We start from the raw sequence: 54,946 nt of genomic DNA, 5'->3' as shown, positions 1-54,946 counted from the left end.
CACCTTCAACCCATAGCTTCAGGCGATAATTTTTAATTTGTCCTTCAGTAAGTCCTGTTCTTTCGGTAAGTCTGGACTCAACAACCCACTCTTCGTTAAAAATTACCTGTGACATGGTTCACCTCAGGTAACCGGCGCCAGTATAGATGCGCCGGTGTTGTGACATTGATAATTCGTTATCAGGCAATCTGCCCTGGCAGTGCGCGCAGTCGGCGCATACCTGTCATTGCGGTGGCTACATAGCTCTTGTGTCGGTTAACAACTTCTACCGTCACCTTCACGCCATCGACCGCCACGGTATAAGTGGTCTTTGTTTTCTGTCGGCCAAATTCCCCGTAAAGCTCAACATGCTTTGCCAGTGCTGCATCACATGCCCGACGCGCCAGCGGAGATTGTGTGCTTCGGTTTATCAATCGCATATTCACCTCACTTAATCAGGCCAAGCGTGTAATTAAGTTCATGAAGGCATTCTTTGTCGTACTCAAAGAAGTAGTCCCATCGCTCTTGATTGCGGTGCTCACGAACCATCGCCCAGCGCCAGCCATCGCCATCTAAAACGCGGCGAACCTTGCGTTTAACAACGGTATCAACATCGTAAATTACACCGTAATTAGCCCCGAACCCGTTACGCAAAACGTCAAGCTCAACGGTGATAACCCGGTATAATTTCGGAAGCTTTTTCAGTTCTTCAATGCGCATGATCACCCCCGTCGATCCGTCTGAATTCAATTACCCACACCCAGGGGTTGGACAGCCAAGATCCAACGCCGTAGATGGATTGCCATAACTCTGCAAAGTTGTCGTATGGCGTCCAAACCTCGCCGCCGCTATCAGGATCGGAGTATGTTGGCCGCCATCCGGTAAGCTCCATGCCTTCATCCTGCGCATCTTCTTGGCTGATATCGTTCAACCGCTCCACGCGTACGCTGGTGATTTCCAGCAGAATACGGGATGCCCAGCGCGGCATGTGTATGGATGGGCGCCAGCCATGACGGAGGTTATCGTCAAGATCACAGTATTCAGGCCTGGCGCCACCATCGGCGGCATATTCGCAGTATTGCGGCGTTTCGAACTTTTCAGGATAGGCTCGGTATTCCTCGAATAATTCCTCAGAAACAAGCGGCCCCTGGAATGTTTCCCGCACCCAGAGGCGGTCGCCGACAGCACCGAACGGGCAGAAGTGTGCCGTGGTGCTACCATGTTTATGCCTTAGCGAAGAACTCCACCCCACAACGTCTGGATTCGGGAAAGTCGCGCGAGAAATGTCATTTGCCGGTTGCGGGTTCATGACTCTGCGAGTCTGCGTCTTCCGGCCGTCGAGAATGGCGCGCACCATTTCGGCATTAAAAATCATTCCGCGCTCAGTCATTCCAGGCCTCCAGTTCGTTCTGGATTTCTTCATCGATCTCGTCGTTGGTGGCCTCTTCATTCAGGAAGTTGCGTGCTTCTTTGAGGTATTTTCCCCGGCGCAAGCGATACCAGAGAGAAAACTCATAGCTCCAGCAGTTCGGCGCGCCGTCATAGTCAAATTTGGCGTTGTTCTCAGCCATGCTCTCAACCATGTTGTAAGCAGTGTTGAGCGCCGCTTCGCGGATATACCCGCGCAGATCACGCTTGCGCCAGTACGGGTTTACTTTCGAATCGCAGAGTGGTTTAAACTCGACTTCCCAGCGGCGGATGCAGCGTGCGGTTAATGATTTGCTCATATCATTACCGGGAGGGCGAACCCTCCCGCCTCCCTTAGCCCACGTATTCCGGTTTCATGTCATCAAGGGTGATGCGGAACTGGTCGTACAGTTCATCGCCAAGATGACGTTTGGCAGCGCTGAGCGTACTTTCAGCTTTAGCGAACATCGCTGCGGCTTCTGGTTCGCCAGGGTTTGGAAGTGAGTTGATCACAGCCTCGACCTTGTTCTGCGCATCGACCTGGTAGTAACGTTTCACCGCCTTATTTTTCAGTTCGGTGTACAGGGCGGTTCCCAGCAACGCTTTCTGCGACTCAATATCAGCGCGGATAGCTTTGGCCTGGTCAACAGAGCTTGCTGTGTCAATGCGGTCGCGTAGGTCGTCGGCAACGGCATCAACGTTAGTTGCTGATTCCTGCGCGCTGGTCGTGGTGCTAACCTCGCCAGTGATTTCCTGTACGCTCATGCGCTGGACTGGCGCAGGGTTAATCTCGCGTTCTTCTCGCTGCTCAACTTCATCAGGGCTGTACACGCCGAGGATCACTTCCGGGCAGTACAGGCGAGCCCAATATTTAACGCCCAGATAGGCAATTTGCTGTTTAGGATTGGAAACCCACAGCGGGGAATTGCGGGTAACAACGCCGGAGAGGTAAAGAGGTTCCCCCCAGGTGATTTCGGATTCACCGCGCAGGATTGCGCCAACCTGGACGAACAGGCCGATCTCGTCCTCATCCGTCCAGCCACGAACGCGTTCAGTGACGGTGTACTTCCCGTTCTTCCCGGTTTTCTCGCGAGAAATCTCCTGCGTCCTGGTGCAGCGCTCCCAGTCGCCGCCGTAGCGGTAGTGAAAGCGCCCATGGATAGCGCTGGAACTGGCGATTACCGCGTTGACAAGCTGGGCCTCATACCCAAGAACGCCGTTTACCAGGTGGGTTTTCTGGGCTACAGCATACGGATTCATGCCCCATTGCATCGCCTGCATGACGATCGCCATGCAATCAGCTGGTTTGCCGGCAAGATGGGCCGGCACTGTCACCTGAGAATCTGCCATCAGGTTCGCAAATGCGGTCAACTGGCCCAATGCCTGAACGTTAAAGATCGCGTTGCTTGCAGAAATGGTGTTCGGAGCCTGCTGCTCAGTCGTGACAATGTTGGTGTTTTCCATGACAGTTCCCCCTTATGCCTGTGCGCGCAGTGCTTCAAGGCGGCGCACATCAAAATCGTTGAGTTCTTCGGCGTAATCTTCTGTAATCGGCGCCGGCCATTCGCCAGTGTCGAACCCGTTTGCTATGTCGCGCATTGCTTTGCGGTATTCCAGCATGCCGAGTTCAAGCAGTTCTTCGGATGCCTCGATAATGGCGATCCAGTGGTAGTTCTCGTCTTTATTGACGAATATCCAGAAAAACTGGTCCAGCGCTGCGGTTTCGCAGTACATGGCAGCGCTCAGGTGATAATCGCGATCGATGATTTCCCGGTGCAACTTCGCGCGCAGACCTTCCTGCTTGATATTCCACATGCTGATAGTCTTCAGGTCAGCGCCGATGCGCAGGCCGCCCATGTCGATTTCAAGGTCTGGCCGCACGCGGATTTCCAGCCCGGTTTCCTCATCAATACCGAAATAGCTCACTTCTACGGCGCGATTCGGATGCGTCAGCAGCTTCCCGGCGGTCGGGTGATTCAGCAGCGCTTTCTGGATGGCCTGCGCGGTGCTTAACTGCTGGCGGGTAACCAGGATTTTATCGCCGGGGTTTTCTCGCCAAGCGTCAAGCAGCTCGTCGGCAAACACTGTTTCAGGTTTGACGGATTTCACTGCCTGAATCAGATCCGCTTTGGTGCCGGATACTTTCAACAGCTGTGGCTTCTGTGCTTCCTGTGCAACGAGATCAGGATTGATGATCGCCAGTTGCTCAAGCAATGCGTCGCGGCTGCCGCTGGTTTTAACCGGCGCGGGCAGGGTGGCGTTGTATTCTTTGATGCAGGCCTTCATTGCCGCTGCTGTATGCTTAGTCCCGTTTTCGATGCGCTGGAACTCTTCCGGGAGTTGCTCATATGACGCATAGGACTCGTCAACGGATGCCCCAAGCGGGAACGGCGCGGGCAGGGTGGCGTTATGCGCATCCAGCAATGTTTTGATATCGTCAGCGGTGAGTAATGCCGGCAGGCTGGCGTTGTGTTCGTCGATAACCGAGCGGATCGTCGCTGTCGTCGTGAGCGCGCCTTCCGGGATTTCCGGTTCGATGCTGAACTCTTTTTCCAGTTGTTCAGGCTGTAACGCCAGCGCATGCACCAGATTCCCCATATCGAGAACTTTGGTGCGTTCTTTCTGGATGGTTTTGGATACGTGGCGCGCCTCGAAATACATCAGTGATACCCGGGCATCTTTAACCATCGTCGAACTGATGCCGTTGGCAGCGTGATACACTTCATTCGGGACACCTTCATAACGACCCGGCTCGAAGTATGACGGCCACTCCGGTGCTGGTTCATCCAGTTGCGTTTCCGGCGCATTTTGTTGCGCTTCTGGTTCAGAATGGTTTACTGAGTCGTCATTTTGGTGCGTTTCAGTCTGATTCTGGTTCAGAATGGCCTGCTCTCCGGCATCTGCTTCTTCACCATCCCCCAGATCACTTTCGCTTGTGAGCAGCGCATCACTAGTCTGTTCTTCATTACCGTCAGTTTCTTGAACCTGCACATCGCTGGTGGTCTCCGCTTCCTGTTTTGTGCCATGAGTTGAGGAGTTCTGCATTAAAGCGGACACGTCGAAAATGTCGTCTGCAACTTTTTTTACCAGTTCAGGTTGCTCGGTTTGCTGGCTTGTCTCTGTCTTCACCCATTTCGGATCATTTGGGTCACTGATACCCGGAACGAATTCACCGCGACCGGCGGCAAGCTGGCGTTCAACCTCTTCGCGGAGTAACTCAGGCGCAGAAGTGACCTTCTCGGGTGCCGGAGCCATCGGCATTGGCATTGATGAGCGACCGCAGGCGATATCAACGATCATTTCATCCGGGTGAGCGTGATCGGTTTCAGTCATGACACGATTGAGATACTCGCGATGACGGAAAGGAGATTTAAACAGTTCCTCTGGCGTTGTTTTTACCGTAGCGACATTGCAGGCGCGGGAGTAATCCATCCCACCAGGCATTTCTTCAAACAATTTGCAGGTCGCAATAAATTCATCGAGTACGTTATCTTCCCCTGAGCGGGAGAGATTCATAATGGCGTTGGCTTCAACATCGATCTCGAAGGAAGGGCTGTAAATATCGAACTCTTTGTTACGGGCGATCAGGCCAAGTGCTATTTCATATTCGAGCCCGGTTTTTGTCAGTGGAGTAAGACGGTCAGTCTTATTACCGCCACCGGCGTTCGCGCCAGATGGTGTGCGATTAATTTCAGATACACGATTACCTTTGCACCACTCTTTAACGAGCAGCCCGCGATCAATATGAGGGGTATCGAACCATGTTTTCAGAAACTGGATAACGCTTGCCAGCTCAGGGATTTTGTCATCGGCAGGAAACACGTTCTTAACGGCATTCACCACTTTATGGATGTCGTGTTCAATGGCCTTTTTGAATGGTTCAACATTCTCAGCCGCAAGTAAAAGGTTCTGGACATATGAGTTATCTGTGTCCATTTCGAGAGTGAGAATTGCTTTTTTCTGCTCTTCATCGACATGATAGAGATACTCGCCATCGCCAATATGTTGAGCCAGAACGCGATGACGGAAGGGCATTGTTGCCACAACGGTTAACTGAGGGTGTTCAGGTAGATCGCCATTGTCTTCAGTTGACGCCTGATCGTGCTGGATAATTTCGCCAGTTTCGGTATCAACACCATCAACGATACGCTGACGGGCGACGGCAACGGCCTCAGAAGAGGGCAGCGTAACACCGGGGATCTGTACCCAGGTCATGTTGTCTTTGCCGAGCTGGTAGAAATCGCAGAACGTTAAGCTGAGTTCGCCTTCCGGCGGCAGTTCGTTAACGACAGGGAAATTAGTGGCGACAGCTTTAAAATAATCTTTCAGCTTTGCGCCGGATTTAATCAGGAGATAATCCAGTGTGGCATTTGCCGATTCAAAATCATCACTGCACCAGAGAACCGCATCTTTTTGTCCTGATGATTTTTTTGCTTTGCGGACTAAAAATACAGGATTAGTTCCACTCATTGTTTTATCCTCACTTCGTGTAGAATGGAGGCGCCTTAATGGCACCTCGGTTTTACCAAGTAGAATGTCCGGTTCGCTTTGGTCGGTTAGACCGGACAGGGCAAGCCCACCTCGTGTGGGCTTTTGCTTAATGAACGGTGCTGAAAACTTTTTCTGAGTAATCGAGTTTGTAGCTGCGGTAGTTTCCAAACCCGGCGTTATCGCCATCACTTACTTTCACGGACAGCATTGAAATTGCCTCTACAGCACAAAGAGGACAGTCGAACTTGCCGAATACATAGCCACCGTCGAGAATGACCGTGACAGCACCCGTTTCGGCTGAATGAATAACGCCTGATACTTTCTTCTCGCAGTTGAATACAGCCAATTCTTTATTTACTGCTTTCAGGTTCATTTCAATTTTTACGATTTCCATAAAACTTCTCCGGTTGTTAAATTCAGGGTGTAAGAAGCCGCGCCAAATTAATGGCGAATTTTTTATTTCATATTTCAGGACTGCTGGTTAACTCTCGTGCGCCATCTGGTCGTATTCAGCGCATTGCTTTGAGCAGTATTCTTTTTCTTTGTTGGCAAGCCGGTTGCCATTGCGATAGAAAAGGATGCTCTTTACTTCTTTGCCTTCTTCAACGGGTTTGCGGCAGTAACCGCATTCTTTCTGCATTACCCCTCCTCAGATGCTTGCTGGCAGTTCTCCGTTGCGAATGATTCCCTCAACAGGCCAGCACTCACCATTAACCTTTTGCTCGACAGCTGCGGCCTGGCATTCCTGCTGGTTGTCATATACACCGAGGATCACATCCTGGAAGTCACCGTTGGTCATTGCGACCGTTAGTACCAGTGCGAATAGCGTCTCCATCAGTGAAGAGTCCTCCCGATAGCAAGTGCGTAAATACGTTTGGCTTCTTCCCAGTCTTTAATGCTGTGGTGAGCCACTGCGAAGGATGCCTTGCGCTGTGCCTCCCGGACTTGCTGCTGGTTAATCATTGCTATCCTCCAGATGCCCGTTATCGCGAAGCCAGCTAATGACCTCGTCAGGAGAAAGACAGTCCAGAATTTCCGGTAACTTGCTGTTGTTGTCAGCCCAGTCGATGTAATCCGGCAGGTCGATAGCAGCGAACAGCACATCGCTTTCGATTTCTTCCAGCACGTCATCCACTTCAACGCCGCGAATTTCAGCATTCACAAAATCGCGATAACCGCTGGTTGAAACGTCAACTCCCTGCGTCTTGAGATCTAAATCAATTTTCATTTTCCCTCCCCATTGTTGCGCCTGTCTTTTCACCACTTCAGGCTCGGTGGTGATATGCTGGTAGTTCTCACACAGCCAGCAAGGATATGAAAATGGCATCACGTCCAATCTGTGTTTTTTGGTTCAAGAACCAGGAACAGTATGATTCCTATAAAAAAGTACTAACTGATGCATGGGTATTACCTGAAAACTATCGGGATTGGCTTATCCGCTTTAATCAAATGGTTGAGCGTTACGAAAACAGCGGTATCCAAGTGATTAAAGTAGAGGCCGAGGCTGACGAGTTCGCTTCCTGGTGTCTTAGTAATGTTCGTGACACTAGTACCAAAAGCTGCAATGACTTCGCGGCTTTCATAGGCGGCAGCAAGGCGATCCGCGATAGTGAGCGTGATTGGGGATATTAGTAAGCAAACTCGATTATCAACCTTTGACACTTCAATCTTCATTTTCCCCACCTCTATTAGTTATGGCCCTGCATCAAATGATTACTCTTGATGCGGGGATTTACTGAATCTCTCTGCTCGTATCGCTGAGCTGGCGGAACGTTTGATACCTGCTGCGCGTTAACTCATCCACCTCATCACCATCTTCATACGCCTGGTGCGGCTACATTCGTGGGCGTCCTGCCTGGGTGGTCGTGTTGCTGTGAATTTATATTAAGCCTTAGACTTAACCAGTGTCAAGCTCAAGACTGAATTCATAGTTAAGTTTTAGGCTTATTTTTTTGACGAATGTATGGGAGTAGAGGATGCTTATGCTCACAAAAACGCCAAAGAGGATGGGTATATGTCAAACGATGATGAGTTTTTCGCGGAGATGCATCCGCAGATAGCGCAGGTGATCGGTATGGCTGTGATGCAGATTCTGGTTGAAGGGCGTGAGATCACAAAGGCAGAAATAATCGAGACGATTCAGGTTCTGTGGCAGGAGGAGCAGGTTGATCTTGCTGTTGAGTTAGCGCTGGATGTACTAATGCTGCCAAAAGAATAGGGCAAAAAAAAAGCCCGGAACGTGTCGTAATCCGGGCTGTAAGTCGGATATATGGTGCTGTTATTTCTTGTTCATGCACCATAACAGAGCTCGTCTGACCGGAGTGTGTTGTCGCGCATGTTTCAGGGAAAAGACCCCTGCAAAATTCACCAGGCCAGCATAACCAGTGAAATCGCGGCGACCATAACAACAGTTACCAAGCATACTATCAGATACTCTCTCATTATTTTCCAACTGATCATTTGCATCATATATCAACAAGGATAGCCTGATTAAGTAGATGTAGCGTGCATGGCTACGAAACAGGCAAGGGTGCAAAGAGGGATGCGACGGAGTTCGTGAGGAAAGGGCAATAAAAACCCGGCGCGGTGGCCGGGTTAATTTCATTCCGCGATTAATTTGCTTAAAAATATTTCTGTTGGCTTGTATGCTTCGCCTTTAGATGACGTAAGTTTATAAGTAATGGTTACATCAGCGCGGAAGGCGAATTTATGGGATAGGTCTTCTGGTTTAATCCCGGGTGCCAAAACTAGTTTTACCCTTCGATCAACTAAGCCAGGAATCACGGCAGCCCATCCCTTTGTCGGATTGTCGAGATCAAGAGCTCTTATCTCAAGGTCAACATCGTAATGGTCTCGAGTATATGTATCAGCTTCAAAACTAACCTCGGTTGGTGTTTTAGAGATTAAATCTGAAGGTATTGTTACGGAAGCGTTATCGCTGCCTATCATTAATGTTGCATTTTCGTCATTTCGCGCTGGAGATAAAATTTTGACAGCACCTTTGGCAGCGGTTTTTTTATCAACTAATGTACTATTGAGCACCGACTGTATTCTTTCAGGTGAAATGTTAGTTTCGCCAGCACCTATGTTAATGATTATATTATTATTTGCTTCGAAGTGGGAGGCATTATTGGGTGCCATGTTTTTGACGGCTAAATACATACCCGTGGCGAGTACACCTGCTATAACCGTCCAAACTAAGGCGCTACGCATTTTTCCTTCTCCGATGTACCTTTCATGCGCATTTTCGAGAAATTTATCAAAATTCTCTTCATTGCCAAAACCTAACTTGATAAGAATTTTTTCAGTTAGGCTCCCGACTTCTAACTTTTGAACCCTAACTTCAATATCCAGGATATCACTTCCAGTTAGCTCTGCAAGGACTCCTTTAGATTGTTTGATAATAGCTTCCCAGCCTTGAAGAGACTCAATGATTTCTTTAATGCTGGGGTTATTACCTATTGAATAATAAATGTTTTCAGTGAATTCTAATTGATAAGGTGCTTCCATTACCATTCCCACTATTAAATTTTATTTAAGTTTTCTACCCAGAGGTGGTTCGTATGGCCTATGTGCAATACCCAGCCTTATAAGCTCTCCGTGGGGAGTTATTCCGCATCACCCTTAATCCGCCGCCCCATATACTTGGCGTACAACTCGTCGAGTTCCTTCAGGCGCAGAGATACGATCCGCAACATGTTCTGCTGCTCTTCTTCTGGCAACTGGCGATAGAGCTCGAGTAGGCGCTGTTCGTCAGGCTTAAGACCGTCCTTCTCTCCAACATCCTCACCAAGTAGCCAGGGAACTGATACGCCAGCAGCATCTGCAACCGCTAATGCAGAACTTTTGCTAATAACACCTTTTTTGAACCAGCCGTTTACGGATTGCGGGGTAATCCCCGCAACCCTTGCCATATCAGATTTTGTCATCCCTCGTTGCGTCAGTTCTGTCAAACGCTCGATGAGAATCGGGTTAAGTATTTTTTTCTCAGCCATATCAGAAGAATAAGCCTTTTGCTTATAAATTAAAATTCGCTCAGGACTTGATCTTTTGTTAAGTCTTAGGCTTAATTTATTTGTGAATCTAGTGGAGATACTCATGAACGGATTAGAAAAGGCCATTCAGAAAGCTGGCACTGCCAGCAACTTAGCCGCAAAGCTAGGCATTAAACCGATGTCGGTTAGTCGCTGGAAAACACGATACAAGGGCGTCGTGCCAGCCGATCGTGTTTTACCAATTTTCAACGCAACTGGTGTTACCCCCCATGAATTGCGCCCTGATCTGTATCCGAACCCCACGGACGGATTACCAGCGCAGGATGCGAGGGCGTAACCGTGCATTCAATTTCATTTCAACAAAATACCGGGTTTCCTCCGGCCACGATGATAAATCGCAATCAGCCTGATCCGGCGGATAAGCATGACCAGATTCGGGCTGCCGTTCGTGCGTGGTCGGCATCGCTGGACAACCAGGACGTAGTCGCCGGGATCATCGTTGAAGAATGGGAACGGCAGGGCGGCGCCGGGCTGGATTTTCCTGACGACCTGAGCCGTAAGCGGCAGAAGCTTTTCCGCTGGCTGGACAGCGATACCGGATATGCGCGCGAAAACATCCGCCAGCTGACTCCGGCAATCCTGGCTGTTTTGCCGCTGGAATTTCGTGACCGACTGGCACCGCAGAACGACACCATGTCGCTACTTGCTTCAGCAATGAAAGAGTGTGTTGAAGCAAAGCAGGCCGTCCTTTTGGACGCTCCAGAGCATCAGAAACTGAAGGAGGTAAGCGAAGGAATAGCGTCACTGTTCCGTCTCATGCCTGAGCAATACAGCGTGCTGATGAACCTAGTGACTTCAATGCTGGGGGGAATATGAATACCTCAGAAAGGGTGAAGGCCGCTGTGCTCCAACACAGACGGCCCTCGGGTGCAATTCGTTGCGTACTCATTGCGAGATCATTATGACAAAGAGTTTTTCAAAACACCAGGCAAGGGAGGCATAGCTATGTCGAATGTCGCCTACGCCGATTTTGCGGCGCGTACCGCCGTCAGGAGCAACCGGATGGAAAACCAGAAGACCGGATTCATCCCGTTGTACCGGAGTGTACTCAAGCAGCCTTGGTCAGAAGATGTTTACCTGCGTACGTTGTGGGATAACCTGCTTTTGGGCGCTGCCAGCCAGCCATACACAGCGAGCTTTAAAGGTCGCCAATGGCCGCTACAAACCGGACAACTGGTGACCACGGCGGCCGATCTGGGCCTGAAACTACGTGACAGAAAAGGCAACCCAACAAGCCGTGATGCTGTTGAGAGAATGCTGACATTTTTTGTGCGCGAAGGGATGATTTCCATTGAGGGGGAACGGCAAAGAGGGCGTGTGATCACGATCTCAAATTATGCCGAATATGCTCAAAAAATGGACAATTTACCCGCACAAACTTCCGCACATACCAGTGCACATATGACCGCACATGGCGAAGCCAGTAACTGCGCGGGTTTGGCGGCAGGTAGCGCACATGAAAGCGCACATACATCCGCACAAACAAGCGCACATCATGAACAATATATATTAAATACTAACGTATTTAATGTACGTCAGAGAATTTCCAAAGTTGTTCCTGATGCAGCAGTCCAGACTCCGAAAGGTGACAAATGGGGGACATCTGACGATCTCCGCTGCGCAGAGTGGATGCTGGCACTGCGTGACATCACCAAACCATCCCTGAAAAAACCGAACATGGCTGGCTGGGCGAATGACATACGCCTGATGCGCCAGCTGGACGGACGCACCCACAAAGAGATTTGTGAGTTGTTCAGATGGGCCTGCAAAGACTCGTTCTGGTACAAAAATATTCTCTCCCCCGCAAAGCTCCGTGCCAAGTGGGACACGTTAACCCTTCACCGTGAAGACACTACCCGCAAGCCACGCGCAGATGTCAGCGCAAGCAAATCCGAAACCGGCCCGCACTGGAACAGTGCTGAAGCATGGGAGAAATTTTTATGACCCCGGATCTTTATCGTGCAATTCAGAATCGCGACAGCGAAATGCTATCGCGCATGGCTGGAGATTCTTACGACGGACGTAAGGTTGTTAACAGTGACGCTGAAAAGCTGGTGGATATGCTTTTTGAAAATCTCATGCAGGTATTTCCGGCATCCACTCAGACGAACCTACGTACTGGCGATGATATTCGCGTTGCAAAGCAGCAATGGATCGCCGCTTTTGCTGAGTCAGGCATCACCTCCCGTGAGCAACTTTCCGCCGGAATGCAGAAAGCCCGATCCAGTCAGTCACCGTTCTGGCCGTCGCCGGGTCAGTTTATTTCGTGGTGCCGTGAGGGGAGTGGCGCGCTGGGAGTCAGTGTGGACGACATCATGAGCGAATACTGGCGCTGGCGGAAACTTGTTTTTCGCTATCCGACGAGTGAGCAGTTCCCCTGGAGGGATAAAAACCCTCTGTATTACCACGTCTGCCTGGAGTTGCGCCGTCGTGGAACGGAGGGGCAACTCAGCGAAAAGGAACTTATCCGGGCTGCTGGCGACATCCTGCATGACTGGGAAAAACGCACTCTTGCTGGCAAGCCCATACCACCTGTTCGTCGCGCTATAGCCGCGCCTTCGCAGGATCGTGGGCCAACACCAGCCGAGCTGTTAATGGCGAAGTACAAGCAGCGTAAAGACGCCGGGCTGATTTAACAGGAGGGAGAATGACGATGGCAAGCAAATCACTGTGGGCAATTGTTGATTTCCTTCGGGAAAACCAGACCATCACGCCGCGACAGGTTCAGAACCTGCTGGGATGCGACTGCAAGAAATCTCACAACCTGCTGCTTCACCTGACGCGCAAAGCGGTAGTTATTCGTACAGGCGAGCCGCATCACCCGGTTTATTCGCTGTTGCCCGGCGGAGAACTGAATATCAAGCGCTTCAAATCGACCGTGAGAAAAAACATGGTCACATCCGTTTGCCGCAACAGCGCAGCGATGAAGCGAGTTCTGGCATTTTACGGGAGAACGTCAGCATGAAATCAACGGTAGAAATAAAAATCATTGAGTTAGTGAAGTCAGGGCATGATCTGGCGAAAGAACTGCATTGTGCTGAGTCTGCCGCGCTGATTAGCGATCTGGCATCTCAACTGGAAGTGCAACTGGTACGTAGCAATGCGCTGGCTGCGGAGAATGCGGGGCTGATTAGTAGTTCTGAATGTTTACTTCATGAAGCGAGCGAAGTGTACCGGGCTTATAACAAAACACAATTGCCGGATGGCGACCTTGTTGACGAACAATGCTTGCAAGAAGTGTATGACGCCATCAACGCGACTCCGACAACCGACGCTTTCCTGGCTGAAGTGCGGGCCAGCGCTGTTGATGAAGCTTGCCTGAAAATTAGCAACGCTATCGTTAATTGCTATCAGGACGAACAAGTCGGTCTTGATGCGGCGGCAACTATCTGCGGGTACTTCGCCGCCCAACTTCGCAAAGGAGCAGCCCAATGAGCATTCTGGACGTTCTAAATACAGGCTTGGCCTTGATGGGGTGGTTGTTCATCATGTTCAAAACAGGCCAGTGGTTTGTTTCTATTGCGCTAAAGCAGTGGGATAAACGCAGAAAGCAATCTCGTCGTCAAAAAGCAGTAAACGAATTTTACGATGCGTTTGACCTGTCCAGCATCGAACCCGGAACAACGGTTCGTCTGGCTACTAAAGGCGATCTGACAATCATGATGTTTCGCCAGGAGGCCGCCCAATGAGCAACATCGACAAACATGCGCTACGTGAAGCAAAGGTAATCACAAAGGAATTTGTTGAGGAACACCTTCACTACGATGGGAAGGATTTTTTCTGGAAGAAGCGCGAACCAAGTTCATTTTCTGACAGCCGCACATGCAAGGTTTGGAATACTCGAATTGCAGGGAAACGTGCCGGGGGAATCAGTGCTCAAGGTTATGTAGAAATTCAAATCAAAGGGAGTCGATATAAGGCTCACAGATTGGCGTGGTGTCTTGTTCAAGGCGATATACCGACGAGCATGCAGGTTGATCACATTAACCACGACAGGACTGACAACCGAATACAGAATCTGCGACTTGTTGATAATCAGGGAAACCAAAAGAACTCGTCATTACGCAGGGACAACATAGGTGGTCGTACTGGCGTTACATGGCATTCAAGTAATAAGAGATGGATTGCTTACATACGAGAAAACGGCAAACACAAGCACCTTGGTAGCTTCACTGAATTCTCTGATGCTGTAAGAGCAAGAGAAGAGGCACAGTCAAGGCTTGGATTCCACACGAATCACGGCGCCGCTGGCATCCAGTCTATCGAAGGAGAGAAGAAGAATGGCTAAATCATCAGACGTGCATGACCTATTAACTGCCTACCAGAAGCAGGCGCGGAAAGTACCAGCAAAGGGCGTTTATGCGTCACGGCATCGTCAGGTTGAGGTTCAGGCGGCGCACGTACGCAAGATAATGCGCAAGCGTCGGCGGTCAGTCGGCAAGTCAAATAAGCTCGGTTGTCGCTTTACGGCGGAAATGCGCGTAGCACTAATTTGCGATATGAACTTCTGGGCGCTGGTATGCCGCTCTAACCGCCATAACGCCAATTTGACTAAAGAAGTTGCCGCCGCTGGCATTGGTAAGGGGGAGTGAGCATGAAACAGGGTGACATTATCGAAAGCGTCCACAGCGGAAACAAATTCATCATCGAATACATCTCTAACGATGGGAAAAGCTTTGTGCTTGTCTACCAGGTCGATGCTAATCAGCCATCTCGGTGTTATGCGGATTATGACATCAAACGCAGTTTCAGGAAGGTGAACCCATGACCACTATTACCAGAGAGCTTATCGCCGCATATCTTAACGGTGAAGTTAAAACGCTCACTAACAGCGAACAGAAAGAGCTGGCGCGTATCGCGTTGGCAGCGCTAACCGCAGAGCCTGCAAAGTGCGGGCATGTAAATTTGGATTGCGACGACGGCAAAGCCGTATGCCTGTCCTGTGGAAAGGTGTGGGAGGTTTAAATAATGCAATTCACCAAAGAGCAGTTAATCAAGCGCCTGGAAGAGCAAGATTCGGCGGCGCGTTATGCGTTAAGTTTTGTGCAGGACAGTGAAATCCTGCGAGATATTGAAATGGATTTGCGCATTACTGAAATCGCGCTGGCATCGCTTGACGTTGGCAGCAACAGCAACCCGGCGCCCGGCCCTCTCTCAAATTACCGCCTGCGCCGCATCAGCGACATCCTGAGCAAAGCCGCAGCACAACGCGACGGCGGTAACATCGGTTACGCAATGTCTGATGCTGTGAAGGTGATTGATGAGGTGCTGGAGTCGATAGCCCGCGAACAAGTACGCCGTGAACATGCAGCATGGTCACAGGCTACTTTCGGCGATGTCGGTCCAGTGGGGCCGTTAAAGCACCTATCCAAAGAAGCGCTCGAGGCGGCTGCTGAACCAGGCGACCTGAGCGAATGGGCTGACATGCAGTTCCTGCTGTGGGACGCGCAGAGACGTGCCGGCATCTGTGACGGTGAAATTACAGCAGCGATGGAAGAAAAACTGAAGGTGAACATGGCGCGCCAGTGGCCTGAGCCAAAAGACGGTGAGCCGCGTTTTCACATCAAAAAAGCACCGCAGCAGGAGGGGTGAGGTGATTACTTATCTTTTTTTCGGTTTCCTTGTTGTTTGCACTCTGTTTTGCATGGTGATGTTATGGCGGGTGGTCAAGGTGGCAGAGTGGCGACTCAAGGCCCTGGAGATGAGTGCTGATGATTATCGGGCACTACCTGAATTTCATAAGATGTTGTGGATGATTTGGATATGGAGGCTAGAACGCTTCCCGAGATGTAATAAGCGGGCATGGCGGGAGGTGAAGTGATGGATCAACTTCTGCAATACGCCACCAATCGGATTATAGAGCTGGAAAACCTGCTGCTGGTGGACGTTGAGGAAACGGTCTGGCCAGCAGAGGTTCAGATGGTTTTTAGTCAAATCGAAAACGCCGGGAGTTTCCCGGCGCACCACCAGCGCCGATTGCAGCACCACATCAACAGAATGTGGCTGGAAAAAATGCCGGTTACTTCGATTATTGCCGCAGCGTGCTCGCTGGCTGGCGCAATGGAGAAATACGCGTGAGAAATAGCGAAATCATTGTTGATAACTTTGCTGGTGGCGGCGGTGCCTCCACTGGAATTGAGATGGCGACTGGCCGTAGTGTGGATATTGCCATCAATCACGATCCTAACGCCGTGGCGATGCATACCACCAACCATCCGGACACGTTGCATTATTGCGAATCTGTTTACGATGTCAGGCCGAAAGTAGCGACTGCCGGGCGTCCGGTGGCGCTGGCGTGGTTCTCGCCGGATTGCCGTCACTTTTCAAAAGCCAAAGGTGCGAAGCCGGTAGAGAAAGCGATCCGAGGTCTGGCCTGGGTAGTTCTGCGCTGGGGGCTGGATGTAAAACCCAGGGTGATGAAACTGGAGAATGTCGAAGAATTTAAAACGTGGGGCCCTTTGCTCGCTGGTGAAATGAGGCCAGACCCTGACCGTGCTGGAGAAACTTTTGAGGCGTTCATTTGTATGCTGACTACTGGCATCCGGGCTGACCACCCGGCACTTGCGGAGTGCTGCGAATTTTTGGGTATTTCTCTTGATAGTGAAGACGCCGCGAGGCTGATCAAGGGTCTTGGCTACATCGTTGAGTATCGCGAGTTGCGCGCCTGCGACTACGGCGCGCCGACGATTAGAAAGCGGTTCTTCATGGTTATGCGTTGTGACGGGAAACCGATTGTGTGGCCAGAGCCAACACATGGCGATCCGAAATCACCGGCTGTCCAGGCTGGTAAGCTGGCTCCGTGGCGCACAGCTGCGGAGTGTATCGACTGGTCAATCCCGGCACCTTCGATCTTCGACCGCAAAAAGCCACTGGCAGTGAATACGCTCAAGCGCATAGCGCGCGGCATTCAGCGTTTCGTAATCGACAGCGCGTCGCCGTTTATCGTGAAGTGCAACCATACCAGCACCAAAACGCATTACGACTGCTTCCGGGGCCAGTCGCTGGAAGAACCGCTGCAGACCATCACCAAAACGCATGGTTATGCGGTTGCCGTTCCTCACCTGACGAAGTTCCGAACAGGCGCGACAGGGCAGGATGTCACACAACCAGTCCCGACAATCACCGCCGGCACATCGCGGCGCCCGGGGGGGAATGGTCATGCCCTCGGCATTGTTGAGGCCGCGCTTACACCGTTCCTGGCTGGTAACGGTGGCAGTGAGTACCAGGCAAAACCGCGACCGCTGGATAAACCCGCTCATACCATCTTAAAGCAATCACGTGCCTGTCTGGTTGCGCCAGTCATCGCTCGCCAGTTTGGGGCCAGCATCGGTCACCGGGCAGACGAACCGAGCGCGACGATTACGGCGGGCGGCGGCGGTCATTCACAGCTGGTGACGCCAACGTTGATCCAGATGGGTTATGGCGAAAGACCGGGGCAGGACCCGCGCGTGTTGCAGCTTGAAAAGCCGCTGGGTACAGTAACCGCTGGTGGTAACAAGTTCGCCGTGGCCAGTGCATTTCTGGCGAAGCACTACGGCGGCAACTATACGGGGCCGGGCGTCGGGCTGGATGAACCAGTCCACTCGGTGACGACGGTCGATCATCATGCTGTTGTAGCTTCTCACCTGGTAAAACTGCGCGGCACCTGTCGCGATGGTCAGCCCACGAGTGAACCAATGCCGACAGTTACGGCCGGTGGTCTGCATGTCGGGGAAGTCAAAACCACACTGGCGGTCGAAGACTACGACGAACAGCGCGCACAGCAAACGCTGGCGTTCCTGCGTGAATACTGCGGAGAGGAATGCACCGGGATGGTCGACATCGACGGGATAACGTACCGCATCGTCGATATCGGTATGCGCATGCTTCAGCCGCACGAGCTCTATCGTGCACAGGGTTTCCCTGACTGGTACATCATTGATCAGGATTATCGCGGCAAGCGCTACGCCAAAGATAAACAAGTGGCCCGCTGCGGCAACGCAGTCCCGCCACCGTTCGCTGAAGCGCTGGTGCGCGCAAATTTGCCGGAACTCTGCCAGGCGAAAGAAATTGCTGCCTAAAAACATCATTCAATTCAACCCGCTACGGCGGGTTTTGTTCTTTTCTGCTGACAATAACTTAACAATTCGTGCTCTTAAACCATTGATCATTTTCTCTCATAAGTATACTGTATAAAAATACAGTATGTGCAATGGAGGCTATTATGAAAGTTGAATTAACCATTGATCGCACTAAAGAACTTCCAAAGGGTGCGCTGCCAGCACTGGAGAAAGAACTACTGAAGCGCCTTAATCATCAGTATGAGGATTGCAGTCTAATAATTCGGCGGGCTGGTTCTGACGGTTTGAGCGTTTTCGGGGCTGATAAGGACGACAAAAAGAAAATTGAGAAGATCCTCCAGGAAACCTGGGAAAGCGCTGACGACTGGTTTTACTGACATTGCGCTTGGGGCTGGCGCGCATTTTCCAGAATACCGCAATTTGCGTATCCCTTTGATGCTGCTGCCGACAATTTTTAACCGCGTCTGTATGTCGCTCGTAGGGAGAACAGAATGTGAGTAATTCAGCTTTACAAGCGTCAGAAGATAACTGGTATGACATTGTAAGACGGTCTGACGGCTGCGTGGTATTTAGCTTTCCTTCGTCGGGCCGGCATCTTATCTATCGTGTAAATGGCATCGTATCTATGCGGCCTTTGCTGGATGATGAAGAAGTCTTTACTCCCAATAGCTTTGTGCAATTTATTCGTCGTCTCGGCTACCGGGTAACGCCACCTTCTGATAATATGAAATCAACGGTCTGAACAGCCGTTAACCTGCTGCGCCACGGAGAATACCATGGCGCACGAACTACAACTCATCAAGCAGTCCTCAGGAATCCTGATCCCCGCGACGCCGGAGACCAGCGATATTTTGCAATCAAAAATCAAGCTCGGCGCTGTGCTGGTAGCTGAGTTTCGCCAGGTGAGGAATCCTGCATTCCATCGCCGTTTCTTTGCGCTCCTGAATCTCGGGTTTGAATACTGGGAACCAACCGGTGGCGCTATCTCTTCGAATGAACGCAAACTCGTTAATGGTTATGCCAGATTCCTTGCATCATACGGCGGCAATGAAAGCGCTCTGCTGGATGCTGCTGAGCAGTATCTGGAGCAGATCGCCAGCCGGCGTATCACGAACGGCATAAGTCTGTGTAAATCCTTCGACGCTTACCGCGCATGGGTGACCGTCGAAGCCGGGCACTATGACGCAATCCAGTTACCTGATGGAACTCTCCGCAAACATCCCCGTAGTATCGCCTTCGCGAACATGGACGAAAACGAATTCCAGGATCTGTATAAATCTGCTCTGGATGTGCTCTGGCGCTGGATATTGTCCCGCACTTTCAACAGCAGGGAAGAGGCCGAGAATGCCGCTGCGCAACTCATGAGCTTCGCGGGGTGACGGGAATGAAGAAGACCTGGTTCCATCATACCGATTGCACAACCCAGCAGGCCGAAGAACTCATGGCGGAATACCAGCGCCGCGGCGTGAAGGTAGAGCGCAACCTGAACTCAGATTATCTCACCTGGACCGTCAGCGCCCGGCTGCCTGAAGGCAATAAACCACCGCGTATAAATCGCCGATGGCAAAACCGGATATGGGGGTGAGCGTGGCTATTTATCGCAGCAAAAAATGGCTCGCCGCCGTCGGGCAGATCGAGCGTTGTGTTCTTTGTGGAGCATGGGGGACGCAGGTGGCACATCGGAACGAAGGGAAAGGCATGGGATTAAAAACCGATGACTGTGCGACAGCTGCGCTCTGCATTTGCTGTCATGACAGCATTGATAACGGGAATAAGCTGAACAGGGAGGAGCGTCGGCAGCTTATGGACCGCGCGATTGTTCTGACAGTGATTGAAGTTGCCCGCCGTGGGCTGGTGGTGCCCGTATGAAAATTTACGAAATTACGCCGATTGGCAAGCCCCGAATGACTCAGCGTGACCGATGGCATAAACGGCCAGCAACAGCAGCGTACTGGGCATACAAAGCGCAGGTTCGTCTGCTGGGCATCGAGTTACCGGAAGCTGGTTATCACATCACATTCGTTATCCCCATGCCCCAAAGCTGGAGCAAGAAGAAGCGAGTCCGACACGCCGGGAAGCCACATCAGCAGAAACCAGACAAGGACAATCTCGAAAAGGCGCTGCTGGATGCAGTGTTTGATGAAGATAGTCACGTCTGGGATGGCCGGGTTACCAAAATCTGGGGTGAGAAAGGGCAGATCATCATCGAGGAGGCAAAGTGAAGCCTGAAGTTATTGAGTCTCTTCGCTGGCGCTGGCTGCGTCTCCGTATTTATCGCTATCGTGGATCTTTTCCGGTGGCATACCGCATCCTTCGCAATTACATCCGCATTCAGCAGAAAGCAGGGGAAAATCAGTGAAAAATTTATCCTATATTCGTCAGCAACTGATTACAGCCACGGCAGATCTGAGCGGCGCGACAAAGGGACAGTTAATGGCCTGGCTGGAGAACGCGCAGTTCGATACGAATACTTACCCCCGCAAGAAGTTGCGTGTACGCGATGAAGTTACGGGAAAACTGATAACGCTGAACAACCCTCCGATCCCCGGAAAACAATCACACGCCAAAGGATCGCATATCCCGCTGGTGCAGCCGGTCGAATACTCCACTGCTTCATGGCGTCGGGCGCTAATGTCGCTCGACGAGCATCAAAAAGCCTGGTTGCTCTGGAATTACAGCGAAAGCACATGCTGGGATCACCAGGTAATCATTACTCGCTGGGCGTGGGAGCAGTTCAGTAAGCAAATGGGGGGGAAGCGCGTGGCGAAAAAGACAATGGAGCGTCTGCGACAGCTTATCTGGCTGGCAGCGCAGGATATGAAATCGGCGCTGGCAGGGCGTGAGCAGTATCAATATGCCGACCTCGCGGCGCTGGTGGGGGTGGAGGATAAAAACTGGTCCAAGACCTTTACAGCGCACTGGGTGGGTATGCTCCGACTGTTTGCTGAACTGGACAGGGAATCATTACTATCAGCAACCAAAACACGTTCGCAGCAAAAGGCGACAAATTGTGAGCAAGGTATTGCAAAAGTAGATTAAAACGGCTATATTTCGTGTAAATCTGATATTGTCGCCATAGCTTTGATTGTCGACAGAATTAAGAGCCCAGGGTAAACGCCTTGGGCTTTTTAGTATCCATGGAAGAAGTAACGAATTTTAAGTCCGATTAGCCTCAGAACAGGCCAGACATAACGCTGAATTACATGTAGTACTGGCGGGACGACTAAAACAGCACCTGTTACACATAATGCATATACAGATGAATCTTTGGCAATTAATGAATATCTTAAATCCAATGTTTCTAGATTAATTGCATTGGTTGTGCTTGATGCTACAAAGCCAGCAACAAAAACACCGATAAACACATAAATCGATATGGCTATGAGCTTTAATAATTTCCAAATGATTTTCACAGTAGCTACCTATTGATTCGTATCTTCTTTTTACACAAGAACAACCCGTTTAGCTAGCGTGTAGGTCGCTTTGTTCTAAATAATACCCAGCTCGTTGCCTTACCCTCATCTTCCCGGCCTGTCGCTGGCTTTTTCTATTTTAACTGGTTTCAATGCGAGGTATCTCATATGCTGATCCGTGACCGTTCAAACATGGAGGCTGCAATGAATCTTACCCTTCGCGATTTGGTAGAAAAGAGGAAATTGGTTACAGACGCGGCATGGAAGCGTCAGGAGTTTTTGCAGTTAAAAGTGCATCAGCTTACAGGAGAATACAAAGAATCACTGGCGCTGACTGATGGTGATGAAAAAGTTGTCCAGACGGGCATTATTGGGCCTGATGGGCAATTCGAAGCATGCCGGTATCCACAACTAGAAACTAATGATGACCATGAATTATTCTTCATCATCAGGACAGACCTTTCCGATTCATCCGGTGAAAAACACTGGTGTGATACTCATCTAAAAATGTGGAAGATCAGGGATAACCTCCATGTTGGCGTTGAAGATTCCAGTAGCGACATCATCATTATCCGGGGTGAGCCTGAAGGTTGTTTCGGTGAGGTAGTAGCCGCAATAAAAGAAAGTATCGTAAGAACATTCGTTTCTGCAATGCCCGATTGATCTCCGCTTAAAAACACTCCAGCCCATGCAAATGCGTGGGCTTTTTATTTTGGTCGCCAGAACGTCATTCACTTTGTGCTTTGTCGTAAATCCACCGGGCGGCCTTTCCCTTACACACAGCCTCCGAAAAACGCGAGGTAAGAGACCATGAGAATGAACGATCACTCAGGGAACATTTTCACGCAGTTTTTCGCGTGGGTTGGAACCCTCGCGGCAGCATTGGGTTTTACCACACAGGATATGGTCTACATGTTCTTTGGTGCTGTCGGCCTGCTTATTTCTCTGATCTCTTACGTAAATGGCCGAATTGATGCCCGTCGTAAACGCAAAGAAGACGAGAAGCGCACAGCCATGATCCGCGATTACCTGGATGGAATCAGTGATAAACCCATTGCTGAACGCCCGGCTGCTGTAAGTGTTGTTGCCGACGCGCTTACTAAGGCAGGTGAATGATGAATCCTGCATTAAGAAAATATGTGTGGTCCGCAGTAGGCGGTGGGGCAATTGCAATATCTTCTGCGCTGATTACCGGCCCGACTGGCAATGATGGTCTTGAAGGTGTGCGATATCAGCCTTATCGCGATGTGGTCGATAAATGGACTGTCTGCTACGGGCACACCGGGAACGACATCATGCTCGGCAAGACCTACACAGAAACTGAGTGTAAGGCGCTGCTCAGCAAAGACCTGAACGCTGTCGCCCGTCAGATTAACCCGTATATCAAAGTACCGATCCCCGAAACTACTCGTGGGGCGCTTTACTCGTTCGTCTACAACGTCGGCGCTGGAAACTTCAAGACCTCAACGCTCCTGTACAAAATCAACCAGGGCGATATCAAAGGCGCATGTGAGCAGTTAAGGCGCTGGACTTACGCTGGCGGAAAGCAGTGGAAAGGGCTGGTCACTCGCCGCGAGATTGAGCGTGAAGTGTGTCTGTGGGGTGAGAAGCCGCAAAAACTCAGCGATGGATTTGGGTCACTTAACTCAGGAACGCCTGCAACAACGCCGGGAGTGTTCTGATGAGTCCTAAATACCGGGTTGTTGTCGTGTTGCTGCTGGTGGCTGGCGCGTTTATCACCGGAAATGTCTGGAGCGATCGGGGATGGGAAAAGAAGTGGGCAGAACGCGACAGCGCGGAGTCGTCACAGACAGTGAACGCACAGACCGCCGCCCGCTGGATTGAACAAGGGCGCATAATTGCCCGTGATGAGGCTGTAAAAGATGCACAAGCACAAGCCGCTAAATCTGCTGCCACTGCTGCTGGCCTGTCTGCCACTGTTAACCAGCTGCGCACCGAAGCAACAAAACTTGCCACTCGCCTGGACGCCGCAAAGCACACCGCAGATCTTGCCGCTGCCGTCGGAAGCAAAACAACCAGCACTGACGCCGGAATGCTCGCCGACATGCTCGGAGATATTGCAGCAGAAGCTAAACGTTATGCTGGAATCGCTGACGAACGCTACCGCGCCGGAATGACGTGTGAGCGCATTTACGACTCGGTGAGAGAGTCAAATAACCAGAAATAACGGAGGCGCATGTTTCTAATTTTCATTCTTCTGTCGATATGGCTCTGTCGGCAACCGGAGAAACCGAGTTGGTATGAAACTGGCTCACCACTTTCAATGCTGATGCTCATTTTTGAGTTGGAGGCGCGCGGTAAAGGGCTGCGTTGAGACTAGAGCCGAATCATTACAGAAGCTCTTCACTGAGGGGCTTCGATAATGGATAAATGAGATTGAATTTTTGTCGATAGACCCAATATCCTTGTTTCCACAGATTGGCTGTGGTTAAGGAGATAAGCATGCTTGACGGTTATTACGGAGTGCCAGATCTTGGTGCAACAAAAGAAGAACATCAGAGGCTGCTCGCGGTGAAGGCTGCATTAGAAATTGCCAAAGCATCAGCTTCCTCTTCGGCTGCAGATGGAGGCTCAATGTATAACGATTTGTCTTTCGCAAAAGAGAGCATCTCAGGCCTCGCAGATGCGATTCAGGCCGCATTAAAAGGCTAATAGTATCAAGTTTTCATAACCGCCTCCGGGCGGTTTTTTATTGTCATACCCATAGCGCCGATTCGTCGCAGTCTCCACGCCAGAACTATGACCGCAGCCTCCCTGAGGAGGATTCTCCCTGCGCGAGTGGGTGTGGTTATTCAAAAACGGATCACACCGGGTTTTCCTCGCGATGGTAACGCGAGCTTTTACCTTCATAGCGGCCAGCCGGAGCCGTGGTGGGCGAATCTGGTTCCTTACCTTTTCAGAGAGCAGAGAAATGGCAAAAAACAATGAACTGGAGGCGCAGAGACTGATGTTGCTTGGTGCAGTTTCCACGCTCGATGAGCATATTCGTAATGAGATTTTTGAACTAAAAAGTAGTCTTCTCAAGTTGTGTGAAAACGCGAGCGAGAAAGAATACGCCATGACTGCCATCTCATTAGCTGCACTGGATATCCAGAAAGAATTATCGGAGTGATCACATGGCAAAACCGGACTGGGGCGAGCTTCAGCAACGGTTCCTGTCCGACAATGCCGCTACCGGCGTATCACCGAAGGATTGGTGTGAAGCGCAGGGACTGAATTACGCAACAGCCCGCCGATACATAAAAAGACCAACTGCGCAAAATGCGCAAAAACCTGCGCAGAAGAAATTGCGCACTGCGCAAAAGGAAAAGTGCGCAAAAGAGCTGGTGGATGATGACGACCTTACTGCTCAGCAGCGTTTATTTGTTGCGGAATACCTGAAGGACAATAACGCCACGCAGGCTGCCATTCGCGCCGGGTACAGCAAGAAGACTGCTGAACAAATTGGTTATCAACTTCTTCAGAAAACTTCAGTTGCGCAGGCAATTGCGCAGCAGCAGAAAGAATCGTTGATGCGCACACTCGGCAGCGCAGACGAGGTGCTTGCGCAGATGTGGCAACTCGCCACTTTCGATGCAAACCAACTTTCGCAATATCGTCGTGGATGCTGCCGCTACTGCTGGGGCTTTGGTCATCAGTATCAATGGCGTGATGCTGTTGAGTATGAAGAGAAGCGACTTGAAGCAGTTGAGCGAAAGCGTCGCGAGCCTTTGGATGATGGCGGCTACGGCTACAACCACAAGCGCGAGCCCAACCCCGATTGCCCCCGGTGTAATGGTGACGGTATCGGGCAACCCTTCTTTGCCGATACCACGAAGTTGCCAGCTGATGCCGCCCTGGCATATTCCGGCGTTAAGCTCGGCAAGCACGGCGTTGAAATTACCGCGATAAGCCGCGAACGGATGTTTGAAGCCGTAATGAAGCGACTCGGACTGGCGGACAGTGAATTTGCGCAGCGACTTCAACAATTGGAAATTGAACGACGACAATTGGAGGTTGACCAACTTCGACGGGAGATAGCCCTGGATAAAAACCCAACGGGATTTGAAGAGGATTATCAACTTCAGCCAATAACTCCCGATGAGGAACCTCCAGATGATCCAATCCTCTAATAGCGATGCCGTCAGCCTGACACCGAAACAGGCAAATATTTACGTCTGGGGCTGGCAGCGTTCAGCGCGTTTCAGGGATGCTGTATGTGGTCGCCGATTTGGTAAAACATTCCTGGGCAAAGCGGAGATGCGCAGAGCCGCCAGACTGGCGCAGAAATGGAAAGTCAGCGTAGAGGATGAAATCTGGTACTGCGCGCCAACCCAAAAACAGGCAAAGCGTGTTTTCTGGCGGAGGCTGAAACAATCAATACCTCCACACTGGCGGGCATCGAAGCCGAACGAGACCGAATTATCGATCACACTCAAAAGCGGCCACATAATGCGATGCGTCGGGTTGAATAACTACGATGATTTGCGTGGTTCCGGCTTGTTTTTCGTGCTGGTGGATGAATGGGCGGATTGTCCCTATGCAGCGTGGGAGGAAGTATTGCGCCCGATGCTGTCGACATGTCGGTATATCGTAAACGGTGTGCAGTATATAGGCGGGCATGCTCTTCGAATTGGCACACCCAAGGGATTCAACCATTGCTATGACTCATGGCTTGCCGGGCAGGACAACCGAGAACCCGATCATAAAAGCTGGCTTTATACTTCTGTGGATGGCGGAAATGTCCCGCCTGAAGAGCTTGCAGCTGCTCGCCGGCGAATGGACCCTAGGACATTCAGGCAGGAATATGAAGCCTCTTTCGAAAACTATCAGGGCGTTGTCTATTACTGCTTTGATCGCCGTAAAAATCATACTGATGAGATCGTTAAACCTGGTGAAGCGCTTCATATTGGCATGGACTTTAACGTAGGGAAAATGGCGGCAGTGGTATACGTGCTGCGTGATGGACTTCCCCGCGCTGTAGATGAGTTTATGGATATTTTCGATACTCCCGCAATGATTGAAGCGATTAAGACGCGGTATGCAGAGGGGAAACACACAATCAGTATTTACCCTGATGCTTCGGGGAAAAACCGGAAGTCCAGCAACGCCAGTGAGTCCGATATTTCTCTCCTCTATGATGCCGGATTCTCTGTACTGGTTAACGACAGCAACCCGGCAGTAAGGGACAGGATAAATGCGGTTAACTCTATGTTTTGCAATACCTACGGTGAGCGCAGGATGATGGTTAACACGGTAACCTGCCCGAAATTCACTCAATGCCTTGAGCGACAGGTTTATAACGATAAAGGGGAGCCTGATAAGAAAGGCGGCTTTGACCACGGCAATGATGGCGGTGGTTATCCAATCGTGTTCCTGTTCCCTGTTAACGCTACAGCGTTCGACATCACCCTCGATACGACATTCTGATATGGCAAATAATGATATTACCTTTGTCCGTCCTGAGGTCAGGGCGGCGTTGCCCGTGTGGAAAAAAATTCGCGATGTTTGTAAGGGGGCGGATGCCGTTAAGGCTGACGGGAACGCGTATCTCCCGTATCTCGATCCCTCCGATAAATCAGCGCGAAACAAAAAGCGCAATGAGGCGTACATTGAAAGAGCAGTTTTCTATGCGGTAACGGGGAATACGAAAATCGGCCTGATGGGCCTTGCCTTTCGTAAAGACCCGACTCTGACCGCACCGGAAAAGCTCACTTACGTTCAGAACAATGCTGATGGTGCCGGGACAAGTATCTACCAGCAGGCGCAGCAGGTTCTGGAAAACGTCCTTGAGGTGGCTCGTGATGGGCTTTACGTTGATTATGCCAGCGCCAGCGATGAAGCCATTATTCTCCGCTATCTGGCAGAGAACATCATCAACTGGCGCACGGAAAGGATCAACGGACGCGATCAGCTAGTGCTGGTGGTGCTGCGCGAGTGCATTGAAGAGCCTGACGGTTACGGATTTCAGGAACGCATCCAGTATCGTGAACTGGCGCTGGAGGAAGGGAAGTTCGTTTGCCGGGTCTGGCGCAGGTCCGGTGATACGCAATCCGGGGCGTATGAAATCGATTCCGAATATTGGCCTAAGCCCAAAGGGGAAAAATACTGGAATGAAATTCCGTTTACGTTTGTTGGTGCGCAAAATAACGATCCGACAATTGATGAATCCCCACTTGCAGCGCTGACAGAAATCAATCTGGGTCATTACCGGAATTCCGCTGACTATGAGGACAGTGTGTTTTTCTGCGGTCAGGTGCAGCCGGTTATTACTGGTCTTGATACAAACTGGCGAGACTGGTTGCAAAAGGCTGGCATTAAAGTTGGTTCCAGAACGCCATTCTTACTTCCGAAAGACGGAAGTTTCACCTACGCACAGGCGCAACCTAATACCCTCGCTAAAGAGGCAATGGACAGCAAGCGTGATTATATGGTGCAGCTCGGAGCCCGGTTAATTGAGCAGAATTCTGCCGTCAAAACAGCCACGCAAGCTACCGGAGAGCAGACATCATCGACTTCTGTTCTGGGTATCTGCGCAGCGAACGTCACCGAAGCCTATGGTCGCGTTCTCGCGTGGTGCGCGCGCTATCTCGGTGTGAAAAATGAAACACCGACATTCGTTATCAGTCAGGAGTTTATCGCCAGGGTGGCTGAGTCAGGGATAGTCACAGCTATTGTTGCGGCATGGCAGTCCGGCGCGATTCGTGATTCCGATATGGTACGCGCGTTGCAGAAACTGGACATCATTGACCCCGCTGACAGCGTTGAAGATGTGATCGACACAATCCGCAATCAGGAGCCAACGTTGATCGGAGGCGGTAATGGCGACGGTTAACGAGCAACTGCGTGACGAGTCCATAGCGCACGCTATCTGGATTAGTCGTTACAGTACCGGCGTTGCCAACAGGATGGTAAAGCTGCTCAACGAAAGTGATGCTGAGCTGACAGCGCGCCTGCTGGTGGCTATGGATGGGCTTGATGCAGACAGTTTCACTGTAACGCGCCTTCAGGCATTACTCGCCAGTGTCAGAGCGGTGAACCATCAGGCTATTCAGTCAATGCTTCAAGGGTTGTCCGCAGAACTGAACGAACTGGCACAGCATGAAGCTGGGTATCAGTTGAGCCTGTTTGATTCTCTGCTGCCTGATTTTGTGACCAACGTTCATCCTCTGGTGGGTATCTCTCCTGACGCGGTGTATGCCGCAGCGATGGCGCAGCCGTTTCAGGGGCGATTACTCAGCGAATGGACGTCAAACCTCGAAGCGGATCGCCTGAACCGCATCAGCAATACAGTGCGACAGGGCTTTTTGCTGGGCGATACGAACGAGCAGATAGCGCGCAAGGTTCGCGGTCACGCTAATCGCGGCTATCAGGATGGCGCGTTACAGATGAGTCGCGCCAATGCAGCCAGTATCGCGAAAACGGCGGTGGGGCATCTTGCGGCGACGGCGCGTAACAGTTTCGCTGAAGCCAATAACGATCTGATGAAGGGTAAGCAGTGGCTTTCCACCCTGGACAACCGAACGACGCAGATGTGCAGGATTCGAGACCGCCTTAAGTACACGCTTGATAACAAGCCGATTGGTCACAAAATCCCTTATCTGCAGGGTCCTGGAAAAATTCATTTCTGCTGCCGCTCTACTGAAACCTTCATCCTCAAATCAGCGAAAGAACTGGGTATCGATGTTCGCGATATTCCGCCAGGCACTCGCGCCAGCATGGACGGACAAGTTGCCGGTGATACAACTTATCAGGAATGGTTCTCGCGCCAGTCGTTCGATCGCCAGAAGCAAATCGTTGGCGAGAAACGCGCCCGGTTGATTCGTGATGGTGGCATGTCTCCTGATGAGTTCTACACCGATAAAGGCGAATGGCTGACGCTGGCGCAGTTGCGGGAACGTGACGCACAGGCGTTTAAAGAGGCGGGGTTGTGATATCTTATTTAGACCAACAGGAGGTGATAATGATTATCCAGTTAATCACAATAGCCTTAGGTCTGGCTGCAATAGCTATATCCAGTCGTTCAATTTATGAAATGTGGAAATTCGAACGGGAATACAAAAAGAAAGGTCGCTAAGGCGGCCTTTTTTATTATCTGAAATTCACAACAGGCTGCCTCCGGGCGGCCTTTTTTATTGGGCCAGGCCCACACTGAATATCCCAAGGGGACAATATGCTTATTCGTAACATGCTCATCAAATATTATTCGGCGGCCGGGGGTGAAGGCGGTGAAGGTGGCGGCGGTGGTGGCGATGGCGCACCAGAAATTACGCCAGAAATTCAGAAGCTGATTGATGAGCAGGTATCGGCTCAGGTGTCAGGGCTGAAAAACAAAAATACTGAACTGCTCGGAAAGCTCAGGGAGTCCACCGAGTCCCTCAAACGTTTTGACGGCATCGACCCTGACGCTGTACGCAGCATTCTGCAACGTTTTTCCGACGACGAAGAAGCAAAGCTGATCGCCGATGGAAAAATTGATGAGGTGCTGAACAAGCGTACTGAACGTTTACGCGCTGACGTTGATAAGCAAATCAAAGCTGCTAACGAGCGTGCGGATAAAGCTGAAGCGTTCTCGAATAAATTCCGGGATCGGGTGCTGGCTGATGCAATTCGCGCGGCGGCTTCAACTGTCGGCGCACTGCCTGAAGCGTCCGACGACCTGATCCTCCGTGCCAAAGGCACATTCCAGCTCAACGACGAAGGCGAGGCCGTAGCTGTTGATGCAAACGGTGATGTTCTGTTCGGCAAAGACGGTAAGACCCCGTTAAGCCCTGCTGAGTGGGCGGAATCCCTGAAAGAATCCGCGCCGCACCTGTTCCCCCGCGCTGAAGGCACGGATGCAGGTGGTCATAAGCAGCAGGGAAGCGGCGCTCTTAAACGCTCTGAAATGACATCGGCCGATAAAACAGCCTACATCCGTAAACACGGACAACAGGCCTTCCTCAGGTTACCAAAGTAAGGAACAACAATGGCTACGACCGTTAATACTGATCTGATTATTTATGACGATCTCGCGCAAACTGCGTTTCTGGAGCGCCGTCAGGATAATCTGGATGTTTTTAACCAGGCGTCTAATGGTGCAATCATTCTCGATAACGAACTGATCGAAGGTGATTTCCGTAAGCGCGCTTTCTATAAAGTCGGCGGTTCTATCGAGGCGCGTGACGTTAACTCTACTGATCCGGTAACGGGTAAAAAAATCGGTGCGGGTGAGTCCGTCAGCGTAAAAGCGCCGTGGAAATATGGCCCGTACGAAACTACGGAAGAAGCGTTCAAGCGTCGTGGACGTGATGTGAGCGAGTTTTCTGAGGTGATCGGTGTCGATGTGGCTGATGCCACGCTGGAAGGCTATATCAAATACGCACTTCAGGGGCTGATTGCTGCTATTGGCGCTAACGCTGATATGGTCGTGACTGCGGATATTGCCACTGATGGCAAGAAAACGCTGACTCGCGGCCTGCGCACCTACGGCGATAAGTTCAACCGCGTTTCCCTGTTCGTCATGCACTCCACTACCTACTTCGATATTGTTGATCAGGCTATCGACAACAAAATCTACGAAGAAGCGGGCGTGGTCGTGTATGGCGGCCAGCCAGGTACGCTGGGTAAACCGGTTCTGGTGACCGATACGATGCCTGTTGATGCAATTCTGGGGCTGGTGGCCGGTGCTGTATCAGTAACTGAGTCTCAGGCGCCGGGGTTCCGCTCCTATGACATCAACGACCAGGAAAACCTCGCGATCGGCTATCGTGCTGAAGGTACGGTGAACGTCGAACTGCTGGGGTACAGCTGGGACACCACCAAAGGCGAAAACCCGGACCTTACCGCCATTGGCACGCAGGGGAACTGGAAGAAACACTTCACCAGCAACAAATCCACTGCGGGGGTTTTGATTCAGCTCGGCGGCGGCAGCTAATCACCAGGGGCTTCGGCCCCTTTTTTATTGCGCACCCACCGCGCCTGACAAACGAGAGTCTTTCAGAAAGTGAGTCTGAGAACGCCGTACAGGTGGCGACCTCTCTCGGGCTGCGTTCTGGTGGACAGGCTCACTTTTTAAAAGGAAACGCAGATGAAATACCAGATAGCGAAGTTATACCGTGGAGACCATTTCCTTGGTTACGGTATCGCCGTAGATGGTCAGCTACTGGATGGACAGGCCTCGACCAGCATTAACACCGAAATAACTTCTTTGCCAACGGCCACAGTGGTTTTTAACCTCAATAAAGACCACGCCGAAAATCAAATCACCATTGACCTTGACGAGAAGGTATAAGCAATGGATGTCATTGTTGGTGGGGTTCCTTATGTCCGCGCCGATAGCGTTTCCCATAATAAAATTGGAATCGCGATAACCACTCACAACAGGCCGGATGTCCTTGTAAAATCACTTGAGCAACATCGAAAATATTTACCTCCCGGTGCGGTCGTGTTCGTCATTGATGATGGTTCAAATCCGCCAGCAGCAGTTCCGGGTTGGTGTAATTTAATCCGGCACGATAATTCAAAAGGCATTGTTGCTTCGAAGAACGCCAGCCTTGAATGCCTTATGGACTCAGGATGCGAACATTTATTTTTGTGGGATGACGATGCGTATGCCATCGCCGACAACTGGCACGTTCCTTACGTCGAATCACCTGAGCCGCATCTTGCGTATCAGTTCCTCGACCTTGCAGGACCGCACAAGCTTAACGATCTTGCTGTGCTTTATAGCGACGATAAGCATGTGGCGTACACGGGGCAGCGTGGCGTGATGCTGTATTACCACCGCAGCGCTATCGAGCATGTCGGTGGCTTCGACTGGGTTTACGGGCGCGGCATGTACGAACACAGCGACCTTGCCATGCGCATCCATAACGCTGGACTGACTACCTGGGCTTATGCTGATGTAACTGGCTCCGAAAAGCTGATTCATTCGCTCGATGAACATGAAGCCGTAGACCGTTCAGTGCCAACGGCAGACAGGAAAGCGCTGGTGGAACGTAATGTAAAAATCCACAACGAGCGTCGCGATACGGGTTATACCGGCTATGTCGAATACCGGCGCCAGCGCGACGTTGTGATCACAACATTACTGACGAGCCAACCGGACCCGCAGCGCGGTAGCAGAATGCAGCCTGACCCGGCGGAGCTGACCACCTGGGCTAAATCAATCCGGGGTGCCGATGCCGTAGTACTGGCCGACCAGCTAACCTCCGCTCCCGATGGCGCTCAACTGGTGACAGTTCCAGATGTCGCAATGAACGTCTACTTCCGGCGCTGGCTGCATATCTGGCAGCACCTGCGCGATCATCCTGAATACCGGTTCGTCTGGTGTACCGATGGTACTGATGTCGAAATGCTTTGTGCGCCGTGGGATGAGATGGAACCAGGCAAGGTTTATGTCGGCTCCGAACCAAAAACTTATGCTGATACATGGGCGAAACAGAATCACCCGGAACGCATCTATCAGGAGTTTATCGAACAGCACCGCAACGATGTGATGCTTAACGCCGGGCTGCTGGGCGGTACGCGCGCAGATGTAATGGCGTTCGCTCACGGCATCATCCGCCTTTACTACCGGATTGAGAGCTACCGATTCTGGAAGAAAGAGCAGGCTGGCGCCGCAGTCGGGGACATGCTTGCGTTCGGCATTGTGGCGAAGTCTTTCGGCGATCGGATAGTAACAGGCCCGCGCATCCACACCGTGTTCAAGTCTGATGGTGTCGGTAAGGAGTACGCCTTTTGGAAACACAAGTGAAGTTTGTGGTGGTCGGGCATCACTCAAGAGAACCTCAGGCGCGAGCACTGGCTTACCAAATCGGACCAACTGCTCACGTCATGATCGACCCAGATAACCACGGCGCTAACTGGAATCATCGCCGCGCGCTTGAATGGGCTGCCGGGCAATCCTGCCGGGTTGTAGTGCTGGAAGATGACGCGATGCCTGTTGCTGGTTTCACTGATCTGGTGGGTGAGTGGCTTAACCGCTTCCCTGATTCACTGGTGAGCTTTTACCTGGGCACTGGTCGACCGCCGCAGTACCAGATGCAGATAGCTGAACGGCTGATAGTGGCCGACAAGATGCGAGCCGACTACATTACGCTGCCACGACTGATTCACGGTGTCTGCTATAGCGTACCGCCTCAGCATATTGAACGGGTGCTGTCGCGATGGGATATCCGCAAGCCTGCTGATTATGCCGTTGGTGATGCTTATGGCGGCGCAGTGGTCTATCCGTGTTACTCGCTGGTGGATCATGCCGACGGTGAGCCGGTAGAGCGTCATCCAGACAGAACACCGCGCACAGAGCGCCGACGGGCGTGGAGATTATCTCAATGACAACCTATATAACCGTTGCCGATGTTGACCAGTTGCTTGGCGAAAACTGGACTGAGCCAGATAAAAAGGCTAAAGCGGTTCTGATGGCTAATGCCTGGATGACAGGCCTCAATCTTCAGGATATCGACCTCAATAATATTCCTGATGATGTAAAACAGGCTGGCGCATACGTAGCTTCCGTCGCGGCTGCCGGAAACCTTTACCAGCAGAAAACCAGTTCTGGCGTCGTTACGAGTGAGTCAGTTACAGCGGATGGAGTGAGTGTATCTGAATCGTATGCTGAATTATCGGTAGACAGTTCATCACTTCTTGATCCTGATCTTCAACTGGCGCTGGCATTGCTGGGCCCGTGGCGGCTGAGTCCTTTTCAAACGTACTTTGTGAGGGCTTGATATGGGCGAAGTAGTCAACATTGAACCGCGCAAGCCGCATGTTTGCTTACAGACTTCTGACGGCAATGTGCATGCCATTCCGGTATCCCTTATGCGAGCGATCGCTGATGGGAAAATGTCGCCAGATGACATTGCTGACAGGGACCAGGTGGTCAGGGCGATTATCGCTGAGTGGTTGAGGCTGATTCATGGGGATTCGTGAAAAATTACAGTCGAAGGTCGCAAAGGCCTTTGATACCAAGCTGGCGGATGCTGTCAACGACTTCACCGGCTCATACGTCATCCAAACAGGATGGGACCCGGTAACTGAAACTGGGGGCGAAACCACCGTGACCTACACCGGGCGTGGCGTTCTGTCGAAATACAGCCTCAACCGCATTGATGGCGTCAATATTCTGCACGGCGACCTGAAATTAACAGCGCTGACGAATGAAGTTACCGACGAACCGAAAGTCGATCACATCATCACTGCACCAGATCTGATTACCGGCGAACAGCAACGCTACAAGGTCATTACCGCAGGAACCGACCCGGCGAAAGCGACATATTCCATTCAGTTACGGAGGGTGTGATATGGCGAACGGGTGGAGTATCGACCCCTCTGTTTTTATGAATCAGGTTGAGGAAGACGTTGGTAAAAAATTGCGTTTTATCTCGCTTCAGTTGCTGAATGAAATTGTCTCTCGCTCTCCGGTCGATACCGGGCGTTTTCGTGCGAATAATCAGGTAAGTATTGGTTCACCTGAATACAGCACCACCGATACAACAGATAAAAATGGATCGGTAACTTTGCAGCAAGGTAGCGCTGTTATCGCGCAGGGAAAACCTTATTCAGTCATCTACATTCAGAATAACCTCCCATACGCGGAACCTCTGGAGAATGGTCACTCGCAGCAGGCTCCGGCAGGTATCTACGCTGTCTCATTCCACGGTGTAACACAGGCCTACAAATGACCCTCACAGAAATTCGTAACGCTGTCATCACCAGAATGACGGCGCAGACGGCTATTGCTGAAAGTGACGTGACATACCCTAACGACCAGACATTCGACCCGAAAGGAAAGGATATTTGGGCGCGTGTGACAAACATAGCCGGTCAGGCAGGCGCGACAGAAATCGGCGCGGGTCCCGTTGTACACAGAACGGGGATTGTCATTATCCAGCTTTTTGTTCCCACCGGTTCTCACTCATTACCAATAACTCAGGCCGCCGACAAAATTGTTTCTTTGTTCGAGTTCCAGGATGACGGCGCGCTGAGCTATTTCGCTGCATCAGCATACGAAGTCGGTGATGCCAATGGTTGGTATCAATGGAACATCAACATCCCTTACCGCGCGACTTAGCGCCAAATAACAGGAGGTAACCAGATGTCATCTGGAGCCAAAGTTCTTAGTGCATTCGTGCGCGAAACCACTCCCGGAGTTACCCCAACGGGTATTCCGTGGAACCTTTTAAAACGCACAAGTTGGGGCGTTGGCCCGTCCCAGAATACCAATGACAACGATGAAATCGGCGGCACCCGAATGGCGCAGGGCGCTACGCTGGGAACGGTCGATGTAGGCGGCGATGTCGGGGCAAAATTCCGCTACGGCCAGCATGATGAATTCCTGGCTTCGTGTTTTGGCGCGGAGTGGGCGGGCAATGTGCTGACGATGGGGAATGACCGCATTTCTTTCTCTCTTGCGACATACGCCTCTGACGTTGGTATTGCCTCTATCGTTCGTGGTGCGCAGGTTAGCGTGTTCCAGTTGGAAGTTCCTAACGACGGTGACGTTACCGCGACGATCACTTTCGCCGGACTGGGCTGGGATTCGAAAGCAGACGATACGAGCTATATCGAAGGTACACCTGCCGATAACGCTGGCGATCTGCGTTACTCGTTCAAAGAGGTCACGGCAATCAATCTGAACGGCATCGACGGCGGTGATGGCTTCTGTATTGATACCTTCAACATCCAGTTCGATAACAACGTCCAGACCCAGCGTTGCATCGGCACTGGCTCACCGTTCGCCGGGGCTAATATCCCTACCACCTTTACGCCGTCAGGTTCGATCACGCTGTCCTGGTCTAAAGCCGCGTGGGAGGTCTGGAGCAAAACGCTTACCGGAGCAACCGTGCCGTTCAGTTTTACGCTGGCGAATGACGAAGGTCAGTACACGTTTAACTTCCCGAAAGTGCAGGTTGCTGGCGACTGGCCTGATGGCGGCAATACCGACATCATTCAAGTGCAACTCGACATCACTGCGGCCGACGAGTCACCGACCATTACCCGCGCCGTTACCATTCCGGCAACCGGTATCACGGTAACCCCGGAAACAGCTTCCGTTGATGTGGGCGATACAACCAGCCTCACTGCAACGCTGGCTCCCGCCGGCGCCACGGATACTGTTACGTGGGAGTCATCAGATCCTGAAGTGGCAACAGTTAGTGCGTCAGGCGTCGTTACTGGTGTTGCGGCCGGAACGGCAACTATCACCGCTAAGGCGCGCACTTTTACCGATACGGCAACCATTACCGTAACTGAACCATAAAATTTCCCTTGCCCGTTCCGCTCTGCATGGCGGCGCGGGCTTTTTTCATGCAGGAGTTTCGAATGATTATCCTCAACCCACGAATTGATGTTGGCGGCGAGCGCTGGTTTACACCGCTGAAAGACCTGAAACCCATTGAAGGGCTGAAATTGCTCGTCAGCAGCATTGATAACGATCAGTATCGCTCGCGTAATGCGCTTATTCGCCGCCATATTGAAAAAATGGATGCCAGTTACCAGGTTGGAACCAGCGAGTTTAGCCTGTCATCGGTCGGAGTAATTGACTCCGCTGATGACCTGCTGATCGATAACTGCGCGCGTTACCTGCTGAAAGACTGGAAGGGCGTCGGTGAGCTTGTTGATGGCGAAGAGGTTCCGATTGAGTACACACCGGAACGCGGCGCTGCACTTCTGAAACAGGAACCAACTATTTACTGGCAAATTCTGGCGGAGGCAGCCAGCATCTCCCAGGGCAAAGAGCAGCAAAAGCAGGAAACCGTAAAAAAGCCATCGAAGCGCAGAAATGGCTAAGCGAGTTCGGCGGGGAGCAGGGCGAAAAGGCAAAGTGGCGAAGGGAGAAATTAAAACTCCCGCCAATCCCCGAGCCAGAAATCGACGGCGTGACAGGGGAAATCCTCAACGCTTACTCCGTTATTTCCCGCTCCCGGCTGTATGCCGGGATGGCTGGTGCGCCGCTGCCAATCTCACTTCATGATATTGAGCGCTTTCTTTCTGCACGTCCCGTCCTCATTGATCGTGATGAATTTGACGCGGCCATATTTGCCCTCGATGACGCATGGCGTGAGCAGTGGGCGCAGGAGCAGAAAAAACACGGCAAACCCAAATAGCCCCGGCTCAGTCCTGGGCTTTTTATATCCGCAGTAAAAGTTACCGCTGGCGAATTTTCTGTATTCGCTTTCGGCATTTTTCAAAACTGATTCAAACGCGCATCTCACGCGCATTTCACACAGAACCTTTCAGGATGACCCTTGAGGATGCCGGCTGGCTGTCGGTGCCTTTCTGTGGGCCGAATTCCTGTGAGACAAGGTTCATCACTAAAAGGTATCACCGATATGAATTACCCAACGGTTTCAGTAAACGGCGTATCCGTTCGTGTCGATAACGAAGGGCGTTACAATCTTAATGATCTCCACGCCGCAGCGGTGGCTGAAGGTAACGCCACAGAATCACAACGACCCAGTAACTTCACAAAAAGCAAATCTATCAAGGCATTCATTCGTGAATTGACCGCCGCTACGAAAATAGCGGCGCTAAAAACCGTTAATGGCGGCCCTAATCATGGCGTCTGGGGTCTTGAGCTTATAGCTATCAGATATGCGGCATGGCTTAGCGCCAAGTTTGAGATAAAGGTCTATCAGACATTCCAAATGGTGATCCGCAATGGCATTGATGCCATGTCTCGCCTCAACAAAATCGACCATGTGATTAACACCGAAACAAAAGCGATTAGCCAGTGCGCAAGCCAGATGGCCCGGTGGGGAGTTGGTGGGCGCAAAAAGCTACTCCACGCAGCGCGCGAGAGAGTTGCTGATGAAGTGCAAATGTATTTGCCTGGACTTTAAACAACACTGAAATATCCCGCTTCGGCGGGTATTTTTATGCCCGGAGATCGCAATGGCAGAACAGACATCCCGCCTTGCCGTCATTATTGACAGCACCGGCGCAGAAAAAAATGCTGAAAGCCTGACCAGCGCCCTTCACGGGCTTACCGAGTGGGGGCAGAAAGCAGCGGCCAGCGCCGGGAGGGTAACGAAGGCGACCGAAGAAGAATCCGCTGCTTTATCGGAACTACTGGACCGCATTGATCCGGTTAACGCTGCGCTGAATAAACTGGATAAACAACAGCAGCAACTGGCGAAATTCAAGTCGAAAGGCATGCTGGACGATGAGACCTTTGACGTTTACTCAAAAAAAATTGAAGAGGCCCGCAATCGTCTCACCGGGTTTTCAGAGCAACTGAAAAATACTGGCATGTCAGCAAAGCAAACCGCTTTTGCGATGCGCATGATCCCCGCTCAGATGACCGATATCGTCGTGGGTCTGTCTACCGGGCAAAGTCCGTTCATGGTGCTGATGCAGCAGGGCGGCCAGTTAAAGGACATGTTCGGCGGCATCGGCCCGGCGATTAAAGGGGTTGGCTCCTATGTGATGGGCCTGATCAATCCTTTCACGCTGGCGGCTGCCGCGGTCGGCGTGCTGGGCGTGGCGTACTACAAAGGCACGCAGGAGCAGGATGCTTTCAATAAATCGCTTATCCTGACGGGTAACCAGGTAGGGAAAACATCTGGTCAACTGGCGGACATTGCCGCTCGCGCTGGCGTGGCGGCGAACTCAACTACCAGTAAAGCAGCATCGACGTTAAACCTACTGGTGGAATCTGGAAAGGTTGCCGGTGATTCTCTTGAGCGCGTGACAACTGCCGTTGTTAAAACGAGTGAAGCCACTGGTATTGCGACCGATAAACTGGTGGACGATTTCAACAAAATTGCCGCCGACCCTCTGGATGCCATCACCAAACTGAACGACCAGTACCACTTCCTGACGCTGGCAACTTACAACCAGATTAAAGCCCTCCAGGATGAAGGGAATCAGCAGGAAGCGGCGCGCGTTGCTACTGATGCTTACGCCACCACCATGCAGCAGCGTGCCGCAGATATTCAGGATAATCTCGGTTATCTCGAAAAGGCATGGAATGGACTTACCGGCGCAGCAAAAGGTGCATGGGATGCAATGCTGGGCGTTGGGCGCGAGCAGTCTCTTGAACAACGCCTGGCTGATGCGACTAAAAAGGCAAATGATGCACGCGGCAAAGCCGTGGGTAATATTTTCGGTGTACCTGGGTGGCAAACTGAAGCGGCAGCAGCGGCAAATTTTCTGCAAAGTGCTATCGACCTGCAAGGCGACCTTACAAAAGCGGTCGCGGCTGGCAGAGAAGAGCAGGATAAGGCAATTAAAATACAGCAGGAAGCTGATCGCGTTAACCAGCAGTTCCTGTCGAATGCTGATAAGCGAAACAAGGCGATTCAGCAGCAGAAGAAATTCCTTGATGCCGGGGCCATCAGTGCAGATCAGTACGCGAAAAATATCGCGCGCATCAATGAAATGTACAAAGACCCTAAATCGCCCACGGCGCCGAAGGGGAAAGCATATAGCGAAGATGCCGCGACACGACTGCTGGATCAGATTAACCAGCAGACCGCCGCAATGCAGTCCCAGCTTGACGCCAGCGATAAGCTCACCAGCGCCACTCAGGCGCGAGTGAAGTTTGAACAACAGATCGCTGATCTCAAATCGAAAACGCAGCTCACCGCCGATCAGAAATCGCTTTTGTCCCGCTCTGAAGAAATTCTTCAGGCCTACAAACGACAGGAGGCGTTGCAAAACTCCGTTAAAACGCTCGACGATTACCGGAAAATGCAGGAGCAGGTTAAAGCGAAGGATGAGCAGCAGAATGATTTGCTTCGCGAACGGCTTTCGCTGCTGGAAAAAGCAAAAGCCACAGGGAAGCTGGCGCCGGGGGAATACGAGCAAACCCGATCTGATATTTACAAAAACACCCCAGCGGAGTTGCCTTCTTCAGTGAAGAGTGTGGTTGGCAACCTGTCACCGACTGGCGGCCAGTTATCCGGCACGTTCGGCGGTATGCAACAGCAGTACATGCAACTCGATCAGGCGCAACAGCAGTTACAGACGTGGTTGCAGGCTCAGGAAGCGGCATATGCCCAGGCTGCGCAAATCACCACGGAAGGCGAAGCGCGCATGACGGCAATTCGCCAGCAGGCTGCGCAGGCCAACCAGGTTATTGAATCCCAGAAAAACGAAATCATCACCAGTGCGACGCAAACCATGATTGACAGTGGTTTGCAGATTCTGGCGACTGGTTTCGGGGAGCAATCCGGGATTTATAAAGCGGCGTTCGCTGCCAGCAAGGCATTCGCTATTGCACAGTCTCTGGTTTCGATCCAGCAGGGGATTGCAATGGCGGCGGCTAACCCGTTCCCGTACAACATTGCTGCGATGGCATCTGTTGCAGCGGCCACGGCGAGCATCGTTTCTAATATCGCAGCTGTTGCGGATGTCGGTTTTGCTGCCGGTGGTTTTACGGGGCCGGGCGGAAAATACCAGCCCGCCGGGATAGTGCATAAAGGCGAGTATGTTTTTGACCAGGCTGCAACCAACCGGATAGGCGTCTCGAACCTTGAGGCGCTGCGCAATGGTGGCTCTCTGGATGCAACGCTGAGCAAGCCCGGTTTCGGCACGGGGGCGCAGAACGTCAATAACAACAGTAATTCAACTGTATTCAGCCCCCAAATTCAGCAGGACTTCCATATTCAGCAGGGTGTAACGCCTGAGCAGATGGATATGTCTCTCGCCAACACCGCAAAAAAGGCGACGACAGACGCAGTTGATCAGGTGGCGAACCAGATTGTCCGGGGGAACGGGAAAGTGGGTAACGCAATGCGAGGAACGTACACCGGAAGGAGAACGACCTGATGGCTGAAAAATACTATCCTCACGATTATCTTCCCATGCCACTACAGGACGGTTATGCATTTCAGCCTGTCAGTCCGTTAAAGCGTACCGAAATGACCACCGGCCGCGCCCGCCAGCGCCGCGCGTTTATTTCGACGCCGACGCAGGCAAATGTGCAGTGGCTTTTCGAAAACGATGCTCAGGCTCAGCTTTTTGAGGGCTGGTATCACGAAACCATTACTGACGGTGCCGACTGGTTTTTTATGCGGTTGCAAACGCCGCTGGGCGTTGAACTCTACAAATGCCGGTTTACGGACATCTATCAGGGGCCGACTCTTGTCGCCCCGATTTACTGGCAGTTCTCCGCGACGCTGGAATTATGGACGCGTCCTGTTCTTGGCGATGGCTGGGCTGAGTTCCCGGATTACATCATCAACAGCAGCATCATTGATATTGCACTTAACAGGGAGTGGCCGGAAGCATGACCAGTCCGACTTTGAAACGACTGTATGCCTCTTCCGGTGAAGAGGTCATTATCAAAACTTTGCAGATCAACATCGGTGATGATGTCCTGTATCTCTGTGATGGCTACGACAACATAACGGCGACGACGGAAACTGGCGAAGAGGTCACATTTATCGCCAGCGCCATCGATGTTGCACTACCGGCGCGGAACAGTGACGGTACGCAGGACTTGCAGTTTGCTGTCTCAAACATCAAAGGCGAAGCATCCACATCCGTGCGTAGCGCGCTGGAAAATCTACGTGGCGCCACGGTGACCTACCGACAATATACATCCGATGATTTAGCTGCCCCCGCAGAACGTCCATACACGCTAACTGTGAAAAATGGGTACTGGACCGCGACGCAGGCGCAAATTATCGCTGGATATATGAACGTGCTGGATACTGGATGGCCCCGCTATAGCTACACACTCCCGTTCTATCCGGGCTTGCGTTACATGAGTTAATGTTCAGCCATAAATTACTTGATAAGATAAGGTTCTTCTTATTGACAGGGATAGAAAAGTGAAACGATTTTTGCTGGTTTCTGCCGTAATTTTACTGGCCGGATGTTCGGCTAAATACAATACGAACAATATTCAGAGCAACACTGAGCAGTTAGTCAAAGATGCTCCAGTTGCTATTTCTATGCCATCTGATGGGGTATATGAAACCCGCACATATGCTGGCTCTGGAAATTCGACAGCGACTGCATTAAAAGCTGCTTTTTTGCGACATTCAGATAACGTAGCGATTTACGCTGATTGTGAAGATGTTACTTGTCTGAAAAATAATCATACAATCCATCATGGATACTACGTTGTTCCTCAGATATTGCATTGGGAGGACAGGGCTACTGAGTGGTCAGGAATTCCAGATAAAATTGAAGTGAAAATTACAATTTATAATGCAGAATCCAACAATCGGATTGCCTCAACGATTATTAGCGGGAAAAGTAAGTGGGCCACATTTGGTGGTGATCATCCACAAGACTTGTTGCCAGAGCCTGTAAACTCGTACATCTCCAGCCTGTATTGAACCGTCAGTAAACTACATTGCAAACCCCGTTTATACGGGGTTTTTTATTGCCTGAAATTCGGAGGCTTAATGTTCAATCAAGATAAATACCTTTCGGTCAAATGGCTGAAGGGCGGGCGCGCTTACCCTGAGCTTGACTGTTTCGGCATCGTGAATGAGGTGCGTCGCGACCTGGGATTACCAGAATGGCCGGATTTTGCCGGGATAACGAAAGATGATGGCGGCCTTAATCGCGAAGCGCGAAAACTGATGCTCTCCCTGCAACGCTGCGAGCCGTGTGAGGGCGCGGGTGTTGCGTGCTATTCAGGCTCAACTGTTACGCATGTTGGCGTTGTTGTGGAACTCAATGGCCGTCTGCATGTGGCCGAATGCAACCCTAAATCCAACGTTTCTTTCACGCCGGTGGCACAGTTTGTTCGCCGCTTCGTTAAAGTGGAGTTCTGGAAGTGACCATTAGAATTTATCCTTCCCGATTACCTGGCGAACCGCTGGAAACGCATGAACATAGTGCTATCACGATCCATCAGTGGATGACGCGGAACGTTGATAATTATCGCGCTGATATGAAACATCCGATCGCCATTGAAGTGGACGGCGTGAATATACCGGCTGCCGCATGGTTCGATTATGCGATCAGCCCGACAAGTGATGTGCGCATTTATCCGGTTCCTCATGGCGCCGTTGCGCTGGCGTGGATTGCCGTTGCTGTTTCGGTCGCATCTGTGGCTTATGCGTTGTTCTTTGCGCCAGGCGCATCAGATCCCGGTGGTTTTTCTTCGTCGACAGGCGATTCATTGGACGTTAACCCGGCAAAAGCGAACCGCGCAAAGTTGGGCGATCCAATCCGCGAGCTGTTCGGACGCCGCCGAATTTACCCCGATTACGTAGTGCAACCGGTAACCCGCTTCAGCCCGGACGATCCGACAGTGATGACCGTTGAAATGTTCGTCGCGCTGGGATTCGGACAATTTTCATTCGGGGAAGGGGATATGCGTGTCGGCGCCACGCCAGTTTCATCGCTGGGTGATGGCTTCGCATACACTGTTTTTCAGCCGGGACAGAATGTGGCTGGTGATCGCCGTAGCGAAAACTGGTTTAACTCTACCGAGGTTGGCGGGACGTCATCGGGTGCCGGGCTGGATATGGCCCAGACCGCGCCGGATACGGATGATGTTGTGGCGCAGTCGCTGACGGTGTCGGGAAGTACAATCACATTTAACGGATTAAGCGCTGACGACGATACTGCAACAAACGAGCTGCCTGATTCCTGGGTTGCTGGTGCGACGGTTGAGCTAATCGTACCCGATCAGTTTGTTGTTACCAACGATGGCGCATACAGCCGCATTACCAGTGACAATTTGGCGGAAATCGCCCCTTACGTCGGAATGCCGGTAACGCTCTGGTACAACAGCGTCGACTACAGCCTGTTTATCGCTTCGTATACGCCGCATGCAAACGCGACAGAGGAAGAAGAGGAAGTCACCGCGTCGATAACGCTGGCTTATGAGAATGAAACCGGCGCGCCTTTTACGGGTATTCCTGAGGGGTATATCAGGCTTTCCGTTTCTCATGCTGGATATCAGTACAAAATTTTCGACGTGGACGGCACCAGTGTGACTCTTCAGCGCTTGATTGATGGTGTTGTCGATAACACATGGCCGGGTTTCGTGGCGCGTACCGTGCTTGATTTTGAGGCATCTGGCGTTAACCAGAACGACTCCTGGATGGGGCCGTTTCTGGCATGCCCGGATAATGAAACCATCGACATGTTTGAAGTGAATTTCTTCTTCCCGAATGGCATTTGCGGGTACGACAAAAAAGGGAGAAAACAAAACAGAGCGGTTCGCTGGGAAGTTCAGTACCGCGTTTATGGCTCTGGTTCGGGATGGATGAGCAAAACCGGTTCTTATAACACAAAAAATATTAATGGCCTTGGTTTCACTGAGCGCATCACGCTGAGTTCTCCCGGCCTTGTTGAAGTGCGGTGCCGACGCACTAACGAGCAGGGGCAGGATAACAGCCGCGATAATATGTACTGGCAATCGTTGCGTGGCCGCCTGCTGACCAGACCGTCATCGTACGCTGGCGTAACGACGATGGGGGTCACGGTGGAAACCGGTGGCAAGCTGGCAGCGCAGTCCGATCGCCGGGTGAACGTTGTAGCTACAAGGATTTACGACACTGGCGCGGCGCGCAGCATCTCCGGCGCGCTGTACCACGTTGGTAACTCGCTGGGGCTGGACATGGACACCGACGCCATTGATGCGCTGGAAAGTGCGTACTGGACGCCGGACAATGAATTTTTCGACTTCGAGACGACCGACAGTACATCTGCGCTGGAGGTTTTACAGAAGATCGCCAATGCCGGGAAAAGCTATTTTCTGCTTGCAGACGGGCTTGCCTCGGTTGCGCGCGAAGGCGTTAAGCCCTGGTCGGGGGTTATCAGCCCGCATGAGATGACCGAAGACCTGCAAACCGCGTTCGTGGCTCCGTCTGACGACGACTATGACGGCGTGGACGTTACGTATATCAACGGAACGACGTGGGCGGAGGAAACGGTACAGTGCCGGACACCAGATAATCCAACGCCCGTAAAAATCGAAGACTACACGCTTGATGGTGTGCTCGACCGTGACCGGGCATATCAGATCGGCATGCGGCGGCTGATGAAGTACCTACAGCAACGGCTGACACATACGACCTCAACAGAACTGGACGCGCTTTGCTATAACGTCGGCGATCGTATCGTGCTGACCGACGATATACCAGGCAGCCAGACAGTCAGCGCGCTGATTGAAGAGATGGATACCACTGATAACAAGACAACGTTTACGGTGACGGAGCCTCTTGACTGGTCTTTCGAGAACCCTCGCGTGCTGATACGTTACCAGGATGGCACCGCTTCTGGCCTGATGGTTGCAACAAGAATGGGGGATTATCAGGTGCTGGTTCCCGAGCAACCAGAATTCAGCTCTATTATTCTTAATGATCCTGCCATTGAGCCGCCGCGTCTGGTTTTCTGCGACTCTTCGGAGGTCGGTTATAACGCAATCATCTCAGAAATAGCGCCGCAGTCCGATGGCACGTGCCAGGTAACGGCGAAACAGTATAAACCCAGCTTCTACGATTACGACAATGCCACTTATCCCGGCAATGTAGGATGAACGTGATGTAGTGTAATATCGAATGTGGATGCGGGAGGGGATATGGCGAGTCAGTTAAAGGATGTTGTATTACACGAGGTTGGGCATTGGCTCTCATGGAAATTACAAGGTGGTGTTGTCGGCCCTATAGAGATAATTAATTATTCTCTTTCAGGGCCGAAAGGGTCGACCACTATAATCACTGACTGGGAAATTTATGATGTCAATGACGTAATAGCATTCACCAAATCCAGAATAATTACTTTGTGGTCTGGTGTGTATGCACAGGCATTTGATGGTATTACATATAATGCAGCCACTGTCCGAAGGGAGTTTAATGTAGGTGGAGGAGGGCGTCTTGACTGGTTAAAAGCGCATGAATACTTGCTGCTGTTGAAAAATCTTTACGGCAATAGTATCAGTTTTGAATCGCTGCACCATCAAGTGGATCAGGAAACCGCAACACTGATAGCTGATAATTATTCAGTAGTAAAGAAATTATCAGATGCACTTTGTCTATCTGTTGAGGAAGAAGATAAAAAATATACTTTCCAAGAAAATGAACTCTTGTCTTTCATCAAATAATCACCCCGCTAGATAACATTCAGAACCCGCGAATAATCGCGGGTTTTCTATTTTATGAGGCCAGTATGACCACCTATAACACCAAAGAACCTCTTGGTTCTGCATCCGCCAAGGTTCTTTATGATAACGCCCAGAACTTTGATCACCTCTCAAATGACCGGGTCAATGAAACGTGGGATGACCGTTTTGGTAAGCCCAGACTTACCTGGCACGGAATGGAAGAGCGTTATAAAACAGCGCTCGCGAACCTCGGCTTAAATCCAGTCGGGACATTTCAGGGCGGGGCGGTTATTAATTCCGCCGGTGACATCATTCAGGATGAGACAACAGGCGCATGGTATCGCTGGGATGATCTAACGACCCTACCGAAAACCGTTCCGCCAGGCTCTACTCCAGATTCATCCGGCGGTACAGGTGTCGGAAAATGGCTGGCCGTAGATGTCAGCGATGTCCTGCGCCGCGAACTGGCGCTGCCAACCGGTGCAGATCAGATCGGCTATGGTGATGTGACGGTTGCAGAACGGCTGTCTTATGACGTGTATTTCACGGGGGGAAGCGGCGCAACAAAAGAAGAAATCCAGGCGTTTTTAGATGAGAATGCTGGTAGGAACTGCCACTTCCCCCCAGGTGATTTTGATATTGAATGGGGAATGATCCCACGAAACACGACCATTACCGGTGCGCAGGCCGTCACGGTGCGTTCACATAGTATGCGTCATGAGGCGACGACACTCGCGACGCTTATCAGTGATCCGGGATTTACCCGATTTAACCTCAAAGGCACCCCCGCAACGTACGTCCTGACAGACGTTGTAGAGGGCGCTGATGACCCGGCGATCAGTGCAGGCTTATGTATTTGCGACCACGGAATCTCAATCAACAACGTTGTGCTGATGGGGTGGCGCAAACGGACAGACGGGACTCTTGAAGCGCCATCGCTGACCGGGGTGGATGACGTCGGGGCAACGGCGTGCTTCTCATATGGCCTGTTTGTTCCGGCAGTGTCAGGGTTAACCTTGTCTGGTACTGCGGTTATCGGCTACTTTGCGAATGATGCAGTTCTCCTCGACTGCTCCCGATCTGACCAGAATAACGGTTCTGGCAATACGTTCAATATCAATGGGCGCATCAACAGTCAAAGCATGTGCGATTTGTCATTCGATAATTTCTTTGCATGGCCTCTCGACCCAAAACAGCCCACTCAGTTGGTAAGCGCGATTAGCTCGTATGGGTTGAAACTAAAGGGTACTGACCGGGATATCCGGGACGGGACTAAATACCCGCAAGGGGCTAACGGCTACGCGCTTAACTGGATTTGGGGCGGCACAGGAACGTCCGACCTGTTTTTCTCAAATAGCGTCATTCGCGGGGTTTACCTCGATGCCGCGATAAACACCGCAGAGAAACCCGCGAACCGAATGAACGATTACGCTACAGACGGATCTGGGAGTGGTACAACGTCAGTCAACGGTTATCCGAAAGAATGGCAGGATGGGCGCGGCAGCAAGCTATTCTTTGTTAACACGACCATTCGTGTAGGGAATCTCTACATGAACCGGGTAGCGAACGTTAACTTGGTAAACACCTATAGTGAAGCTGGAACCCACTATATGACTAACCTTACGGGTCGAGTGAGTATTATTGGTGGGCACAACGGCTTGGGTGTCAGTGACCTGACAGTCAATAATGTTGATGGGTCTGCCCCTACAGCATATAACCGGCTATTCTCTGCCAACTGGATCTGTATCGGCACCGCCAACCCAATGCGCCTCGGCCCGGTATACGAGTCAGGTAGCCATGCGTACCTGCGGCCACACAGAGACGGCACTATTTCATTAGGCACTGATGAAGGGACTGGCGTAGGTGCGTTACGTTATCGCTACGCAGTCATCCACGTAGTATCTGGTTCTTTTGGTAACATTACTTCTCCGAACAACGTCATACAGGCTAACAAACCTGTGCGGATACCGAGCTTTACGACCGCACTACGCCCTTCATTAAACGCAGCAGATGCAGGAGCGCAGATACTGGATACAACTCTTGGTTATGCTATCACATGGACAGGAAGTGCGTGGAAAGATGGTGTGGGTAATATAGTTTAATAAGAAGGGGCCGTTTTATGCGGCCCCTTCTATCATGATTTTCTTCTTGTAAAATATAACAACAATATTATTGTGATTAACGTAATTCCGTATGATATGTAGATAATAATTGGATTATATTTTAAATTTATTTGCCCACTCCCTTTTGATACGTTAACCTGCATCAACCCCATGTTGTTTTCAGAAAAAGATTTAACTCCTTCTACCTCATATCCTCTATAAGGAATTACAGGAAGTTGAATTGTACAATCATCCATGCAAATATATTTATATGTTGGATAGCCGCCAGTTAATCTAGCGCTTACAATACTTCCATTTCCACTTAACACTATAGGTTCTTTTTTGGTTTTTTTAATTTCATTTATTTTTCTCGCCATGTTGTTAGGCATGTAATCAAGATATACTTGATACCATGGCAGTCTCGCCTTGTTATCGAATGGACTTGTTGACGCATACATAGAAAGAATAATTGATGAAAATATGACAATATAAATTAAACCTTTCTTCCCTTGGGATTCTTGGGCGATTTTGACAAGAGTTAGAGCAGCGAAAATGCACAGGATTGGCGATGATATAAGCATCATTCGCCAGGGGAACTGAATGAAATTAAGTACCGGAAGCTGTTTTGGTATGTGATTCCATGGGAACATTTGTGAGCACATTATTATGAATAATAAAGATATTGAAATAGCCACCTTATGGTGCCCATCAAGCATGGAAGATAATTTATCACCATTTTTTTTCATGGTGAACAAGGCTATTATTAGCCCCATTATAACCCATCCCGGTGTAATAAGTCTGAAAGGGTACTCCGTTGTTCTTGTCGGTATGATTAAGTTAATAACTGGTATGGTTAGCTTCCACATTGATTCATAACTTGATTTCATAGATGTAAAGGCGTAAATGTCACCTTTAGATGTGTAATAAAGCGGAAGTATAAAAAATGACGTTATACCAATAACTATAAATGAATGTAAAATTACATCTCGATATTGTTCTATGAATTTCTTATGAAAGATTACTACAAATAAAGTTATAAATATAAGAGTGACAATGGTTGCGGGTATATTTGTTAACAGTATTAACGAAAACGACAATGGTAAATAAATTTTATTTTTATTGTTGTTGATGTACCCAAATAGCCCCAAAAGTAACAAGGGTACAAAGCTCATAGCAAGAGCTTCAGGAAATGCAGAGCGAGTGTATTGATTGTATAGAAAATAGTATGATGTAACGGATAGTATCGCTGAGATAAAAGCAATTTGTGAAGAGTTGAAAATTCTCTTTACAGAAAAATACATAATAAAAAAATTTATTGCTGAGATTATTGCTATGCTTATTTTTAACTGTATAACAGCATCAATGCTATTAAAGCTTAATAGCTCTATAATTGTATACAGAAAAGCTGTCAGTGGAGGGTAAAATAAATTCCATGAATATCCATACCCTTGCATGTTATCAGTTACGAAATCGAAATACATCGGAAACTGATGTGTTTCCAACTGATGTTTTATAGATATGAGCCTATAATAATGGGCGGACAGGTCTCCTGACGTCCAGAAGTGACCAAATAAAGGCAGACTTATAACAATGAATGTCAAAGTGACAATAAAAATCTTCGTTATTCTCATTTTTTGCGTTTCCCCAAAATATATTTTGGTCTTTTCTTTGTTTCTATATAAATTCTTCCTATATACTCACCAAGAACACCGATCCCAATAAGTTGAATACCCCCCAAGAAAAGTATTGATACAAGCAGCGACGGATAGCCAGGGACGCTGTTGCCGAAAAATAACTTATCAACAATCATCCATGCCCCATACAGGAATGACAGACCTGCGACAAAAAGGCCAATGTATGTCCACATGCGTAGCGGAAACGTTGAGAAGGAGGTGATCCCTTCAAGAGCCAGATTCCATAATTTCCAGCCATTGAATTTAGAGTCACCAGCTACGCGCTCGCCGCGGGCATATTCCACAACGTCAGTCTTTCCGCCAACCCAGCTAAGAACGCCTTTCATGAACAAGTTACGTTCTGGCATTAGCTTAATGTTTTCCACAACCTCACGGGACATGAGACGGAAATCACCCACATTCTCTTCGATCTGTGGGTTGCTGATTTTGTTGTGTAACTTGTAGAACCATTCTGCGGTCTTTCGTTTTAGCCTTCCATCCGTTGAACGATCGGTGCGTTTAGCCAGAACCATATCAGCGCCAGCCTGCCATTTCTCTATCAGATGCGGGATAACTTCAATGGGGTCTTGTAAATCGACATCGATAGGGATAACAGCATCACCTGTTGCGTGATCAAGCCCGGCAAACAAAGCTGGCTCCTTGCCAAAATTACGGGTAAATGATAATGGCATGACGAGCGGATCGGATACAGCAAGCGCATTGATAATTGATTCCGTTGTGTCTTTGCTGCCATCGTTGATGAATACTATCTCAACTTCATGTTGTTTTAATTCGTCGAATTCCCGAACCGTTTTGTAGAAAATCGGTATCGTGGCCTCTTCATTGAAGACCGGAACGATCAGAGAGATTTTCATTTAGCATCCCTAAATACTATGAATTTTGAGTAGATAAATCCCGCGATCAGGCTGAAAGCCGAGAACGCCACAAGCGTTAAAATCGGTGGTGCCTTGAGTTGATCTGCGATAAACCCAGTGAGCATAGCCATAACCCCCATGAATACGACGAACGCAATGTAACGCCCGGTCGTAGCCTGAGAGTTGAAAGTAAACTTTGCATTAGCGAAGAAGCTAAAAGTTACAGCCACGCAAAATGCCGTAACATTGGAAATGGCCTGGCTGGCGCCAAAGAAGTGAAGCAAACCAGCAAAGCATAACCAATGAATCGCGGTGTTCACAACACCAACCGAAACATATCGACTAAATAGCTTTAACATGTGAAAAATCAGTGAATTCTGAAAGAGTGCAAGTGTAGCACTAACGCGGTACTTGATCGACATACATGATAGAGGGGCGTTAAAGGCGAAGGGTCGTCAAGTTTACTCACCAGAGCGTATGCAAGACACTGATGCGGCCAGTTGGCGATCGTTCGATAGTGCAGGTCGCCGATGATGTTCCACAAAACTAAATTTCACCTCACGCCAGTTACTTACCGTGTTGTACTTCTAAGAGACTTGATCGCTGCCATTGATACAATAATACTGTATATATAATCAGTATCAATTAAGGTGATTATCATGCAGTTTTTCACGCCTACAGATCTACGCCATGTGGCGCTCCCAATGTTTAGTGACCTTGTGCAATGCGGGTTTCCTTCCCCTGCTCAGGACTATGTTGAGTCGCGTATAGACCTTAACGAATTGCTGGTGAGGCACCCAAGCGCGACGTATTTCGTGAAGGCCACAGGAGATTCTATGCGTGATGCCGGAATCGGCGAAGGCGATTTGTTGGTAGTCGACAGTTCACGAAAAGCAGGGCATGGGGACATTGTCATTGCAGCGGTCGACGGTGAGTTCACAGTTAAGCGCCTGTTGCTGCATCCTGCTGTCATGCTCAAGCCTGAAAACTCTGTGTATAAACCAATCATGATTGGAAGTGAAGACAATCTGGAGGTTTTCGGCGTCGTAACTTACATCGTGAAGTCTGCTGGCTGAGTATGTTTGCACTCGTAGACGTGAACAGCTTCTATGCGAGTTGTGAAACGGTGTTCAGGCCAGACCTAAAAGGAAGGCCGGTTGTCGTTCTCTCTAACAATGATGGCTGTGTTATTGCCCGTTCAGCAGCAGCGAAGTCCTTTGTTAAAATGGGGGAGCCCTATTTCAAACAAAAAGAGACTTTTCGCCGTCACGGCATCGTCGCGTTCTCCAGTAACTATGAGCTTTACGCTGATATGTCGAATCGCGTAATGACAACGCTGGAAGAAATTAGTCCCCGCGTCGAAATTTACAGCATAGACGAGGCATTTTGTGACATGACTGGCGTGCGAAACTGCCGTGATCTTACTGAATTTGGCCGGGAGATCCGCACTACAGTATTACAGCGTACACATCTCACCGTCGGTGTCGGTATTGCGCAGACAAAAACCCTCGCGAAACTGGCTAACTATGCGGCAAAGAAGTGGCAACGACAGACTGGTGGTGTTGTTGATTTATCGAACGTGAGCCGGCAGCGTAAACTGTTAGCTGCGCTGCCAGTTGGCGAGGTGTGGGGTATAGGGCGACGCATCTCTAAAAAGCTGGAGGGGATGGGCATCGAAACTGCTCTTGACCTGGCTGACACAGATATCCGGTTTATCAAGAAGCATTTCAATGTTGTGCTCGAAAGAACGGTACGCGAGCTGCGTGGTGAGCCGTGTCTGGAACTGGAAGAGTTTGCACCAGTAAAGCAGGAAATCGTCTGCTCACGCTCCTTCAGTGGTCGTATCACTGATTACGAAGAGATGCGTCAGGCGATTTTCAGTTACGCCAGCCGGGCGGCGGAGAAGCTGCGCGGCGAGCATCAATATTGCCGGTTTATCTCCGCGTTCGTGAAGACAAGCCCGTTTGCACTGAACGAACCGTATTACGGCAACAGCGCCTCTGTGAAGCTTCTGACCCCGACGCAGGACAGCCGGGACATTATCGGCGCGGCCACGCGATGCCTGGATGCTGTCTGGAAAGATGGACGCCGTTACCAGAAGGCAGGCGTTATGCTCGGCGACTTCTTCAGCCAGGGGGTGGCACAACTCAACCTTTTTGATGATAACGCGCCGCGGCGCAATAGCGACAAACTGATGAAGGTGCTGGATCATCTCAACACCAAAGACGGCGTAGGTACGCTCTACTTCGCCGGACAGGGCATACAACAGCAGTGGCAGATGAAGCGGGAGATGCTCTCACCGCGATACACCACTCGATATGAAGACCTTTTGCGTGTGAAGTGAAAAAAGTGTCTGTCGTGAATTGTATCTGCCCGGCATAGCCCATCAATGTGTCTAATCTTTATTGGTTTTCGGTATGGATTTTGGGGGCGGATTTGGGGGCAAATAGTTGGTTAGGGGTAATTTTAGGGGCGATAAAATACCTGATATTGTCTGCTATTGTCCGATAACTACATTCCCCAACTTCTTGATATTGTTATAAATGCATGTTTCTTAAACTGTTTATTTTTTTCATTCGCAGTCTAACGCTGATTATGTTGCGGCGGGGATAAACATTTCGTAAACCGGGGGGAGAGTTATGCCGGATGAGTCTCCGGCATTGGGGGCGCTGAATATCGGCCGGATAAGATGCGTTAGCATCGCTATCCGGCAGGGGGGATTACTTCAGCTCGTCAACCATAGTGATGGCGCGACCAATATAGTTGGCCGGGGTCATCGCCTTCAGGCGCGTTTTCTCTTCTTCCGGCAGGGCCAGACTGTCGATAAACTGCTTCATGCCTTCGGCGTCAACACGTTTGCCGCGCGTTAACTCTTTCAGCTTCTCGTACGGTTTCTCAATGCCGTAGCGGCGCATTACGGTCTGGATCGGCTCTGCCAGCACTTCCCAGTTGTGATCCAGTTCATCCAGCAGACGATCGCGGTTCACTTCCAGTTTGCTTACGCCTTTCAGGGTGGACTGATACGCGATCAACGCATAGCCAATACCGACGCCCAGGTTACGCAGCACGGTGGAGTCCGTCAGGTCGCGCTGCCAGCGGGAAACCGGCAGTTTGCTTGCCAGGTGTTGCAGTACGGCGTTAGCCAGGCCCAGGTTGCCTTCGGAGTTTTCGAAGTCAATCGGGTTAACCTTGTGCGGCATGGTGGAAGAACCAATTTCACCCGCGATGGTTCTCTGTTTGAAGTGGTTGAGCGCGATATAACCCCAGACGTCGCGATCGAAGTCAATCAGGATGGTGTTAAAGCGCGCGACGCAGTCAAACAGCTCTGCGATGTAGTCATGCGGTTCAATCTGTGTGGTGTACGGGTTCCACTGGATACCCAGCGACGTCACAAACTCTTCGCTGAAATGGTGCCAGTCCACTTCCGGGTAAGCGGCAATGTGGGCGTTATAGTTACCGACCGCGCCGTTGATTTTACCAAGGATTTCCACCTGGTTTAACTGGCGGAACTGGCGTTCCATGCGGTAAGCCACGTTAGCCATCTCTTTCCCCATCGTGGACGGCGTAGCCGGTTGACCGTGGGTACGGGAGAGCAGGGGAATGTCGCGATACTGAACGGACAGATCTTTGACCGCGTCGATCAGCTGACGCCAGTACGGCAGGATCACTTCGTCGCGCGCGGTTTTCAGCATCAGCGCATGAGACAGGTTGTTGATGTCTTCAGAAGTACAGGCGAAGTGGATGAACTCAGAAACCGCATGCAGTTCCGGGATATCCGCCACTTTTTCTTTCAGGAAATACTCAACTGCCTTCACGTCGTGGTTCGTCGTGCGCTCAATGGTTTTGATACGTGCGGCATCTTCTTCATTGAAGTTCGCGACAATCGTA

At 50.7% G+C, this 54,946-nt stretch carries 72 protein-coding genes and 3 pseudogenes (2 of these 75 cut by a window edge); 57 read left to right on the top strand and 18 right to left on the bottom strand.

All coding sequences use genetic code 11. The features are described from left to right. The 11 genes and pseudogenes from xisR to OGX81_RS16160 all read right to left on the bottom strand — a co-directional run. Window positions 1-115: the 5' portion of an excisionase family protein gene (xisR, locus tag OGX81_RS16210; RefSeq protein ID WP_104868789.1), read on the bottom strand. Its footprint begins 101 nt before the window's first position; only the first 115 of its 216 coding nucleotides appear in the window; the start codon lies at window positions 113-115; the stop codon falls past the left edge of the window. 64 nt (window positions 116-179) lie between these two features. Beyond that, on the bottom strand, window positions 180-419 hold the full coding sequence (locus OGX81_RS16205; protein ID WP_060816002.1) for a DUF4060 family protein: 240 nt from the start codon (window positions 417-419) through the stop codon (window positions 180-182). 7 nt (window positions 420-426) lie between these two features. Beyond that, a complete protein-coding gene (yajC, locus tag OGX81_RS16200) occupies window positions 427-699 on the bottom strand; it encodes a preprotein translocase subunit YajC (RefSeq protein ID WP_286487616.1) in 273 nt (90 codons plus the stop codon). Then, a complete protein-coding gene (locus OGX81_RS16195) occupies window positions 689-1,369 on the bottom strand; it encodes an ASCH domain-containing protein (RefSeq protein ID WP_286487615.1) in 681 nt (226 codons plus the stop codon). Before OGX81_RS16195 ends, yajC begins: the two co-directional genes overlap by 11 nt. Next, window positions 1,362-1,706 (bottom strand): hypothetical protein, encoded by a 345-nt coding sequence (locus OGX81_RS16190; protein WP_286487614.1) that lies wholly within the window; start codon window positions 1,704-1,706, stop codon window positions 1,362-1,364. Before OGX81_RS16190 ends, OGX81_RS16195 begins: the two co-directional genes overlap by 8 nt. Window positions 1,707-1,740: 34 nt before the next feature. Continuing rightward, window positions 1,741-2,900, bottom strand: a pseudogene (locus tag OGX81_RS16185) (RecT family recombinase). Beyond that, complete coding sequence (locus OGX81_RS16180; RefSeq protein ID WP_286487621.1) at window positions 2,863-5,856, bottom strand: RecE family exodeoxyribonuclease; 2,994 nt, start codon at window positions 5,854-5,856, stop codon at window positions 2,863-2,865. Before OGX81_RS16180 ends, OGX81_RS16185 begins: the two are co-directional and overlap by 38 nt. A gap of 127 nt (window positions 5,857-5,983) precedes the next feature. Beyond that, a complete protein-coding gene (locus OGX81_RS16175; RefSeq protein WP_077956858.1) occupies window positions 5,984-6,337 on the bottom strand; it encodes a DNA breaking-rejoining protein in 354 nt (117 codons plus the stop codon). 21 nt (window positions 6,338-6,358) lie between these two features. After that, window positions 6,359-6,517, bottom strand: coding sequence for a YdaE family protein (locus OGX81_RS16170; RefSeq protein ID WP_012132778.1), 159 nt, complete (start codon window positions 6,515-6,517; stop codon window positions 6,359-6,361). A 9-nt stretch (window positions 6,518-6,526) separates the two neighbouring features. Next, window positions 6,527-6,712 carry a YdfD/YebW family protein gene (locus OGX81_RS16165; RefSeq protein ID WP_012132776.1) on the bottom strand — a complete coding sequence of 62 codons (186 nt, stop codon included), beginning with the start codon at window positions 6,710-6,712 and terminating at the stop codon, window positions 6,527-6,529. Window positions 6,713-6,832: 120 nt separating this feature from the next. Beyond that, window positions 6,833-7,204: a hypothetical protein gene (locus tag OGX81_RS16160; RefSeq protein WP_286487613.1), complete on the bottom strand. Its 372-nt coding sequence runs from the start codon at window positions 7,202-7,204 to the stop codon at window positions 6,833-6,835. Between OGX81_RS16160 and OGX81_RS16155 the strand changes: the two genes are divergently transcribed. Both OGX81_RS16155 and OGX81_RS16150 read left to right on the top strand, forming a co-directional pair. After that, window positions 7,198-7,509, top strand: a complete 312-nt coding sequence (locus OGX81_RS16155) for a hypothetical protein (RefSeq protein WP_104868784.1) — start codon at window positions 7,198-7,200, stop codon at window positions 7,507-7,509. The two genes, OGX81_RS16160 and OGX81_RS16155, sit on opposite strands and share 7 nt — an antisense overlap. Before the next feature lie 382 nt (window positions 7,510-7,891). Next, on the top strand, window positions 7,892-8,095 hold the full coding sequence (locus tag OGX81_RS16150; RefSeq protein ID WP_286457249.1) for a hypothetical protein: 204 nt from the start codon (window positions 7,892-7,894) through the stop codon (window positions 8,093-8,095). A 383-nt stretch (window positions 8,096-8,478) separates the two neighbouring features. On the opposite strand, the gene OGX81_RS16145 is transcribed toward OGX81_RS16150, so the two are convergent. Together OGX81_RS16145 and OGX81_RS16140 are read right to left on the bottom strand one after the other, a co-directional pair. Continuing rightward, complete coding sequence (locus tag OGX81_RS16145; protein WP_286487612.1) at window positions 8,479-9,387, bottom strand: hypothetical protein; 909 nt, start codon at window positions 9,385-9,387, stop codon at window positions 8,479-8,481. 98 nt (window positions 9,388-9,485) lie between these two features. Next, on the bottom strand, window positions 9,486-9,872 hold the full coding sequence (locus OGX81_RS16140) for a helix-turn-helix domain-containing protein (RefSeq protein WP_086512835.1): 387 nt from the start codon (window positions 9,870-9,872) through the stop codon (window positions 9,486-9,488). A gap of 103 nt (window positions 9,873-9,975) precedes the next feature. Here OGX81_RS16140 and OGX81_RS16135 point away from each other — a divergent pair, with 103 nt between their 5' ends. The 21 genes and pseudogenes from OGX81_RS16135 (at window position 9,976) to OGX81_RS16035 (ending at window position 21,031) form a co-directional block, all read left to right on the top strand. Then, the gene (locus OGX81_RS16135) at window positions 9,976-10,209 is read left to right on the top strand and encodes a transcriptional regulator (RefSeq protein ID WP_135184444.1); all 234 of its coding nucleotides are present in this window, start codon (window positions 9,976-9,978) and stop codon (window positions 10,207-10,209) included. A 2-nt stretch (window positions 10,210-10,211) separates the two neighbouring features. Then, on the top strand, window positions 10,212-10,748 hold the full coding sequence (locus OGX81_RS16130; protein ID WP_199971472.1) for a toxin YdaT domain-containing protein: 537 nt from the start codon (window positions 10,212-10,214) through the stop codon (window positions 10,746-10,748). A gap of 186 nt (window positions 10,749-10,934) precedes the next feature. Beyond that, window positions 10,935-11,876, top strand: a complete 942-nt coding sequence (locus OGX81_RS16125) for a phage replication protein O (protein ID WP_502873609.1) — start codon at window positions 10,935-10,937, stop codon at window positions 11,874-11,876. Next, a complete protein-coding gene (locus OGX81_RS16120) occupies window positions 11,873-12,568 on the top strand; it encodes a replication protein P (protein WP_071258683.1) in 696 nt (231 codons plus the stop codon). The genes OGX81_RS16125 and OGX81_RS16120 overlap by 4 nt, the downstream gene beginning before the upstream one ends. Window positions 12,569-12,585: 17 nt before the next feature. After that, complete coding sequence (locus OGX81_RS16115; RefSeq protein ID WP_286487610.1) at window positions 12,586-12,897, top strand: hypothetical protein; 312 nt, start codon at window positions 12,586-12,588, stop codon at window positions 12,895-12,897. Beyond that, the gene (locus OGX81_RS16110; protein ID WP_286487609.1) at window positions 12,894-13,367 is read left to right on the top strand and encodes a hypothetical protein; all 474 of its coding nucleotides are present in this window, start codon (window positions 12,894-12,896) and stop codon (window positions 13,365-13,367) included. Before OGX81_RS16115 ends, OGX81_RS16110 begins: the two co-directional genes overlap by 4 nt. Then, window positions 13,364-13,621: a DUF4752 family protein gene (locus tag OGX81_RS16105; RefSeq protein ID WP_286487608.1), complete on the top strand. Its 258-nt coding sequence runs from the start codon at window positions 13,364-13,366 to the stop codon at window positions 13,619-13,621. The genes OGX81_RS16110 and OGX81_RS16105 overlap by 4 nt, the downstream gene beginning before the upstream one ends. Next, complete coding sequence (locus OGX81_RS16100) at window positions 13,618-14,220, top strand: HNH endonuclease (protein ID WP_286487607.1); 603 nt, start codon at window positions 13,618-13,620, stop codon at window positions 14,218-14,220. The genes OGX81_RS16105 and OGX81_RS16100 overlap by 4 nt, the downstream gene beginning before the upstream one ends. Beyond that, the gene (locus tag OGX81_RS16095) at window positions 14,213-14,524 is read left to right on the top strand and encodes a hypothetical protein (RefSeq protein ID WP_286487606.1); all 312 of its coding nucleotides are present in this window, start codon (window positions 14,213-14,215) and stop codon (window positions 14,522-14,524) included. Before OGX81_RS16100 ends, OGX81_RS16095 begins: the two co-directional genes overlap by 8 nt. 172 nt (window positions 14,525-14,696) lie before the next feature. Then, entirely contained in the window at window positions 14,697-14,897 is a 201-nt protein-coding gene (locus tag OGX81_RS16090; RefSeq protein WP_286487605.1) for a hypothetical protein, read from the top strand. A gap of 111 nt (window positions 14,898-15,008) precedes the next feature. After that, a pseudogene (locus tag OGX81_RS16085) lies at window positions 15,009-15,503 on the top strand (DUF550 domain-containing protein); the annotation flags it as partial. Between the two features lie 249 nt (window positions 15,504-15,752). Then, entirely contained in the window at window positions 15,753-16,010 is a 258-nt protein-coding gene (locus OGX81_RS16080) for a hypothetical protein (protein ID WP_286487620.1), read from the top strand. Then, the gene (locus tag OGX81_RS16075; RefSeq protein WP_286487604.1) at window positions 16,007-17,992 is read left to right on the top strand and encodes a DNA cytosine methyltransferase; all 1,986 of its coding nucleotides are present in this window, start codon (window positions 16,007-16,009) and stop codon (window positions 17,990-17,992) included. The genes OGX81_RS16080 and OGX81_RS16075 overlap by 4 nt, the downstream gene beginning before the upstream one ends. A 143-nt stretch (window positions 17,993-18,135) precedes the next feature. Then, entirely contained in the window at window positions 18,136-18,369 is a 234-nt protein-coding gene (locus OGX81_RS16070) for a DinI-like family protein (protein WP_061069732.1), read from the top strand. A 116-nt stretch (window positions 18,370-18,485) separates the two neighbouring features. After that, window positions 18,486-18,734 carry a hypothetical protein gene (locus OGX81_RS16065; RefSeq protein ID WP_071888372.1) on the top strand — a complete coding sequence of 83 codons (249 nt, stop codon included), beginning with the start codon at window positions 18,486-18,488 and terminating at the stop codon, window positions 18,732-18,734. Between the two features lie 34 nt (window positions 18,735-18,768). Beyond that, on the top strand, window positions 18,769-19,371 hold the full coding sequence (locus OGX81_RS16060) for a DUF1367 family protein (protein WP_109740547.1): 603 nt from the start codon (window positions 18,769-18,771) through the stop codon (window positions 19,369-19,371). A 5-nt stretch (window positions 19,372-19,376) separates the two neighbouring features. Beyond that, window positions 19,377-19,577 carry a hypothetical protein gene (locus OGX81_RS16055; protein WP_032645668.1) on the top strand — a complete coding sequence of 67 codons (201 nt, stop codon included), beginning with the start codon at window positions 19,377-19,379 and terminating at the stop codon, window positions 19,575-19,577. Then, window positions 19,568-19,861: a DUF1364 family protein gene (locus OGX81_RS16050; RefSeq protein ID WP_109740546.1), complete on the top strand. Its 294-nt coding sequence runs from the start codon at window positions 19,568-19,570 to the stop codon at window positions 19,859-19,861. The genes OGX81_RS16055 and OGX81_RS16050 overlap by 10 nt, the downstream gene beginning before the upstream one ends. Next, window positions 19,858-20,214 carry a RusA family crossover junction endodeoxyribonuclease gene (locus tag OGX81_RS16045; RefSeq protein ID WP_109740671.1) on the top strand — a complete coding sequence of 119 codons (357 nt, stop codon included), beginning with the start codon at window positions 19,858-19,860 and terminating at the stop codon, window positions 20,212-20,214. Before OGX81_RS16050 ends, OGX81_RS16045 begins: the two co-directional genes overlap by 4 nt. Next, on the top strand, window positions 20,211-20,351 hold the full coding sequence (locus OGX81_RS16040) for a YlcG family protein (protein ID WP_024130418.1): 141 nt from the start codon (window positions 20,211-20,213) through the stop codon (window positions 20,349-20,351). Before OGX81_RS16045 ends, OGX81_RS16040 begins: the two co-directional genes overlap by 4 nt. Then, a complete protein-coding gene (locus OGX81_RS16035; RefSeq protein WP_110123585.1) occupies window positions 20,348-21,031 on the top strand; it encodes a bacteriophage antitermination protein Q in 684 nt (227 codons plus the stop codon). Before OGX81_RS16040 ends, OGX81_RS16035 begins: the two co-directional genes overlap by 4 nt. Before the next feature lie 89 nt (window positions 21,032-21,120). Here OGX81_RS16035 and OGX81_RS16030 read toward each other — a convergent pair whose 3' ends face one another. Next, window positions 21,121-21,405: a hypothetical protein gene (locus OGX81_RS16030; RefSeq protein ID WP_146209157.1), complete on the bottom strand. Its 285-nt coding sequence runs from the start codon at window positions 21,403-21,405 to the stop codon at window positions 21,121-21,123. 168 nt (window positions 21,406-21,573) lie between these two features. Here OGX81_RS16030 and OGX81_RS16025 point away from each other — a divergent pair, with 168 nt between their 5' ends. The 32 genes and pseudogenes from OGX81_RS16025 to OGX81_RS15875 all read left to right on the top strand — a co-directional run bounded on the left by OGX81_RS16025 (window position 21,574) and on the right by OGX81_RS15875 (window position 48,510). Continuing rightward, window positions 21,574-22,068: a hypothetical protein gene (locus OGX81_RS16025; protein ID WP_110123586.1), complete on the top strand. Its 495-nt coding sequence runs from the start codon at window positions 21,574-21,576 to the stop codon at window positions 22,066-22,068. A gap of 147 nt (window positions 22,069-22,215) precedes the next feature. Further along, entirely contained in the window at window positions 22,216-22,521 is a 306-nt protein-coding gene (locus OGX81_RS16020) for a hypothetical protein (protein WP_012132741.1), read from the top strand. After that, window positions 22,521-23,087, top strand: a complete 567-nt coding sequence (locus OGX81_RS16015) for a lysozyme (protein WP_286487619.1) — start codon at window positions 22,521-22,523, stop codon at window positions 23,085-23,087. The genes OGX81_RS16020 and OGX81_RS16015 overlap by 1 nt, the downstream gene beginning before the upstream one ends. After that, complete coding sequence (locus OGX81_RS16010; protein ID WP_286487603.1) at window positions 23,087-23,593, top strand: DUF2514 domain-containing protein; 507 nt, start codon at window positions 23,087-23,089, stop codon at window positions 23,591-23,593. The genes OGX81_RS16015 and OGX81_RS16010 overlap by 1 nt, the downstream gene beginning before the upstream one ends. Before the next feature lie 275 nt (window positions 23,594-23,868). Continuing rightward, window positions 23,869-24,078, top strand: a complete 210-nt coding sequence (locus OGX81_RS16005; protein WP_286487602.1) for a hypothetical protein — start codon at window positions 23,869-23,871, stop codon at window positions 24,076-24,078. A 259-nt stretch (window positions 24,079-24,337) separates the two neighbouring features. Beyond that, window positions 24,338-24,538 (top strand): hypothetical protein, encoded by a 201-nt coding sequence (locus OGX81_RS16000; protein ID WP_286487601.1) that lies wholly within the window; start codon window positions 24,338-24,340, stop codon window positions 24,536-24,538. A gap of 4 nt (window positions 24,539-24,542) precedes the next feature. Beyond that, the gene (locus tag OGX81_RS15995) at window positions 24,543-25,538 is read left to right on the top strand and encodes a terminase small subunit (RefSeq protein WP_286487600.1); all 996 of its coding nucleotides are present in this window, start codon (window positions 24,543-24,545) and stop codon (window positions 25,536-25,538) included. After that, on the top strand, window positions 25,522-26,835 hold the full coding sequence (locus tag OGX81_RS15990) for a phage terminase large subunit family protein (RefSeq protein ID WP_286487599.1): 1,314 nt from the start codon (window positions 25,522-25,524) through the stop codon (window positions 26,833-26,835). Before OGX81_RS15995 ends, OGX81_RS15990 begins: the two co-directional genes overlap by 17 nt. 1 nt (window position 26,836) lies before the next feature. Next, entirely contained in the window at window positions 26,837-28,240 is a 1,404-nt protein-coding gene (locus OGX81_RS15985) for a DUF4055 domain-containing protein (protein ID WP_286487598.1), read from the top strand. Beyond that, window positions 28,227-29,339 (top strand): phage minor head protein, encoded by a 1,113-nt coding sequence (locus OGX81_RS15980; RefSeq protein WP_286487597.1) that lies wholly within the window; start codon window positions 28,227-28,229, stop codon window positions 29,337-29,339. Before OGX81_RS15985 ends, OGX81_RS15980 begins: the two co-directional genes overlap by 14 nt. 239 nt (window positions 29,340-29,578) lie before the next feature. After that, window positions 29,579-30,364 carry a hypothetical protein gene (locus tag OGX81_RS15975; RefSeq protein ID WP_286487596.1) on the top strand — a complete coding sequence of 262 codons (786 nt, stop codon included), beginning with the start codon at window positions 29,579-29,581 and terminating at the stop codon, window positions 30,362-30,364. Between the two features lie 9 nt (window positions 30,365-30,373). Beyond that, entirely contained in the window at window positions 30,374-31,321 is a 948-nt protein-coding gene (locus OGX81_RS15970) for a major capsid protein (RefSeq protein WP_060816039.1), read from the top strand. Between the two features lie 153 nt (window positions 31,322-31,474). Further along, a complete protein-coding gene (locus OGX81_RS15965) occupies window positions 31,475-31,678 on the top strand; it encodes a hypothetical protein (RefSeq protein ID WP_112002339.1) in 204 nt (67 codons plus the stop codon). 3 nt (window positions 31,679-31,681) lie between these two features. After that, complete coding sequence (locus tag OGX81_RS15960) at window positions 31,682-33,142, top strand: glycosyltransferase family 2 protein (protein ID WP_275147327.1); 1,461 nt, start codon at window positions 31,682-31,684, stop codon at window positions 33,140-33,142. Further along, on the top strand, window positions 33,127-33,723 hold the full coding sequence (locus OGX81_RS15955) for a hypothetical protein (protein WP_286487594.1): 597 nt from the start codon (window positions 33,127-33,129) through the stop codon (window positions 33,721-33,723). Before OGX81_RS15960 ends, OGX81_RS15955 begins: the two co-directional genes overlap by 16 nt. Then, window positions 33,720-34,115, top strand: a complete 396-nt coding sequence (locus OGX81_RS15950) for a protein singed (RefSeq protein WP_286487593.1) — start codon at window positions 33,720-33,722, stop codon at window positions 34,113-34,115. The genes OGX81_RS15955 and OGX81_RS15950 overlap by 4 nt, the downstream gene beginning before the upstream one ends. 188 nt (window positions 34,116-34,303) lie before the next feature. After that, entirely contained in the window at window positions 34,304-34,687 is a 384-nt protein-coding gene (locus OGX81_RS15945; RefSeq protein WP_286462765.1) for a glutamate 5-kinase, read from the top strand. A 1-nt stretch (window position 34,688) separates the two neighbouring features. Beyond that, entirely contained in the window at window positions 34,689-35,069 is a 381-nt protein-coding gene (locus tag OGX81_RS15940) for an HK97 gp10 family phage protein (RefSeq protein WP_286487592.1), read from the top strand. Further along, window positions 35,066-35,458, top strand: a complete 393-nt coding sequence (locus OGX81_RS15935; protein WP_286487591.1) for a phage tail terminator-like protein — start codon at window positions 35,066-35,068, stop codon at window positions 35,456-35,458. Before OGX81_RS15940 ends, OGX81_RS15935 begins: the two co-directional genes overlap by 4 nt. A 24-nt stretch (window positions 35,459-35,482) precedes the next feature. After that, window positions 35,483-36,415, top strand: a pseudogene (locus OGX81_RS15930) (phage tail tube protein); the annotation flags it as partial. Beyond that, window positions 36,398-36,646 (top strand): Ig-like domain-containing protein, encoded by a 249-nt coding sequence (locus OGX81_RS22070; protein ID WP_378075501.1) that lies wholly within the window; start codon window positions 36,398-36,400, stop codon window positions 36,644-36,646. The pseudogene OGX81_RS15930 and the gene OGX81_RS22070, both read left to right, overlap by 18 nt. Before the next feature lie 62 nt (window positions 36,647-36,708). Then, window positions 36,709-37,176, top strand: a complete 468-nt coding sequence (locus OGX81_RS15925; RefSeq protein ID WP_286472088.1) for a phage-derived protein YdaY family protein — start codon at window positions 36,709-36,711, stop codon at window positions 37,174-37,176. Between the two features lie 89 nt (window positions 37,177-37,265). Beyond that, window positions 37,266-37,493: a hypothetical protein gene (locus tag OGX81_RS15920; RefSeq protein ID WP_286487589.1), complete on the top strand. Its 228-nt coding sequence runs from the start codon at window positions 37,266-37,268 to the stop codon at window positions 37,491-37,493. A gap of 225 nt (window positions 37,494-37,718) precedes the next feature. Beyond that, entirely contained in the window at window positions 37,719-38,228 is a 510-nt protein-coding gene (locus tag OGX81_RS15915; protein ID WP_286487588.1) for a KilA-N domain-containing protein, read from the top strand. Window positions 38,229-38,280: 52 nt separating this feature from the next. Further along, a complete protein-coding gene (locus OGX81_RS15910) occupies window positions 38,281-41,160 on the top strand; it encodes a phage tail length tape measure family protein (protein ID WP_286487587.1) in 2,880 nt (959 codons plus the stop codon). Beyond that, entirely contained in the window at window positions 41,160-41,624 is a 465-nt protein-coding gene (locus OGX81_RS15905) for a hypothetical protein (RefSeq protein ID WP_286462772.1), read from the top strand. The genes OGX81_RS15910 and OGX81_RS15905 overlap by 1 nt, the downstream gene beginning before the upstream one ends. After that, a complete protein-coding gene (locus OGX81_RS15900; protein ID WP_286450280.1) occupies window positions 41,621-42,109 on the top strand; it encodes a DUF1833 family protein in 489 nt (162 codons plus the stop codon). The genes OGX81_RS15905 and OGX81_RS15900 overlap by 4 nt, the downstream gene beginning before the upstream one ends. A gap of 58 nt (window positions 42,110-42,167) precedes the next feature. Then, a complete protein-coding gene (locus tag OGX81_RS15895) occupies window positions 42,168-42,680 on the top strand; it encodes a DUF4823 domain-containing protein (protein ID WP_200073767.1) in 513 nt (170 codons plus the stop codon). Window positions 42,681-42,749: 69 nt separating this feature from the next. Then, window positions 42,750-43,130 (top strand): nitrite transporter, encoded by a 381-nt coding sequence (locus OGX81_RS15890; RefSeq protein ID WP_200055816.1) that lies wholly within the window; start codon window positions 42,750-42,752, stop codon window positions 43,128-43,130. Continuing rightward, the gene (locus tag OGX81_RS15885) at window positions 43,127-45,844 is read left to right on the top strand and encodes a host specificity factor TipJ family phage tail protein (protein WP_286487586.1); all 2,718 of its coding nucleotides are present in this window, start codon (window positions 43,127-43,129) and stop codon (window positions 45,842-45,844) included. Before OGX81_RS15890 ends, OGX81_RS15885 begins: the two co-directional genes overlap by 4 nt. A gap of 42 nt (window positions 45,845-45,886) precedes the next feature. Continuing rightward, complete coding sequence (locus OGX81_RS15880) at window positions 45,887-46,408, top strand: hypothetical protein (protein WP_286487585.1); 522 nt, start codon at window positions 45,887-45,889, stop codon at window positions 46,406-46,408. 65 nt (window positions 46,409-46,473) lie between these two features. Beyond that, window positions 46,474-48,510 (top strand): tail fiber/spike domain-containing protein, encoded by a 2,037-nt coding sequence (locus OGX81_RS15875; RefSeq protein ID WP_286487584.1) that lies wholly within the window; start codon window positions 46,474-46,476, stop codon window positions 48,508-48,510. Window positions 48,511-48,542: 32 nt separating this feature from the next. Here the strand turns inward: OGX81_RS15875 and OGX81_RS15870 are convergent, their stop codons facing one another. The 3 genes from OGX81_RS15870 to OGX81_RS15860 form a co-directional block, all read right to left on the bottom strand. Continuing rightward, entirely contained in the window at window positions 48,543-49,964 is a 1,422-nt protein-coding gene (locus tag OGX81_RS15870; protein WP_232626242.1) for a 6-pyruvoyl-tetrahydropterin synthase-related protein, read from the bottom strand. A 173-nt stretch (window positions 49,965-50,137) separates the two neighbouring features. After that, on the bottom strand, window positions 50,138-51,058 hold the full coding sequence (locus OGX81_RS15865; protein ID WP_012132708.1) for a glycosyltransferase family 2 protein: 921 nt from the start codon (window positions 51,056-51,058) through the stop codon (window positions 50,138-50,140). Beyond that, the gene (locus OGX81_RS15860) at window positions 51,055-51,417 is read right to left on the bottom strand and encodes a GtrA family protein (protein ID WP_024130409.1); all 363 of its coding nucleotides are present in this window, start codon (window positions 51,415-51,417) and stop codon (window positions 51,055-51,057) included. Before OGX81_RS15860 ends, OGX81_RS15865 begins: the two co-directional genes overlap by 4 nt. 300 nt (window positions 51,418-51,717) lie before the next feature. On the opposite strand from OGX81_RS15860, the gene OGX81_RS15855 reads away from it, so the two are divergent. Continuing rightward, window positions 51,718-52,134 (top strand): translesion error-prone DNA polymerase V autoproteolytic subunit, encoded by a 417-nt coding sequence (locus OGX81_RS15855; protein WP_012132706.1) that lies wholly within the window; start codon window positions 51,718-51,720, stop codon window positions 52,132-52,134. A 2-nt stretch (window positions 52,135-52,136) separates the two neighbouring features. Next, window positions 52,137-53,402 carry a Y-family DNA polymerase gene (locus OGX81_RS15850; RefSeq protein ID WP_112002357.1) on the top strand — a complete coding sequence of 422 codons (1,266 nt, stop codon included), beginning with the start codon at window positions 52,137-52,139 and terminating at the stop codon, window positions 53,400-53,402. A 376-nt stretch (window positions 53,403-53,778) separates the two neighbouring features. Here OGX81_RS15850 and purB read toward each other — a convergent pair whose 3' ends face one another. After that, window positions 53,779-54,946, bottom strand: the 3' portion of a protein-coding gene (gene purB, locus OGX81_RS15845) for an adenylosuccinate lyase (protein WP_012132704.1). 203 nt of this gene lie beyond the right edge of the window; the window shows 1,168 of its 1,371 coding nt (coding positions 204-1,371); its start codon lies off the right edge, out of view; it ends in the stop codon at window positions 53,779-53,781.

The organism is Citrobacter sp. CK206, from assembly GCF_030333125.1.
Lineage (GTDB): Bacteria > Pseudomonadota > Gammaproteobacteria > Enterobacterales > Enterobacteriaceae > Citrobacter_B > Citrobacter_B koseri.
Note: the sequence above shows the minus strand (reverse complement) of the source record. Positions and strands in the feature narration are given on the sequence as shown.

Coding starts and splice junctions, on each gene's coding strand:
- OGX81_RS16205 (WP_060816002.1), bottom strand. CDS start 419: ATGCGATTGATAAACCGAAGCACACAATCTCCGCTGGCGCGTCGGGCA.
- yajC (WP_286487616.1), bottom strand. CDS start 699: ATGCGCATTGAAGAACTGAAAAAGCTTCCGAAATTATACCGGGTTATC.
- OGX81_RS16195 (WP_286487615.1), bottom strand. CDS start 1,369: ATGACTGAGCGCGGAATGATTTTTAATGCCGAAATGGTGCGCGCCATT.
- OGX81_RS16190 (WP_286487614.1), bottom strand. CDS start 1,706: ATGAGCAAATCATTAACCGCACGCTGCATCCGCCGCTGGGAAGTCGAG.
- OGX81_RS16180 (WP_286487621.1), bottom strand. CDS start 5,856: ATGAGTGGAACTAATCCTGTATTTTTAGTCCGCAAAGCAAAAAAATCA.
- OGX81_RS16170 (WP_012132778.1), bottom strand. CDS start 6,517: ATGCAGAAAGAATGCGGTTACTGCCGCAAACCCGTTGAAGAAGGCAAA.
- OGX81_RS16165 (WP_012132776.1), bottom strand. CDS start 6,712: ATGGAGACGCTATTCGCACTGGTACTAACGGTCGCAATGACCAACGGT.
- OGX81_RS16155 (WP_104868784.1), top strand. CDS start 7,198: ATGGCATCACGTCCAATCTGTGTTTTTTGGTTCAAGAACCAGGAACAG.
- OGX81_RS16160 (WP_286487613.1), bottom strand. CDS start 7,204: ATGCCATTTTCATATCCTTGCTGGCTGTGTGAGAACTACCAGCATATC.
- OGX81_RS16150 (WP_286457249.1), top strand. CDS start 7,892: ATGTCAAACGATGATGAGTTTTTCGCGGAGATGCATCCGCAGATAGCG.
- OGX81_RS16145 (WP_286487612.1), bottom strand. CDS start 9,387: ATGGAAGCACCTTATCAATTAGAATTCACTGAAAACATTTATTATTCA.
- OGX81_RS16140 (WP_086512835.1), bottom strand. CDS start 9,872: ATGGCTGAGAAAAAAATACTTAACCCGATTCTCATCGAGCGTTTGACA.
- OGX81_RS16135 (WP_135184444.1), top strand. CDS start 9,976: ATGAACGGATTAGAAAAGGCCATTCAGAAAGCTGGCACTGCCAGCAAC.
- OGX81_RS16125 (WP_502873609.1), top strand. CDS start 10,935: ATGGAAAACCAGAAGACCGGATTCATCCCGTTGTACCGGAGTGTACTC.
- OGX81_RS16120 (WP_071258683.1), top strand. CDS start 11,873: ATGACCCCGGATCTTTATCGTGCAATTCAGAATCGCGACAGCGAAATG.
- OGX81_RS16115 (WP_286487610.1), top strand. CDS start 12,586: ATGGCAAGCAAATCACTGTGGGCAATTGTTGATTTCCTTCGGGAAAAC.
- OGX81_RS16110 (WP_286487609.1), top strand. CDS start 12,894: ATGAAATCAACGGTAGAAATAAAAATCATTGAGTTAGTGAAGTCAGGG.
- OGX81_RS16105 (WP_286487608.1), top strand. CDS start 13,364: ATGAGCATTCTGGACGTTCTAAATACAGGCTTGGCCTTGATGGGGTGG.
- OGX81_RS16100 (WP_286487607.1), top strand. CDS start 13,618: ATGAGCAACATCGACAAACATGCGCTACGTGAAGCAAAGGTAATCACA.
- OGX81_RS16095 (WP_286487606.1), top strand. CDS start 14,213: ATGGCTAAATCATCAGACGTGCATGACCTATTAACTGCCTACCAGAAG.
- OGX81_RS16090 (WP_286487605.1), top strand. CDS start 14,697: ATGACCACTATTACCAGAGAGCTTATCGCCGCATATCTTAACGGTGAA.
- OGX81_RS16080 (WP_286487620.1), top strand. CDS start 15,753: ATGGATCAACTTCTGCAATACGCCACCAATCGGATTATAGAGCTGGAA.
- OGX81_RS16070 (WP_061069732.1), top strand. CDS start 18,136: ATGAAAGTTGAATTAACCATTGATCGCACTAAAGAACTTCCAAAGGGT.
- OGX81_RS16060 (WP_109740547.1), top strand. CDS start 18,769: ATGGCGCACGAACTACAACTCATCAAGCAGTCCTCAGGAATCCTGATC.
- OGX81_RS16055 (WP_032645668.1), top strand. CDS start 19,377: ATGAAGAAGACCTGGTTCCATCATACCGATTGCACAACCCAGCAGGCC.
- OGX81_RS16050 (WP_109740546.1), top strand. CDS start 19,568: ATGGGGGTGAGCGTGGCTATTTATCGCAGCAAAAAATGGCTCGCCGCC.
- OGX81_RS16045 (WP_109740671.1), top strand. CDS start 19,858: ATGAAAATTTACGAAATTACGCCGATTGGCAAGCCCCGAATGACTCAG.
- OGX81_RS16025 (WP_110123586.1), top strand. CDS start 21,574: ATGCTGATCCGTGACCGTTCAAACATGGAGGCTGCAATGAATCTTACC.
- OGX81_RS16020 (WP_012132741.1), top strand. CDS start 22,216: ATGAGAATGAACGATCACTCAGGGAACATTTTCACGCAGTTTTTCGCG.
- OGX81_RS16015 (WP_286487619.1), top strand. CDS start 22,521: ATGAATCCTGCATTAAGAAAATATGTGTGGTCCGCAGTAGGCGGTGGG.
- OGX81_RS16010 (WP_286487603.1), top strand. CDS start 23,087: ATGAGTCCTAAATACCGGGTTGTTGTCGTGTTGCTGCTGGTGGCTGGC.
- OGX81_RS16005 (WP_286487602.1), top strand. CDS start 23,869: ATGCTTGACGGTTATTACGGAGTGCCAGATCTTGGTGCAACAAAAGAA.
- OGX81_RS16000 (WP_286487601.1), top strand. CDS start 24,338: ATGGCAAAAAACAATGAACTGGAGGCGCAGAGACTGATGTTGCTTGGT.
- OGX81_RS15995 (WP_286487600.1), top strand. CDS start 24,543: ATGGCAAAACCGGACTGGGGCGAGCTTCAGCAACGGTTCCTGTCCGAC.
- OGX81_RS15990 (WP_286487599.1), top strand. CDS start 25,522: ATGATCCAATCCTCTAATAGCGATGCCGTCAGCCTGACACCGAAACAG.
- OGX81_RS15985 (WP_286487598.1), top strand. CDS start 26,837: ATGGCAAATAATGATATTACCTTTGTCCGTCCTGAGGTCAGGGCGGCG.
- OGX81_RS15980 (WP_286487597.1), top strand. CDS start 28,227: ATGGCGACGGTTAACGAGCAACTGCGTGACGAGTCCATAGCGCACGCT.
- OGX81_RS15975 (WP_286487596.1), top strand. CDS start 29,579: ATGCTTATTCGTAACATGCTCATCAAATATTATTCGGCGGCCGGGGGT.
- OGX81_RS15970 (WP_060816039.1), top strand. CDS start 30,374: ATGGCTACGACCGTTAATACTGATCTGATTATTTATGACGATCTCGCG.
- OGX81_RS15965 (WP_112002339.1), top strand. CDS start 31,475: ATGAAATACCAGATAGCGAAGTTATACCGTGGAGACCATTTCCTTGGT.
- OGX81_RS15960 (WP_275147327.1), top strand. CDS start 31,682: ATGGATGTCATTGTTGGTGGGGTTCCTTATGTCCGCGCCGATAGCGTT.
- OGX81_RS15950 (WP_286487593.1), top strand. CDS start 33,720: ATGACAACCTATATAACCGTTGCCGATGTTGACCAGTTGCTTGGCGAA.
- OGX81_RS15945 (WP_286462765.1), top strand. CDS start 34,304: ATGGGGATTCGTGAAAAATTACAGTCGAAGGTCGCAAAGGCCTTTGAT.
- OGX81_RS15940 (WP_286487592.1), top strand. CDS start 34,689: ATGGCGAACGGGTGGAGTATCGACCCCTCTGTTTTTATGAATCAGGTT.
- OGX81_RS15935 (WP_286487591.1), top strand. CDS start 35,066: ATGACCCTCACAGAAATTCGTAACGCTGTCATCACCAGAATGACGGCG.
- OGX81_RS15925 (WP_286472088.1), top strand. CDS start 36,709: ATGATTATCCTCAACCCACGAATTGATGTTGGCGGCGAGCGCTGGTTT.
- OGX81_RS15915 (WP_286487588.1), top strand. CDS start 37,719: ATGAATTACCCAACGGTTTCAGTAAACGGCGTATCCGTTCGTGTCGAT.
- OGX81_RS15910 (WP_286487587.1), top strand. CDS start 38,281: ATGGCAGAACAGACATCCCGCCTTGCCGTCATTATTGACAGCACCGGC.
- OGX81_RS15905 (WP_286462772.1), top strand. CDS start 41,160: ATGGCTGAAAAATACTATCCTCACGATTATCTTCCCATGCCACTACAG.
- OGX81_RS15900 (WP_286450280.1), top strand. CDS start 41,621: ATGACCAGTCCGACTTTGAAACGACTGTATGCCTCTTCCGGTGAAGAG.
- OGX81_RS15890 (WP_200055816.1), top strand. CDS start 42,750: ATGTTCAATCAAGATAAATACCTTTCGGTCAAATGGCTGAAGGGCGGG.
- OGX81_RS15880 (WP_286487585.1), top strand. CDS start 45,887: ATGGCGAGTCAGTTAAAGGATGTTGTATTACACGAGGTTGGGCATTGG.
- OGX81_RS15875 (WP_286487584.1), top strand. CDS start 46,474: ATGACCACCTATAACACCAAAGAACCTCTTGGTTCTGCATCCGCCAAG.
- OGX81_RS15870 (WP_232626242.1), bottom strand. CDS start 49,964: ATGCAAGGGTATGGATATTCATGGAATTTATTTTACCCTCCACTGACA.
- OGX81_RS15865 (WP_012132708.1), bottom strand. CDS start 51,058: ATGAAAATCTCTCTGATCGTTCCGGTCTTCAATGAAGAGGCCACGATA.
- OGX81_RS15860 (WP_024130409.1), bottom strand. CDS start 51,417: ATGTTAAAGCTATTTAGTCGATATGTTTCGGTTGGTGTTGTGAACACC.
- OGX81_RS15855 (WP_012132706.1), top strand. CDS start 51,718: ATGCAGTTTTTCACGCCTACAGATCTACGCCATGTGGCGCTCCCAATG.
- OGX81_RS15850 (WP_112002357.1), top strand. CDS start 52,137: ATGTTTGCACTCGTAGACGTGAACAGCTTCTATGCGAGTTGTGAAACG.